Genomic DNA, 57,671 nt, shown 5'->3' on the forward strand with positions numbered 1-57,671 from the left:
TATTACGCCCATATGAAGCAAGAATGTACCTTATGCATAATTAAAGCATAATACGTAATAGGTTATATCATGTTCAGTTCTCAAGAAAGAAGGATTATATTCAATGAAAAGAGTATGGTGGAAAGAAGCAGTAGCCTATCAAATCTATCCGAGAAGTTTCATGGATTCCAATGGAGATGGGGTTGGTGACATCAAAGGGATCATATCCAAACTCGATTATATTCAAGATCTCGGTATGGATCTGATCTGGATCTGCCCGATGTATAAGTCACCCAACGATGATAATGGTTATGACATCAGTGATTACTGTTCCATTATGGAAGAATTCGGCACGATGGCGGACTTTGATCAATTGTTGCATGAAGTGCATCAACGCGGCATGAAACTCATTATGGATTTGGTGATCAATCATACAAGTGACGAACACCCGTGGTTTATTGAATCCAGAGCTTCACTGGATAACCCCAAACGAGATTGGTACATCTGGAGAGATGGGAAGAAAGGAGACGAACCGAATAACTGGGAGAGCATATTTGGCGGTTCTGCCTGGGAATATGATGAAGTCTCCGGACAGTACTATCTCCATCTGTTCTCCAAGAAACAACCGGACTTGAATTGGGCAAATCAAGAAGTGCGTAAATCCATCTATGAAATGATGAATTGGTGGCTGGATAAAGGGATTGATGGTTTCCGTGTCGATGCAATCAGCCATATTCACAAAGAAGAGGGCCTGTTGGATATGCCAATCAGGGAAGGCGTCAAATACATCCCTTCTTTTGAAAAGCATATGAATGTGAAGGGAATCCAGAGTTATCTGCAAGAAATGAAAGAGAACACATTATCCAGATATGACGTCGTGACTGTTGGTGAAGCGAATGGAGTTAAGGTGGAGGATCAGGAAGATCTGCTGGATTGGATCTGTGAAGTCAGAGGGAAATTTAATATGGTTTTCCAATTCGAACACCTGGATCTTTGGAATAACAGTACAGACAGGCAACTGGATGTTCCCAAATTGAAAAACGTCTTGACCAAGTGGCAAAAATCACTGGAAGGCATCGGCTGGAATGCTTTGTTTATTGAAAATCATGATCAGCCTCGCAAAGTTTCATCCTGGGGAAATGATACGGAGTATTGGTATGAAAGCGCGACAGCGCTTGGAGCCATGTACTTTTTCATGCAAGGTACACCTTTCATATATCAAGGGCAAGAAATAGGCATGACCAACGTGGCTTACCCTTCCATAGAAGATTATAACGACATAGCCGATCGGAATTTATATCAGATCAAACGCGAAGAGGGGATGTCGCATGAGGAAATCATGGACATCATCTGGGCTTCAAGTCGTGATAATTCCAGAACGCCGATGCAATGGTCTTCGGCCAAACAGGCCGGGTTTACCACGGGTACGCCATGGCTGAAGGTGAATGACAATTACATCAATATTAATGTGGAGAAGCAACTTCAGGAACCACGTTCCATCCTGCACTTTTACAAACAAATGATTCAGCTGCGAAAAAAACACGATACGTTGACTTATGGGATCTATGAGCTTCTTATGCCGGAACACCGGAGTGTATATGCATATACACGTACACTGGCAGACCAAAAGGTGCTGGTAGTTATCAATCTTTCTGAACACATCGTGGAGCTTGAGGAAGATGAGCCTGGCCTCAACTTCTCAGAGATCTGGCTTACCAACTATGAGAATGGCATGCTGCCACTGGTGTTGCGACCGTTCGAAATCATGGTTGGTTTAAGCGATAAAGTATAAGTTGGATACGTAAAAAGGCGTCTATATCATAGCTTAAATGATATAGACGCCTTTAATTGTTATGTAACCATATAAAAATCAGCTGAGAATATTCGTTTTATTGATGGAGAACATCCGCGTATTCGGAGATACGTTCAAAACGTCCTTTGGCAAAAGGGCATAAAGGTAAAATCTTAATATCATTTTCCCGCGCGTATTCAACCATAGCTTTGATAAGTTCATCGCCAAGCCCTTGTCCTCGGTATGCATTTTCAACCAATGTGTGATCAATAATGTATAACTCTGGACTTGAGATTACATAAGTCATCACCGCAGCAACGTTGCCGTTATCTTGAATAAGGAATCTTTTATTGGCAGCTTCATGTTCTACATTATGCATGTTCATCCTCCTTCTGTGTTGAGTATTCATCGTTCAGAAGTTTATACGTCAATGCTCCGCTTGGACATGTGTCAATATGCCGAGCAATGGCCTCCGAAGTGTCACCATCGGGATCAACCCAAGGACGCTTGTTTAAATCAAAAACAGCAGGGAGGCCCTTTACGCAAATACCGGAATGAATGCAAACATCCGAATTAAACATGACCTCGATATCTTTACCATAGTATAACTTTTGTTTACTCATAATTCCTCACTCTTTCACAGTTGAGTTTGTTTACAGATCCATATTCCAGGCTTTCATGGCAAGCAGTGCCCGGCTCTCAATGTCCGAATTATAAATGAGGAATCGTTCATAAGTCAACGCGCTCTCCAAAGTTATGTTTCCGGCCAATCTAAGTTGTCTTCTAACGACACTTTTAATGAGATTGTGAACTTATTTAGTGACTGCGATCTGAAATTGATCGGAATATGATTTGAGGTTGCCAGCAAGGCCGGCAAGCTGCCCGGAGATGTTCGACAGTTCACTCGCCGATCGCTGCTGTTCCTCGGCACTGGCCGTGACTTCTTCAGCCATGGCTGAAGTTTCCTCGGTTGCAGAAGCGATATAGCTCAGGTGCTGTTCCACTTCGTGTCGAATGGAGTGCATATCCATCGTCCGGTTTGCCAAACGCTGAGCAAGCTCGTGCACTTCAGTCGATAATTGACTAACCTGTCTGAACGCCTGAAGGCAATCAGCGATCTGTTCTTCCTGTTCCTTGACCGCCACCATGTTCTCTTCAAAATGACTGCCCATCCGGTGGATTTCTTGAACAAATGAACTCAGGATCACATCAATCTCCCGGATCGAATGTTCGGACTGCTGAGCGAGATGTCCCATTTCACCAGCAACAACCGCAAAACCTTTACCTGCCTCACCAGCACGGGCTGCTTCGATTGAAGCATTCAGCGATAAAATCTGGGTTTGTTTCAGGATATTGTGGATTTGTCCACTAATAGAGGAAGCGAGCTCCGATTGCATTGTTAGAGACCTGGAAATTTCCTGCTGATGCTCAACCCGCTTGGCATTCTCCCGGCCTTTTTCAAGCAGAACCTCATGTTCACGTGTAACTTGTACTTGTACGGCAGACAGTTGTTCTGAAGTATGGGTAAACTGTTGCACATAAGAACCGACTTCATCCATAATTTTGCCAAGATTCTCGGAATGCTGGACGGAATGTTCGGTTTCTTCTGCCTGTTTCATGGAGCCTATGGCGATTTCCTCAATTGCTCTGGAGAGCTCTTCGGTCTGACGCTGGTTCGTCTGAGCCGTTTCCGCAATATTGGTCGAGGACTGCTGCAGCGTATTCGAACCTTGTTGTATTCCCATCAGTATGTTTGTCAATTGCGCAACCATGACGTTAATCAAATCACTGATGTCACCAAGTTGATCGTTTGTCATGTGTGTGGATACAACTTTGAGATTCCCATCTGCGACCTGTTCGAGGCTTGACTTAATATCCCGTACTTGTCTGAGGATGCCTCTTACCACGAATAACATCATGACCAGCGATAGAATCAGTACAACCACGAAAATCGGAATAATGGTCCGGTAGGCATTATTCACGGATGTCGCAGAGACCTGATTCACTGCTCCAGCAGAAATATCAATGCCCAGATAACCAATAATCGTACCTTGCGAATCCTTGATTGGTGTAAAGGAGGACAACAGCTGTCCCCAGGTTGGATCATCTACAATACCTGTTGTGATGACTTCTCCGCGTAATAAACGTTCCTGAATCTGGGGATTGAATTCCATGGCAGTCCCGTACGAGCTATATTCAGTATCATCCCAATCCGCTCCATCCACAGTGTAACTCCACCCGTCTGAAGTTTTTTCATACATATAAACATATAAGGCACCCGATTGAAGCCTAACTTTAACGAGTTCGTCTCTAAGACGTTTATATTCGCTGCTCTCCTCTGAAGCAGTAGAAGCTAATGTCTTGATTAATTCCGATTCCTGACCTAGTTGAGAGGCGGTATTCACGGCCAGCTGCTGATTATTATGCTGCATGGTCATTAGTGACGCATTTTTACTGGAATCGATCGTGGTCCACATGATTAGACCGCCCATGGTCAGTAGCGGAACCAGAATGATCAAATACAGCTTGAACCTTAAATCCATCTTTTTTTTGCGAGTCTGTCTCACGTTCTGTTCCCCCTTGGATGTAATCAAAAAATATGGTCATTTGTATAACCCCATACTATTTATCGTAACATTGAAGCAGGAAATGAAGACTAAGCCTAAATTTGTATATACATATAGGTTGAAAGGGACTTACTGAAAGAAAGTATTCGAATTTCGAAGTGAGGGTAAGGGCTAAAAATCGATTGTACTTGGGGGTAAACAGTGTTACTCTAAAAGTCTGTGTTCGACAATATATTTAATACTAGCCACCAATTTAGTTATAAAGAAAGGTAACACTATGATAAAAGTTGAAAACTTATCCTTCTCATTTCCACAAAAGGAACTATATAAAAACATTTCATTTACGTTTGAAGAGGCACAACATTGTGCTTTTATCGGAACAAGCGGCAGTGGAAAAAGTACATTGATCGATATCCTGATGGATCCGGAACGATATTTGTTCGAGGGCAAGTTAGAGATAGACCCCGATTGCAGAATCGGGTATGTGAGTCAGTTTTTGCAAGTAGACAAAACAAAAGAAATGACCGTTTTTGAATATATCGCAGAAGAATTCATCAAGATACAAGATGAAATTACAGCGATTTATGCGGAGATGGCCACCACATCGGATATGGATTCCCTGATGGAAAAGCTTCAATTGGCTTTGGATGCCTTCGAAGCGATGGATGGGGATAATTACGAAAAAAACATCAATAAGCAGTTAAACCTTGCCAACCTCATGAAGCTCAAAGATCTTAGTATATCCTCCATAAGCGGCGGGGAATTCAAACTTATTCAAGTGATGAAGGAAATGCTGAATCGTCCAGATTTAATGATTATGGACGAACCTGATGTATTTTTAGACTTTGAAAACCTGAACGCGCTTAAAAAATTGATTAACACACACAAGGGAATGCTGCTCGTTGTTACGCACAATCGTTACCTGTTGAATCATTGTTTCAACAAGATTATACACCTCGAAAACACAGAGCTCCAAGAGTTTGACGGGCGATATATCGATTACAACTTCTCGCTGCTTCAGACGAAGATTGAGCTGCAAGAAATCGCGGTTGCTGAAGCTGAAGAAATTGAGAGATACGATCACATCATCGACAATCTTAGAGAGATCGCCACGTATAATTCGGAAGCCTCCAGAGGCAGAGCGTTAAAAGCCAGAGTCAAGTTTCAAGAGAGATTGGAAGCACGTCGAATAAAAGAGCCATTTGTCGATATCAAACAGCCGAATATCCGTTTTGGGATCGATGAGGAAATGGAAGACAGTGTTGTGGTTAATGTCAATAACTATAGCGTTTCCTTTGACGAGTTGCTTTTGGAAAATGTGAACTTTGAGATCAAATCGACAGATAAAGTAGCCCTGATCGGTCCTAACGGTACCGGGAAAACGACGTTACTCCGAGAAATCTTCCAAAACAAACAGGATCCCATTGAAATCAATGCTGATGTTAATGTGGCTTATTTATCTCAGGTTCAAGGCGAAATGCTAAAAGATTCGAATACCATACTAAATGAATTCATTGATTCAGGGTTTCAAACGTATGACGAGATTAGAGCGTATCTTCCAAACTATGGCTTTGAAGGAGAAATCCTTGATCAAAAGATTGAATCGTTATCTGGCGGAGAAAAAAACATGCTTCAATTGGCTAAAGTGTCTGCCAGTCAAGCCAACGTATTGCTTCTGGATGAACCGACAAGCCATTTAGACATCTATAGCCAAATCGCATTGGAGAAAGCTATTGAGGACTACAAAGGTGCGATTCTCATGATTTCTCATGATTTCTATTCGGTTGTCAATGGTATGGATTATGTTTTAATTATCGGGGACAAAACGATTAGTAAAATGAGTATAGAAGAATTTAGAGAGATGATTTATACGAGTCATTTTGATGAAAACTATCTAGAAAATGAACAAAAGAAAAAGTCTGTTGAAATGAAAATTGAATTGGCTTTAAAAGATACTAATTTTGAACTTGCAAAGAGTTTGGTTGATGAGCTAGAAAAGCTGATTAAGTTGCTTTAGACAAGGTGAATATTCCATAAATCCAAATCCCCCTGTATGTGGATTAATCCGCATACAGGGGGATTTACTTCTAGAAACAGCTAAACGAGCTGATTCGCTGCAGATCAATGCCGGTGTATAGCCAGAAGAAGCCATTCCAACGGAAGCCAGCCACCGAATTTCTACCTACAAATACCGGGTACATCCAGAAGCCAGGACCACGATCCGGCCAAATATATGTGTAGCGAAACAGACAGCCGGATATGGCTCTTGGATCTACCGCATATAACGAAGCGGGTTGCTGTGGAATGAATGATGGTGGCGGACCTGTAGGTGCCTGCACGCCTTGTGGTCCGCCGCCTCCACCCCCGGGGAATGATGGCGGACCAGGAAATCCGCCGGGTCCACCGGGGCCTCCGGGACCCCCAGGTCCGCCGAACCCTCCACCAGGTCCAAAAGGAGGTAAAAATGTCATATCACATCACTCCTGTTCATTAGTCTAATGTATTGTATGTAGGCAACTGAGCAGGGGAATGGGTGGGAGCCTATAGAAGGCCGCTAATTTTGTCATAACCTTGTCAGGCGTCGAGGGCAAGAACTTGTAACGATTGGAAAAATAATGGGTATGAATCTAAATAATTTTCGGAAAAACCTTCATCTCGTGGAAGACTGGGAGGTTAGTTGAACAGTTTAATAAAAAGTGATCAGCTGCTGTTGTGGTCAGGTAGATCACGCCATGGGGCGCCTGAATGTGCAACCCAAAGCATTGCATTTAACATAATCCGGTTGTCCAATACGGGGCGTCCTCCTTGTGTTTTTCGTTCAGGTGGAAACAGGTCTTGAACTCGCTACCATTGTGTCTCTTTTATTTCGTATCGAGTATTCATCTAATATATTTAACCTATGTATTACCATTTAAACGGTTTGAAGATCTTTTGAATGGTGCTGTGCACTCCTCCCTGGATATAGCTCAAATAGAGGAGATCAATGTAATGCAACGCAGTATTTCTGCTAAATTCAACAAGATTATTGTGCAGGGAGAACGTGATGGAACCGTTAGGCAGGATATTCAACCGAGTGAACTTCTCACAACAGTGGTTAACTCATTTGGGATATTCTCCAGTAAATTGTCCCTTCATCAGAACATCCGCAGATGTGGAGCCTCGTAAACAATTAATGTTGATGAAAGAAATGATTCTACATTACATCAAGCCTCCACTATGCCACAACGATGAATAGAATTCGCTAACAACTCACCGCGCTGGCTTTGCTTTCTGTACTGGGCAGGTGTAATATGCATAATCTTCTTAAATACCGTCTGAAAGTGACTTTGGCTGGAAAAACAGAGATAGTTGCTAATCTCGCTAATGGGCTTGTTGGTATAGGCAAGCAGATTCTGAGCTTCTTTCAGTTTGCATTCAATAATGAACTGATGCAGGCTTTTGCCGACCTGCTTTTTGAAAGCGCTGGACAGATAGGTGCGACTATAACCAAAATGTTTAGCAACAAGATCCACGGTCAAATGTTGATGTACATGATGAAAAATATATTGAATCAAATGTTGCATACCTCCAAAATCATCAATATTGTACCTTGCAACCTGAACTCTTCTTGCAAAGTTGAATAACGCTTCCTTCATAAAATTTTGAATGGATTCAGGTGTAGATAACAGCTCGATCTGCTGCAGATACAAGTCTGACAACTGAAAAGCGACCTCTGTGTCCAATTGACCACGAATCGCTGCTCGTGTAGCAAGTGTAATGGCAACAATAGAAGTGTTTTTTGTCTGCCGTATCGTATCTCCAGCCATCATGCCTTCATGAACCATGAAAGGTTGCTCCATAAAATGCTGGAGACCTTTCTCATTCCCGTTTTCAATGTAAGAACACATTTGATTCTCGATATCGTAGGAATTGTTAAAATAAAAATTCTCCTTGTTCTCATAATTTTGTTCTGTTTGTTTCACATTAATTTCCTTCATTAAATTCAGTTGAAGCAGATCCAGATATTTCATTTCCTGTCCGTTTACAAAATAATGAATGGTGACCAGATGATTTAGAATCTGCTGTAACGGCATTGGCGGTATTCGTTTCAGAAAGACTTCAAAGTTTGCTTCCTCCTGACCGGAAACCACAAAAGCTCTTTTGGCAATACGCAGCGTATCCTTCAGATAGGGAATCTGACTGACAGGCCCAACTATAATGACGCTTCTGGGATTGGACTGAACCTTCACCGCGCCATAATAAGCAAAAAACGAGGTCGATAGGTATGTGACATCTTCTTCGGCAAGCATAAGCTGAGAGACATATTCCAGCGGTGGGAGTGTTATCTCGTTCTGGTGTGGATAACTATATATACACTGCTCGTTGGTATACATGTAGGTGGGGATTAATGTGGATTGATACAGAAATTTGAGATTTTTTTGGATGTTCGTCATCATGATGCCTCCATTAATAGCAAAAGCCGCTGTTGAGCTTAAACGTTGTCATGTTAGATTTAACTTATCAAACCTGATACCAATGAGTCAATTTATTTAAAGTACAAATTCATAATAAACCATACATATTTGAAATATATTACTCCAATCATTCGATAAAATTAGGATTAACTATTCTGATGAATGAAGGGAGAAGAGATTATGGAGTCCTTGAACCATCTTGTCCAAAGTATGACGATAGAAGAAAAGGCAGCCCTCATGGCAGGTGTCGATTTTTGGAAAACGAACTCCATTCCGAGATTGTCGATTCCATCCATATATATGACTGACGGTCCTTGTGGTCTGCGCAAGCAGGGAGAACAAGCGGACCATCTCGGGTTGAACAAAAGTGAAGAGACGACCTCTTTTCCTACAGGGGTTACACTGGCCACAAGCTGGAATCCGGACAATGTACGTAAAATGGGGGCTGCTATTGCGAAGGAATGCCATCATTTTGGTGTAAATATTCTGCTGGGGCCTGCTGTCAATATTAAGCGAAATCCGAGATGTGGACGAAATTTTGAGTACTTCTCAGAAGATCCATATGTGTCAGGTATTATGGGCTGTGCTTTTGTAGAAGGTGTTCAGAAAGAAGGCATCGGTGTATCTCTAAAGCATTTTGCTGTTAACAATAATGAGAATTTTCGCTTTATGGGTAACTCGATTCTGGATGAGCGCGCAATGCGTGAAATCTATCTCCGAGCCTTTGAGCGAATTGTGAAAGACACGCGACCAACAACTGTGATGAGTGCTTATAACAAGGTGAATGGTGTATTTTGTTCTGAAAATCATACGTTACTGACCAAGATTTTGAGAGATGAGTGGGGATTCGACGGCGCAGTCATTAGTGATTGGGGGGCAGTATCGGACCGGGTCGAAGGTATTAAGGCAGGTATGGATTTGGAGATGCCGGGGGATTGTGAATATTTCAGAAAAACGATTATTGATGCAGCCTATAGCGGGGAGTTACCAATGTCTGCGCTGGATCAGGCGGTGAACAACATATTGAATTTAATTCAGCGAACACACAATATTCAGCAGGGGATGGCTTTTGATATAGACAAGCACCACACGTTGTCAGGTGACATCGCGGCGGATAGTGCCGTACTGTTGAAAAATGATGGCAGCCTGCCGTTGGAGGCCACTCAAAAATACCTGATCATTGGAGAGTTGTTTGAAAAGATGCGTTTTCAGGGGGCAGGCAGCTCGCTGATTAATCCAGCTCGCTTAACCACGCCCAAAGCAGCCTTTGATCGGCGAGGCATCACGTACGATTATGTGAGAGGGTACCGCGAATCCGAGATTGCCGTGGAATCCGAATATGCTTCAGCTGCCATCGCCAAGGCACAGTCCGCAGACACCATTCTATTTTTCGGTGGACAGACCGATTACACGGAAAGCGAAGGGTATGACCGAGAATCGATGGCACTTCCGGACAATCAGCTCTCTCTTCTGAACCAGCTATGCAAGCTGAACAAAAAAATCATCCTTGTATTATTTGGAGGTTCCCCCGTTGAATTGCCTTTTGAGACAGGCATCCATGCGATCCTGAATATGTATCTTCCGGGTCAAGCAGGTGGTGAAGCGGCAGCTCAGTTGCTGTTTGGAGAGAAAAACCCTTCAGGCAAGCTGGCGGAGACGTGGATGCAAACATATGCTGATGTTCCTTTTGGAGAGCAATTTGTAAGTCAGCCGTCAGAGTTGTATAAGGAGTCGATCTACGTAGGCTACCGCTATTACGATTATTTGCAGGGAAACGGTGTACGCTATCCGTTTGGTCATGGACTCAGTTATACCCAATTTACGTATGGAGCGCTTGAGGTACAGAGTGATGCAACAACTGTGACGGTCGCGTGCGAAATCACCAATACCGGTGGTCAGGAGGGCGGAGAGGTCGTTCAGGTATATGTATCCAATCCTCAAACGGATGTGTTCAAACCGCTCAAGGAACTTCGTGCATTTGGCAAAGTCTATTTGAAGCCAGGGGAGACCAAGCGAGTGGAGATGAGCTTTGCCAGAAGTGATCTTGCTTATTATCATGTGGACCGCAAAGCGTGGGTTATTGAAAATGGGGAGTACACGGTTATGGTTGCCGCATCTGTCACAGACATTCGTTTGACGGCCAGTTTGTCGATAATTGATCAGCCTGACATTGCAAGCCCTTATTCGCGTGAAAAGCTAAAACATTATTTTTCTCCAGAACAGCTGACCGAAGTGAGTATGACGGAATTTGAAGCTCTGCTGGGACAAAAAGTGTTCCTGTCATCTTCCAAAGGATCACCTAAATATACACTTGATTCCAGACTGGATGAACTGCAAAGCTCGCTGATTGGCAAAGTGTTCTATACCTTCGTCGTGGGCATCGGCAAAAAACAGTTCAAACGCTCACAGAAAATGCCTGAGGGACCTGAGCGGGATATGGAGCGAAAAAATGGCATGTTTATGATGAAAATGATGCCCAATAACAGTATACGTTCTATGTCCGTGTCCAGCACCGGTCGCTTTAACTATCATATTGCATCAGGGCTAATTGACATGTTGAACGGGCGCATGATTAAGGGATTAAAACGAATGAGGACAAAGGATAAGTTGCCGCCACTGCCCAAGCATCAAAAAAATTAAATCTAGCATGAAGTACAACACACCTAGGAGGAAATCCAATGAGCCAAAAACTCGTCAGTAAAAAGCGTGTATTTATTACTGGGGCATCCGGTGGAATGGGACAGGAAAGCTTGAAAAGAATGATTAAGGACAGCCATTTGTATGACATTGTTACTCTGTGTCTGGATACTGAAAAGGATCGCAAGGCACTGGAGCCTTACCGCGATCTGAATGAAGTTACAATCAAGTATGGAGATATACTGGACTATAACAAGGTGCTTGAGTGTGTCAAGGACGCAGACCTGATCCTCCACATTGCTGCGTTCGTTTCCCCTGCCGCTGATTATTTCCCCAAAAAAGCGATGGAAATTAATTATGGGGCTGTCAAAAATCTGGTTAACGCGATTTTCGAGCATGGTCAGGAGGACCACACGAAGTTAGTGTTTATTGGAACGATTGCCGAGACCGGAGATCGGATGCCGCCTATCCATTGGGGCCGTGTAGGTGATCCAATTAAACCGAGCATGTACGACTATTATGCGGTATCCAAAATAGCAGCAGAACGACTGGTTATTGAATCCGGGCTTAAATACTGGGTTAGCTTACGTCAAACGGGCATTATGGGTCCTGCGATGAGTAAAATTATGGATGCCATCATGTTCCATAACTGTTTGGATAATGTGCTGGAGTATGTATCTGACCGCGATTCCGGCAGAATGATGGAAAATTTGTGTAATTATGAGTTTACAGGCAAGCTACCGGAAGATTTCTGGTGTCACGTCTATAACATCGGTGGTGGTGAGTCTTGTCGTGTCAGTACCTATGAGATGTACCAGGTATTGTATGGTGCAATTGGCTTTAAGAACCTTGATCATGTCATTAACCCAAAATGGTATGCCACTCGTAACTTCCATGGACAATATTATTTGGATTCGGACAAACTTAACAACTATTTGAATTTCCGTCAGGACGGAATGGACTACTTTTACCGCTGTTATCTCGAAAACCTGGGCTCGCAGGCTACCGCGGCGAAAATATTGTGCAAACTTCCATTCGGGGAACGGCTGATGGGCAGTGCCATGAAAAAAATATTCGAAAAACCGGCTCGGACCGAGCATGGCACACTGCGGTTTATTGAGGAAAACGTTGAGGATCACATTGACGCCTATTGGGGAAGCAAAGAAGAATGGGCTAAAATCCCTGACAAATTAAGTGATTTCAAACATTTCACGGATTGGGATACTGTCATCCATATTGATCACGGGTACGATGACAGCAAGCCCGAGGAGGCTCTTGAGCTTCATGATTTGAAATCGGCTGCCGAGTTCCGTGGAGGTCAGCTCCGATCCGGCGAAATGGAGAAGGGCAACTGGAGACAAAAACTGAGCTTCAAATGCGCCTTCGGTCATACCTTCGAGGCAAGCCCGAAGCTTGTTCTTGAGGCAGGTCACTGGTGTCCGGAATGTGAGCGTGAGAGCTGGAACTATTCAGAGCGAGCCAAGGCTGATCCATTTTTCGCACAAGTATGGACACCGCTGCATTCACCAAGTGAGACGAGAGTTTACAAAAAAGTGGTGTCTGAACTGGATGTAAAATAAATAAACAAGATAGGAGAAACAGCTATGTTAACGATATCTTCCATCAAGATTGAAGGGCTGGAGCATGGCTGTGTGACAGATCATGCCCCTGTCATTTCGTTTACACTGTCGTCGGATCGTTCAGGAGAGAAACTGCGTGAAGCCATCATTGAGGTGGGAAACTGGCGGACGACAACAACTGATCATATAAACAACCTATATACGGGGCCCATGAAGCCTCATACAAGCTATGAAGTGCGAATCCGGGCGATTGGCAGTAGTGGAGAGCAGGCGGAAGGTATGACTACCTTCCGGACAGGCCGGCTGGATACCCCATGGAAGGCACAATGGATTACAGACATGTCCTACGATTTCCCCAAAAAAGTGTCACCGGTGCCGATGACTTTTCGTCGCAGCTTTGATCTGAGTAAGACGGTGCAAAAGGCATGGATAAATGTTACAGCACTGGGCGTATATGAACTTGACTTAAACGGGGAAAAAGTAGGCCAGGATTACTTTGCTCCAGGCTTTACATCGTATGATCACCAGATTCAGTATCAGACCTACGATATTACTTATCAGCTTCAGAACGCTAACACAATTACCGCTGTCGTTGCAGGCGGGTGGGCAGTAGGCTCCTTCAACTACGGTCGTAAAAACAAGATCAATGCGGATCGGCAAGCGCTGCTGTGCGAGGTGTATGTCCAGTATACGGATGGTACCTCGGATCTCTTGGTAACGGATTCGACCTGGGAAGTTTCCCTTGAAGGGAACTATCGCATGGCCGAGTGGTACGACGGGGAAACCTATGATGCGACAATTCATCTGCAATCCGTCCAATGGAAACCTGTTGATGTTACACAGCCTCGCAAAAATCCGGCTTTGCTGGCTCAGTATGGCCTACCGGTACGTGTACAGGAGGTATTGCGACCGATAGCCAGCAAAGTATCTCCGAGTGGAGAGGTCATTTATGATTTTGGTCAAAACTTTGCAGGGGTCATCCACGCCAAAATTCGCGGAGAAAAGTATCAACAGATCGTTTTCCGCCATGCCGAGGTGCTGGTAGATGATGAACTATTCGTAAAATCCTTGCGTACAGCGAAGGCGACAGCAACGTATATTTGCCAGGGGGGGGAACAGACATACTCTCCGCGATTAACCTACATGGGCTTTCGATATGTTGGATTATCCGGCATTGATCCAGAGCATATCGAGCTGTCGGCTTATGTGCTACATTCGGATTTCAAGGAAATTGGCCATTTTTCCTGCTCGAATGAGCTGGTTACCCAGTTGCAGAGCAACATCCGCTGGGGCGGGCGCTCCAACTTTGTTGATATACCAACCGACTGTCCTCAGCGGGATGAGCGGCAGGGATGGACGGGAGATATTGCGGTATTTGCCTCAACGGCATGTTTCAACTTCGATATGAGCCGCTTTTTCGACAAATGGTTAATGGATATGCGAGCAGAGCAATCCAAGGGTGGAGGGTTCCCAATGGTTGTTCCGCGTGGCGGAGACCATTGGCCGGCCATGGCGAACTCCTGCTGGGGGGACAGCAGCATTCTTGTGCCTTGGGCCGAATATTTGGCGCGTGGCAACAAACAGGTGCTGGAGAAGCAGTATTCTTCAATGAAAAAGTTCCTGAAGGCAGCCAAGTGGTGGTCTTCCTTCCTGTCTGTTTCACCTACGGACCGGTACATCTGGCGTTTCCCGTTCCATTTTGGCGACTGGGCAGCTCCCGAGGGAGACGCAAAAGTATGGTTGAAAAAGGGGAAATGGATCGGTACAGCATACTTTGCCAACTCCTGTGGGATTATGGCAGAAATTGCAGCGATTCTGGGACATACCGAGGATATCCGTTATTATAAAGGCTTGCGGGAGAAGATTATTGCGGCATATCGGAACGCGTTTACCGATAAGCAAGGTAACTTGAAGAAGGAATTTCAAACGGCCTATGTATTGCCACTTCATTTTGGCATGACGAAAGGCAAGGAAACAGACCGTATGGTGAACAATCTGGTGCGACTGATTCAGGAGGCCGATAATCATCTGACGACCGGTTTCACAGGAACACCTTATCTTTTGTTTGCTCTGTCCGATTATGGTCAGCTTGAAACGGCCTATGATCTGCTGTTGCAGGAAGAATGCCCTTCCTGGCTCTACGAGGTCAAGGCTGGCGGGACGACGATCTGGGAACGATGGGATTCTCTCAGACCGGATGGAACGGTTAATATTGAGGAACTCAGTGGTAACAAATCTGCGGAAGAGTCGAGCGGTGGCATGGTTTCGTTCAACCACTATGCAAATGGCGCTGTAGGGGATTGGTTTTACAAACGTATGGCAGGCATAGAGCCAACCAGTGGCGGTTATAAGACGTTCCGCATTGCTCCCATGGTTGGTGGCGGCATTACCTGGGCCAAGGCATCTACAGAAACACCGTATGGTCTGGCGAGTGTAAACTGGAAAGCAGACGGGAACGAATTCAGCATTGAGATTGCTGTGCCTGTATCCACTACCTGCTCTCTTTATATGCCGGATGGGGAAACGCATATATTAACGAGTGGACAGCACACTTTTCAGTGCCAGTTATCTTAAAACATAATGAAGTCGCCATCCGGCGACTTTTTCAATTGGTAAGCAAATATTAAAAGTTAAGAAAACGCTATGTCTCCTTTGTATTACACTATATCTTGCAATTATGTATGCGCTTACAATGAGTTTATTAATACAAATTCATGTATGAGGAGGTCTTCGTCTTATATGGAGTTGGCAGCCAAAAAACGCAAAGAGAAAATCGTTCGAAGGGGAGATAGCTGGCAACTTTATCTGATGTTAAGTCCGGCTGTATTGCTGGTTCTTGTGTTTGTCTACACACCACTGGGAGGCTTGGTCATGGCATTTCAGGATTACAAGCCATATCTGGGCATTCTGAAATCCGAGTGGGTAGGCATGGAGCAATTCAAATTTTTGTTTGAGTATCCGGACAGTGTCCAGGTGATCTGGAATACACTGCGAATCGCGGTGCTAAAGTTAATATTCGGTTTTGTTTCCACCATGGGCTTTGCTCTTTTGATTAATGAGGTCCGTCGCAAAGCACTGCGAAGCACCGTGCAAACCTTTGTTTTCCTTCCCCACTTTCTGTCATGGGTTGTGCTCGGCGGCATCTTCATCGAATTGCTTAATCCGGACACCGGACTTGTGAATCAGGCGCTTCAAGCGCTCGGGTTCAATCCAATTTTTTTTCTGGGTGACAATAACTGGTTTCTGTTCACCGTGGTATCCAGTGAGGTATGGAAGGAGTTCGGATATGGTTCTATTGTTTTCCTGGCAGCGATGGCGGGCATCAATCCAGCGCTGTACGAAGCCGCACAGATTGACGGAGCAGGCAAATGGAAACAGGTACTGCATATTACACTTCCTTCATTAATTCCAACTATAGCTGTTGTACTTACCTTATCATTAAGCCAAGTATTGAATGCAGGTTTTGACCAGATTTTCAATCTATATAATCCGCTCGTATATGAAAAAGGTGATATTATAGATACTTTTGTATACCGTGTTGGTCTCATTGACGGTAATTACAGCTTCTCCACAGCTATCGGATTGTTCAAATCAATAGTCAGCCTGATTCTGATTGTGGGCGCATACCGCATTGCCTATAAGGTAGCCGATTATAAAATCTTCTAAGGGGGGTTCTCATGCAAGTCATGTCCGCGCCTCAGCGTTGGTTCCAGGTCTTTAATAACCTTCTAATGGTTGTGCTGGCGCTGATCTGTATTGTGCCTTTGCTGCATGTTGTAGCGATATCGTTAAGCTCGACAGATGCCGTTATGGCAAACAGAGTTACCTTTTTTCCCATTAATCTCACCTTTAACTCCTATTTGAAGGCGCTTGAAAATCCGGTTTTTATGCCAGCAATGTGGCTTTCTGTGCAACGTACCGTGTTAAGTCTGGTGCTTGGTCTAATGATTAACTGTATGGCTGCGTATGTGCTGTCCAAGGGTGGGGGCAGAGATGGCATTGCTGGCTACAAGGCATTTGTGGGACTTTTTGTAGTTGCTATGCTGTTTAACGGTGGGCTGATTCCTACTTATCTGCTGGTGACTAAAATTGGTTTGTACAATTCGGTTTGGGCGCTGGTGCTCCCTGGGCTGGTCAATGTATTTTATCTCATTCTGATTATGAATTTCTTCAAAGCATTGCCTAAGGAGATTGAGGAATCTGCCTTTATTGACGGAGCCAACCACTGGCAAGTGTTCTTCAACATGTTTCTACCCTTGTCCTTGCCTGTGCTGGCGACGGTTGGATTGTTCATGGTAGTGAACGACTGGAACGAATGGTTTGCTGGTTCGATCTACATGCGTGGAGACAACGTACCACTCAGCACGCTGCTGAAGTCACTGATCGCTGTGCCTGTAGTGGATGCCAGCAATGTAAATGATATAGCCACAATCAACAACCGCTCTATTCGTGCAGCTCAGGTTTTAATCGGAGCTATACCGATTCTGCTCATTTATCCTGTGCTTCAAAAGTTTTTTACAGCTGGCATTGTCATCGGTGCAGTCAAAGAATAGTCTGCATGCTGCCAATAGAGCAATCTGGTTGGGTCATTCTGCTTTTTCTTCAAGGGAAGAGTGTGAATATACAATAGAAGTGAAACATTAGGGGGTAGACCAATGAGGAACAAGAGAAAAATGATGTGGGGAAGCCTGTTTCTGGCATTAAGCTTTAGTCTGTTAGTCGCTTGCAGTAGTAAAGAGGAGGTTGACAAATCGGCTGTACCTGCGAAGGAAATTTCAATTGTGGATGGTAAAATTGAGCCTGCCGTTTCCATTACAATGGTGAGAGGGGAAGACCCAACGGTCAAATTCAAAAATGGCGAGAACTATATGGACAATGTGCATACCCGTTGGGCCAAAGATACCCTCGGTGTAGAACTGAAAACACTATGGACAGCTTCATCCGTGGATTATGACACCAAGCTGAAGCTGATGTTGTCCTCTGGAGATCAAATGCCGGATCTGTTCGTCGCAAATTCGTCGCAGTCCAATACAATTAACACCTTTATTGATTCGGGAAAATTGCTGGATGTGTCCGAAGCATTTGATAAATATGCATCAGATACGTGGAAGGCCGCTCTTGCAGAAGAGCCCACAGCCTGGTATCCCTTCATGAAGGATGGCAAAAAGTTTGCTATTCCTGTACTACGTCCAACGGCAGGAACACAGTCTACACTCTGGATTCGCCAAGACTGGCTAGATAAGCTGAATCTGAAGGCACCGACCAATCTGGAGGAACTGGAAAAGGTGATGGATGCTTTTGTCAATCTTGACCCTGACGGCAACGGTAAAAAAGACACTGTAGCACTGGAACTTGCGATGAAGGATCAGATGCTTGGCGCACCAATGGGTGATGCTTCCTGGATATTTGGCTTGTTCGGTGCTATACCAGAACGATGGTATCCTGATGCAGATGGAGGCCTCAAGTACGGCTCGATTCAGCCAGAGGTCAAATCCGGTTTGGGCAAACTAAACGAGTGGATGAACAAGGGTTATATTGCAAGTGATATTGCCCTCCACGATTTTAACAAGGTAGCCGAGAATGTAGCATCAGGCAAAGTGGGTATGCTGGGTGGTGAGAACTGGATGATGACATACCCTGGTTCGATGCTGTTGGCATCCAATCCAAATGCGATCTACAATCCATACCCGATTCCTGAGGGAGTAGATGGAAAAAACATGCGCACCATTGCTGATCCGTACACAAGTGCCATTTTGATCAGCAAGGACATCTCGGATGAAGCGTTGCAGGCATTCTTCCATTATCAAAATGCATTGTACGAGGTATATAACTCGGAAGATCCATTCATGTTCAAAGGTTTCCAGGAAGGGTACGATTATGTAATCGATGACGGCAAGGCCAATATGGATGAGAGCAAAATTCCGGGCGGAAAAGTAGGGACGATGAAATATACAATTACCGGTTCAGATGTAGTCTATCCTTCCAGAAGGCTGGAGGCTAATCTTAAAATGGCGAACAACGAAACACTGTCCAACAGAGATCTAGCTGCACTGGCACCAACAGGAATTCTTGGTCAGGACGAGAATAATCCACTGGAAGCCTTCACATCTAAAGCACTTCTAGTAGGAATGGAACAGAGTAATGCTGATGTGCCTGAATATTTCCAGGGCGCTTCGACCAAAACAATGCTGTCCAGACAAGAATTGCTGACCAAAATGCAGATGGATACGTACATTGAAATCATTTATGGCAAAAAGCCGGCAGCTGAATTTGATTCATTTGTAGCGAAATGGAAATCGTCTGGTGGAGACAGCATTATAAAAGAGGTAAATGAATGGTATGACACGGTGAAGCAATAATAGATTTAGACGAACTGCCAAAATGCACTGGGAGCAATCCCAGTGCATTTTCCTTTTATAATGAGCGATACACTCGGGATGTTTTTTTTGGTCATTCGTTTCGTTAACGAGTGCGGAACTCCTGCGGTGTGCATCCATAATGCTTTTTGAATATTTTTATGAAATGCGGCGGAGCTAAAAAGCCAAGCGCCTTGCTGACATCTGCAATTTTGAGGTCTGTGTTCATTAACAGATAAGATGCTCTGTTCATGCGCAAACTGTACAAATAATCGCCAATCGTTTCTCCGGTGACCGTTTTGTACACCTTGGACAGATAAACGGGGTGCAGGCCGATATAGTCGGCAATGACCTGAAGAGAGATACCTTCTGCCAAATGCTCCTGAATGTATGTTCTCACTTTAGACGTAATTTGTTCGTGCGCATTCATCAGCTGATTGGAGGCCTGCTTGCGCCGTTGATTAATCATTTTCTCTGCCCAGCTATATATGCGTTGGCCGGATAACTGGCTTTTTTTCCGAAGCAAAAATTCGAACTCCTCCCCCAGCATTTCCTCAACCGTCGTGTCCTGAGATTTTAGTGAAATCGAGAATGTGGAGGAAAGGTAGAGTAGTACTGTAAACAATTGATCGTGTGACAGCTCTTTGTCAACTTCGTTTAAGAAAAGGATTCTGGAAATTTTGCTTATGGCCTCATCCCAATTACCTGATTCAAGCAAGTTAGAGAGCAAAGGTGGCTCATACAAATTAATGAGATTTTGCTGTTCATGGGAATCCGCATCCTTTTTGTCCAGCGTAATAAAATAGCTTTTGTTACTGCCTACATTCCGATTGATGGCTGACACAGAGGCTAAATACAAATCGGAGAGGTGGTCAGGGAAGCATTGCTCTTTACTCAGACAAATGGAGATGGCTCCTTTTAAAAATTTTTGAACATTGTTTTGCAGTCTGACCGCGTAGGAGTCGACTGAATCGAGTGCTTGCAGATCACTGTTCTTGATTAAGAATACCAGATATCCCTGCTCTGTAATGCAATGCCACAGCTTGAACGGATTCTGAAACACTTCTTCGGCTATATTGGTCACAGCATATTCGAGCAAGGATAATGACCGAAGATCATAACCGGAGAATTCCTCCTCCATCCGAATGACCATCATAATAAAGGGGTCAGTGGACGCAAAGGGAATCTCCAGCATGCTGAGACGCTCGGCCAGAATCTGATGGCTCATGGCTTTGTTCTGAAGAAGTTCCTTGAGAAGTTGATTGCGCAACAAGGGCATATTGGCATGCAGGGCATGCTGAATTTGCTGAAATGAACTGATGCGCTCCCATTCGTGCTCAATATTGGCGATAGCCTTTGTTACAGCTTGGATAAGTTCATCGGTATTTATTGGTTTCAGGAGATAATTAGCAGCCTGATACTGAATTGCTTTTTGGGCATATTCAAACTCATCGTGACCAGACAAAATAATGCATCTAATTTTACTGGAGAATCGTCGAATCTCCAAAATAAGTTCCAGCCCATCCATCTCAGGCATGCGAATATCGGTAATCATGATATCAACAGCATATTTGGAAGCGATATCGAGAGCCTCCGCAGCCGAGTAAGCTCTATGTACTTCCTGGATGCCATAATCTTCCCAGGGAATTGTCAGCGCGAGACTATCCACAACCGATTTCTCGTCATCCACTATTAATAAACCGTACATGCTAATTCCCCCTCTATAGACAAGCTGTTACAACACTTATTGTATTGTATGATGGCTGAACTATCATTTCAATGCATGCCTCCTTGGTTGACCTCAAATCTTAAGAAAACGATACAGAAGTTCAGATATACTTATGAGAATTAACGCTGCAAGTGGCCAGCGAGACATGAGAGATCTTTCTTTTATTCGGATTGCGTTATACCACATTAAGAAAGCGCTATTTCATGTCATTCAACCAGACAGTACTCTTAATAAGAGAACTAAACTCAAGCCGTATAATATTATGCGGGACCTTACATAGCCATATTGCATGTCAAGGATACCTGCCGATAGATGAAGGAGTGTCTGGATGATGAATCGTGATATCAAGCAAATTGTGAAACAGTTAACCTTAAACGAAAAAGCAACACTCTGCTCAGGTAGCAGCTTTTGGACCACACATGCTATAGAACGTTTGGATATTCCATCCATTATGATGACAGATGGTCCTCATGGATTACGCAAGCAAGCAGGTGATGCCGACCATTTGGGACTGAATGCCAGTGTACCCTCCACTTGTTTTCCCTCGGCAGTTGGGCTGGCCAGCTCCTGGAACCGGGATCTCGTGCAGCTTGTCGGGGAAACCATTGGTAGAGAGGCGCAGGCGGAGGAGGTCGCCATTCTGCTCGGCCCAGGGGCGAACATCAAGCGTTCCCCGTTGTGCGGGCGCAACTTCGAATATTTCTCAGAGGACCCTTACCTGACGGGTGAGCTGGCTGCAGCTCATATCTCAGGTGTGCAAAGCCAGGGTGTGGGTACCTCACTTAAGCATTTTGCAGTGAACAATCAGGAGCATCGCCGGATGACTACCGATGCGGTGGTCGATGAACGGACGTTAAGAGAAATCTATCTGACCGGTTTTGAGAAAGCGGTCAAGCAGGCGCAGCCATGGACAGTAATGTCTTCTTATAATAGAGTGAATGGAACGTATGCGTCGGAGAATGAATATTTGCTGAATACCATTTTGAAGGAAGAATGGGGACATGAGGGCTTTGTTGTGACAGACTGGTCCGCAGTGAATGAGATCGCAGCCAGCATCGCTGCGGGACTTGGACTGGAGATGCCTTCTTCCAACGGAGAAGGACCACGCAAAATTGTGGAAGCGGTGAATGGCGGCGAGTTGTCCGAAGAACAGCTTGACCAAGCTGTGGAGAGGTTGTTAGCTGTTATTTTCAAGGCGGCAGAGAACAAACGTCCAGAAGCAACCTTTGATTCTGAGCAACATCATCAGATTGCCAGAGAAGCAGCAAGAGAAACGATGGTGTTGTTGAAAAACGAGGACAATATTCTTCCGCTGAGCAAAAATAGCCGCATCGCCGTTATCGGAGAGCTGGCTGAGAAGGTTAGATATCAGGGCGGCGGCAGTTCGCATATCCATCCGACTCAACTGGATAGCGCTTATGAACAGATGGTTTTACTTGCTGAAGCGGATGCATCGGTGACTTATGCTTCGGGCTACAAGCTCGCTTCAGATGAAAGTGACCCGTTATTGATGAATGAAGCTGTCGAGGCGGCCAAAGCTGCGGAAGTCGCTGTGCTGTTCATTGGTCTGCCTGACCGCTATGAATCGGAAGGATATGACCGGTCTCACATGGACATCCCAGCTAACCAATCAGCGCTAATCAAAGCCGTTGCAGCAGAGCAGCCTAACCTTGTTGTTGTGTTAAGCAATGGATCACCGATTGTGATGCCATGGCTTGATGATGTGAAGGGAGTACTGGAGGCGTATCTGGGTGGTCAGGCAGCTGGAGGAGCGATAGCGGATCTGTTATTTGGAGAAGCGAATCCAAGCGGCAAGCTGGCGGAGACGTTCCCTCAATCTGTGCATCATAACCCTTCGGCTCTGTTCTTCCCCGGGGACGGAGATCGTGTGGAATACCGTGAAGGCATATATGTTGGTTATCGTTACTATGATCGTAAGGGCATTGAACCGTTGTTCCCGTTTGGTTATGGATTGAGCTATACGCAGTTTGAATATACTGGTCTGAGTCTGAACGATACACAGTTCAAGGATACGGATCGGGTTACGGTAACTGTTACAATTCGAAACATGGGCACTCGTTACGGTCAAGAGGTTGTGCAATTGTATGTGCGGGATCAGCAAACCGTAGTAAGTCGTCCGGACAAGGAACTGAAAGGTTTTGCTAAAATCGGACTGGAGCCGGGCGCTGAGGGCAGCGTTTCCTTCACACTGGATAAACGCAGCTTTGCTTATTATAATGTGGATTTGAAGGACTGGCATGTAGAGAGTGGCTCCTATGATATTTTGATTGGCTCATCCTCTCGTTCCATTCTCCTGCAACAGACGGTCAACGTGGAGTCCACAACAACCGGGCCAGTACCTACCTTTGACCGTAATACAACGCTGGGTGAGCTGCTCGCCAATCCAAAAACGATGGCTGTCATGAGCCAATTACAGGGCTTGGCTCCAGAAAAAGCGGAAGAGGCCCAATCCGATGCGGTTTCCTCCGAGATGATTCAGGCATCGATGAAATATATGCCGCTTCGTGCTTTGATCCCATTTACAGGAGGGGCTCTTACGGAGGAAACTCTTTCCCAGTTGCTTGCTGGATTAAATGCGGCTGTTCGTCAGTAAAACACTACACAACAGCTTTCACTATACAACATCGAAAAACGCTCATAAGTCATGACTTATGAGTGTTTTTCATTTAAGATATTATGGGATGTTAGCTCATGCACGAAAGGGCATGCACCAACGTACATACAAAAGGACAACCATCCGTAATATAATCATTGGAGAAGAGGTGATCTTATGAATGAGACGACGGAACGATCCAGCTTCTTGCAGATGAGTCGGGATGCCGAGGATGACCGAATCGCTTCATCCCGACTTCCCATTGCGTTATGGATTATACTGGTCACTATGGTTACGGTAGCGATGCAAACCTTGCTAGGACCGTTGCTGGTGCCCAGCCTGTTTTTTGTAGGCTTGATGGCGGCACATATTCAGTTATACTGGCGAGTGAGCAGGTTGATTCAGGTATCCAGGGTGTTATATCTGTTTCTTCAGGCCGGCTTGATTTTCGGGAGCGCTGCCTTGATGCCAGATGGTCTTCCCGTTGTACTCATTGGTTTGATTCCCGTATTGATTGGACAGACCGTAGCTATTTTATTTGAACCCAGAAAAGTTGTTTTTTTTGCGTTTGTACTCTATTTCCTTTTCTGTCTGGTTACGCTTTGGATTAAGGATGCTAAGGATCTTGCACTGTTTATCCCCTTGTTATTCCTGATGATTGTTGTGGTAATGGCCTATGCTATCCTGTACTACAGGCAGGTTAATGCCCGGGTGCGCACGCAAACGTTTTTGCGCGATCTGGAGCTGACCCATCAGAAAGTCGAGGAGCTTACACTCGCTAACGAGCGCCAACGTATGGCGAGAGATTTACATGATACACTCGCTCAGGGACAGGCAGGTCTCATTATGCAGCTTGAAGCCGTGGATGCATACCTCAGCCGGGGAAACATCCAGCGTGCTCACGAGATTGTTCTGACATCGATGGGACAAGCTCGGCAAACGTTGGGTGACGCAAGAAAAGCAATTGATGACTTGCGAACAAGGGCTACTCCAGTATTTGATTTCAACGAGGCAGTACAGGACCAATTACAACGCTTTCGAATCGCTACAGGCGTTCAAATCCAACTGGAGTTGCAGGTTCATTCGGCTCTGACCGGGTTTACGATGGAACATGTATTACATATTTTGAGTGAAACACTTATGAATGTGGCACGACATGCCCACGCCGATCAGGTTCATATATCCGTTATAGAAATTTCCGACTCACTCCAAATGGTGATTAAGGACAATGGCAGAGGATTCAATACAGCAACTATCGGAAAAAAGACCGGGCATTACGGGCTCATTGGTATTTACGAACGAGCCAGACTCATCGGAGGACAGATTCAGGTTGAAAGCAGCGATAAGGGTACATGTATAACCTTATCTATACCATTTGGAATAGAAGGGAGGATATAAAACAATGAGTCATAAAGTTCTGATTGTAGATGACCACTGGGTCGTACGTGAAGGCATCAAAATGATTTTGGGGACGGATGACAATTATGAAGTGATTGGCGAGGCTGCAGAGGGACACACGGCGCTGGAGCTGATGCAGGAACTTCAGCCTGATGTCATCCTGATGGACCTGAACATGCCTGGCGGCTTGAGCGGTCTGGATACGTTGAAACAGATGAACGTAAAACAAATCAACATTCCGGTTATTATATTGACAACCTACAATGAGGATGAACTGATGATCAACGGGCTTGGGCTGGGGGCCAAAGGGTATTTGCTCAAGGATACAAGTCGTGATCACTTATTCCGTACGCTGGAGTCGGCCCTTCGCGGTGAAACATTACTGCAACCTGAAATTTCGGCCAGGGTATTTGCCTTTCACCAGAAGCCAGCGGTGGTAAACAAGCACAAAGATACATTACTGACAGAAAAAGAACTTATAATTCTTCAGGCAGTCGCTCGCGGACTGCGAAGCAAGGAGATCGCATTTGATATGGGCATTGCAGAACGAACAGTAAAAGCTCAGCTGACTAATATCTATAATAAGCTGGGGGTAGACTCGCGCTCCGAAGCGGTTGCTGTATCCGTAGAGAGAGGCATTCTGCACCTGTAGTAAACAGAATAATAGATATATTTCAAAGGGCAGCCTTATACAGGCTGCCCTTTGGTTCTACCCGATTGTACATGAAGGGCATGCCCCTACGTACGATTTTTTTTGTTTTAGTTTCCACTATGATGATGTCATGAGGTTGTCCGAACAAGAGAACCTGAGTTTCAGATTAGAAGGGAGCTATCCATATACATGGCTAAATTTTTGTATCGATTAGGTGAATGGGCTGTAGCCAAGAAAAAAGGGGTAATCACAGGAGGGCTTGTCATCCTGCTACTGTTGGCAGCAATCGGCATGGGGTTGGGAACCTCATTTACCGGAGAGATGACGATTCCCGGAACAAAGTCCGAACAGGCAGCCGATGTATTGAAGCAGGAATTCCCGTCATCAGATGATGGTGGACAGGTTCGAATGGTATTTAAATCGGAGAAGGGCACGCTAGAATCCGATGCCACCCAAAAAGCAATTCTCGCAGCGCTGAAAGAGGTTACATCCGACTCCTCCGTAAAAGCCGTTATTAATCCCTATGATGGGGGAACGATCAGTGCAAACAAAGAGATTGGTTATGCGGATATTACATATACGCAGCCAGCCGCAGATGTAAGTGAGACGTCCAAAGAGCATATCCTTGATGTTGTCAATACACTACGTGGTAAGGGGGTTCAAACCGAACTTGCAGGAAGCGTAGCCTTTTCAGAGATTGAAATTGGCGGCGTGTCCGAGGTGATTGGTATCCTGATTGCATTTGTGATTCTGGCGTTCACCTTTACGTCTTTCCTTGCCGCAGGACTTCCCATTTTGACTGCGGTAGTTGGGCTTGGCATAGGACTCATGATTATCATCATCGGCTCCAATACGGTATCGATGGCTTCATTCTCCATTACGCTGGCTGTTATGCTTGCACTTGCGGTAGGGATCGATTACGCCTTGTTCATTATGTCCAGATATCGGCAGCAATTGGCCGCAGGTTATGATCGGACTACCGCTATTGCACAAGCTAATGCAACAGCAGGCAGTTCCGTTGTATTTGCAGGCTTAACCGTTATTATCGCCCTCGTAGGGCTGTCCGTTGTACAGATTCCATTCATTACCATGATGGGACTTGCTGCGGCAATTAGCGTACTGATCGCTGTATTGATCGCTATTATATTTACCCCGGCGCTGCTGGCAGCAGCAGGAAATCGCATCCATCCTGCTCGTGAGAACAAATGGCTGCGCAAGTGGTCTGGTCGCAAAAAATCTGCCGAAGCAGAAAATCGTTGGGGCAAAATGGTTACTCGCAAGCCATGGCTCACATCCATTCTGTGTATTGCGATTCTGGCGGTGTGTACCGTTCCATTCACACATATGCAGCTTGGCCTACCGGATAATGGTCTGAAATCCAAAGAAACGACAGAACGCCGAGGTTATGATCTGCTTTCTGAAGGTTTCGGCAAAGGATTTAACGGTCCGCTCATCGTTGTTGCCAAGGCTGCAAACAGTGAGGAGGCACAGGCAGAGATTACAAAGGCAACCACATTCATCAGCAAACTTCCGGATGTAGCCTCTGTAGCTCCGCAAATTCCAAGTCCTTCAGGTACTACGGCGATTATTACGGTGTTGCCCAAATCAGGACCAAATGATATTAAAACAACCGAACTCGTACAATCGATTCGTGATCAGGCAGAGCAGGTGCTTAAGGAACATGATGTCGAGATCATGGTTACAGGTGGAACTGCCGTTAATATCGATATTTCAGAGAAGCTGTCCGAGGCTTTACCAAAGTTCGCTTTGTTGATTGTCGGTCTTGCTTTTGTTCTGCTCATGCTTGTATTCCGTTCCATTCTCGTTCCAATCAAAGCTGTGGCCGGATTTTTGTTCACTCTGGGTGCATCGCTCGGCTTTATTGTCTGGGTCATACAGGATGGCTATCTGGGAAGTTTCTTCGGAATCCCTGAGCCAGGACCTGTACTAAGTTTCCTGCCAATTCTGGTTACAGGTATTCTGTTTGGTCTGGCGATGGACTATGAGGTGTTTCTTGTTAGCCGGATGCGTGAGGATTATACACATACCGGAGATGCTGTAAAATCGGTACGAAGTGGTATATCCCATAGCGGTCCTGTAGTAACGGCTGCTGGATTGATTATGATCGCAGTATTTGCCAGCTTCATCTTTGCAGAGGATACGATTATCAAATCGATGGGACTTGCGCTGGCGTTTGGTATCCTTGTTGATGCATTTATCGTAAGAATGACCCTTGTTCCAGCGCTGATGGTACTCATGGGTCGGAGTGCATGGTATTTGCCAAAATGGTTGGATCGTTTGTTGCCTGACATTGATATCGAGGGAGAGTCTGTGATGAAAGATGCTCAAGGACATCACTCATCCAATACCCCAGACAATGCCAACAAATGAACCAGTCCATCTTCTGATTCGCATCAGAAGATGGACTGGTTCATGCCGGAGTCAGATACAGAGGCAGCAGGGACAAAGTCGTGAACAAGCTGTTACATGACATGCTGAGTCAGATCCACCATATTGATCACGCGCAGGTCATTTTGCTCAGACACTAGAGGAGAAGAAGGCGGAGTGGGTCCGCAACTTCATTCAGGAACAAACCTCCATTTAACATGTCCACATCATCGAAGGAGGCTGTTCTATCTGCTCTCACAGCGGTCCTCATAGCATAGCTATCAGCTATATTTTAAAATCGGAGCCGCTGTTCAGGGCTTGAGATGATCCAAAAATATCGTCTTGAGGATGTGAAATTGTTCGGATTCGTCCACTTGCGTTTGGAAGGCTTCAATGCCATGGAGCATCGCGGTTTTTTTGGAGAAGTTTCCGAAGACATTAATCATCGTGTTAATCGTTTCAACCACGTTGGCGTCGTTACGAACAGATCCATCCTTTTTACCAAGCTCAGCCAGCTCAGAACAAAGCGTGATAATCTGTTGGTAGTTGGAATGATACATCTCAATATCCTCCAACGGGGACTTGGACATTGCAACATAACACTCGAAAGCTTCTATTAATTTGGAGCTTCGCTGACTTTCCGGCTGTTGGAAAAAAACAAGCGTATCGAAAAGGCGGCCAAGTTTGTCGTAGCAAGTGCCTTCACCTCTGATAATATCGGAGAATACCAACACCTCGGACTGAACAATATCTGAAGCTACGGCGACAATAAGCTGCTCTTTCCGTGGAAAGTAGCGGAAGATTGTTGCCACCCCCAGAATTGCCTCGTCCGCAATATCCTGCATGGTCGCTTGCTCGAAGCCTTTATTCAAAAAAGCTATTTTAGCTGCTTCAATTATAGCTGCTCGTCTTCTTGTTTTGAGGTCACTGCGCTCTTGTTGAAGCCGTTGACGGGGTTCTATTGTAAAAACCTCCTTGTTGGAATGAACTCAAACTATGCTATCAAACTAGACTCTTTTCTGTCAACGCAAGGTTTCGTTCTGCCGTTGTAATCGAAAAAGCAATCTGAACCCAAACAAAGCCTCTGCCGTCACTGGAAGTGATGATCAGAGGCTTTGTTCTATTATAAAGAGTCTTCTTCAAGCTTCGATGTACCGAGCGACCAGTTTAATCGGACACGGATACCCCCAAGATGGCTCTGTTCAAACTGGATACCCGAATGGGTAGCATCATGAATACGTAGACGCTCCGCAATGTTCCAAAGCGCGCATCCCATCGTGTCCACAGGCGGCTCGGCTATTCTTGCCTTAAGTGCGTTAATTTCATCCTCCGTCATGCCTTTTCCGTCATCATCCACCACAATACAAATCCCATGTTCCGTACGCTCAACGGAGACTTGGATGGAACCAGAATCCCGCTTGGCTTCTATGCCGTGGATAATACTGTTCTCTACCAATGGTTGAATGAGTAACTTGGGAATTGGAACAGACCTCAGCTCACTCGGAAGATCGATCTGATAGGAGAGACGGTCCATACGTAAGCTCTGTATCTCAAGGTAATTGCGGACAATTCCCAACTCTTTTTCCAAATGGGTCATCGGCTCATCAAGGCGCGTGGTGTACCTGAAATATTCGGCCAGGTTCTGGGTCATCGCAGTAACTGCTTCCTCATTGCCCAATCTTGTCATATTATTAATGAAAAAGAGACAATTATATAAAAAGTGAGGATTAATCTGGGCTTGTAGTTGTTTCAACACAGCCTCGCGAGCGACGATTTTTTCCTTATATACCTTTTCAATCAAATCCTCAATCTGTCCGGCCATATCGTTGAATTGACCATATAAATAATCAAATTCATTACCACTCTGTCGTTGAATCCGATAAGAAAAGTCGCCATGTTTCAAAAGACGAACACCTTTTAATAGAGCAAGTATGGGAATCTGTACCTTGCGAAAAAGAACAACGATAATCGTGACACCCGCCATAAACAGCATGACACAGGCAGAGTAAAACCAGAATTGGGTCATTCGTATAGGCTTCAAAGCTTTATCAAGTGGCATAAAATCAATTAAATACCAGCCGAGCTGGTGAGAGTAAACATAATTGACAATGTACTGGGCTCCGTTAACCGAAATGGTTTCTGTACCAGAGGATGGTTGTAGATGACCGATTAGCTCCTTCATGATAAGAGGGATAACCGGATTGGCCTCTTTGCGAGTGATCAATTGCTCGTTCGGGTAATAAAACAACGTCTCATTCTCGCCCTGATGCGAGTTCTCAACTATATCCTCCAGATTGCTGCGCGGGAACTCCAACCGAATAATGATCTGTGGACTGACCTTGTATTTATAATATTTGGCTGTAGCTGCATCATAGTTCCAACCTGATTTCAGTGAATTTACAGAGGGAATATTCATATTTAACTCTGAAGCAATGATCCATTGATTCAACAGAACCGAGTAGATCGATATTTTGTTATTCCATCCTTCGGAAAGACTTTGCAGATTGACTCTCGCAGCAACATTTTGAATCAACTGCACTTGCTCAAAGGAACTCATCACGTCAATAGATCGCAGTAGGGCAATAGAATTGTCTGTTTCCATTGAGATAGATAACATATTCAGCCGATTTATGCTCTGATCGAGTGAGTTAACAACAAACTGCACGCGATTGAGATTGTTTGTTTCAATATCCTTTTGAACGGTATCCAGACTGGATTGAACCGAGAAAGTATACATGACTAAGACGGCGACAAGCATAATCAGCGTGATGGTCACCATGTTGATAAAGGTCCTGTATTTCTTTTTCAACCCTTAACGCCTCCTGCCAACGATGTAAATTCATCTTATTGTAGGCTGGCATTAGATGAAATACAAGTGATTCGGAAAGTAATATAGATGAAGGTTAAGAATGAATTATCCCATGTTGAAAAAGCGTTATTTCGACTGTATAACTGGCACGATATGATGAAGTTGAATTAGATGAAGGAGCGCATTTCGCATGAACTGTAGCAAAATATACCTTTCTCTTTCTGTTGCTTGTTTGATTCTGTTTACCGCCGCTTGCAGTGGTAAAGCAAAGGAGCCTAAGCCTGTAAGAACAGGTGTGATCGTAACAACGGTCAAAATGAATGATCCAACCACAATCTACAAAAAAGGCGAAACTGCTGCGGATAATGTCCATATTCGTTGGGCCAGAGAAACGCTTGGCGTGGATATCCGGACCAAATGGAGTGCTCCTGTCGATGACTACGATATGAAGCTTCGATTAATGCTCTCTGCCGACAATACGTTACCTGATGTGTTCTCATCCAGCGTCATGGACACGATCAATGGATATATGATCTCAGGCAAACTGTTGGACGCTGGACAAGCCTTTGATCGATATGCTTCATCCACCTGGAAAGCGGCAATGGCTGAAGTGCCAGAGGCTTGGAAGCCCTTTGAGATTGAAGGGAAGCGGATGGCGATTCCGATCATTACGGAGCAAGCCTCGCAGTCCGTACTCTGGATTCGCAAGGATTGGCTAGATCATCTGAACCTGAAGGCTCCAAGCAAACTCGACGAACTGGAAACGATAATGAGAGCCTTTACCTATGACGATCCAGACGGTAATGGCTTACAGGATACCTACGGTATTGATTTTGCAATCAAGGACCAGTATCTTGCCTCGCCTATAGGAGACATATCCTGGGTATTTGGTGCGTATGGAGCGATCCCAAGTATATGGAGCAAGAATGCACAGGGCAATCTCGTGTACGGAAGTATCCAGCCTCAGATCAAAAACGCGCTGGCAAAACTGCAAGACTGGAAGAAAAAAGGTTATGTGGGCAATAACATAGCTCTGCAGGACTTCAATCAGGTCAATAAAAATATACTTGATGGCAAAGTTGGCATGGTAGCTGGTCCCCGCTGGTTTGGAGATTATCCGCTGCAACAACTTAATGAAAAGGATCCGAAGGCTGAGTTTGTACCTTATCCGATTCCTGCAGGAATGGACGGAACCACGGCTAGATTCAAAGGAAACTCATACAGCGGAGCTATAATGATCAGCGCTGACATTTCTGAAGAAGCCTTGCAGGCTTTTTTCAAGTATCAGAACTATCTGTTTGAGGCTACGGTGACTGATAATCCGTTTTATCTGAGTGCGTATCAGAATGGATATGATTATGTGCTGAACCCGGATGGTTCGGTGGATAGTGACAGCCGCGATATTCCCGGCGGGAAAGTGGTAACGTTCAAATATACCCTCATGGGACAATATGCGAGTTACCCTTCCCGATTCAGAGCAGCTCTTCTGAGAATGGGCAAGGGAGAAGAGCTCAGCTCGCATGATCGCGCCATCTTGTTCAGTATGGGAATTGACCCTAAGGATGAGAAGCAGTATCCCATTATGAAGGCCAACGTTGTAGAGGCCAGACAGCGACAGATTGATCAAGTCAATCTGTTTCAGGGGCCCCCGACAAAAACAATGCAAGCTCGAAATACTTATTTGCAAAAAATGGAACTAGATACCTTCAACTCCATTATTTATGGAGAGGAGCCGCTGGAGGTATTCGATGATTTCGTGAAAAAATGGCTGGATTCCGGTGGAAAGCAGATCACGAAAGAAGTGAAGGAATGGTACCAATCGGCACAGACTCAGCCTTAAAACAGGATATTTTAACGGTCTGAAAGGTAATCTACAGGGGGAGGTTTCATCGATGAACATTACTCATATGAAAACAAATCACATCATTAATCCGCTCGGTTTTGCGATAACCAAGCCAACTTTTTCGTATACTGTCACGGATACAACTGCGACTAAGCAGATCGCGGCACAGGTAGAAATTGCACGGGACGAATCCTTTGCAGAACTTGTATTTGATAGCGGAATAAAAGAGGATATTGATTCGCTCGCTTATTCGCCGGATCTGGAATTGGCTGCACGGACGCGTTACTTCTGGAGAGTTCGCGTATGGAATGAGTTTGGAGAAAAGGCGACCAGTAAAGCAGCTTGGTTTGAAACGGCGAAGCAGGATGAGCCATGGACAGCAAAGTGGATTACACCTGAGCTGGAACCGACGATTCATCCAGTCCTCCAAAAAACGTTCGAAGTCAAAGGTCCCATCGCCAAAGCACGGGCGTACATCTGTGGTTTGGGAGTATACGAATTGGAACTAAACGGAGTCAGGGCTGGGAATGAGTACTTGGCCCCTCATTATAATGCCTATCACAAATGGCTTCAGTATCAAACTTACGATATTACCGACCTGCTGCAAGAAGGGGCCAACGCGATAGATGTTCGTTTGGGGAATGGCTGGTATAAGGGACGGTTTGGTTTCGAAGGAGATACCACTGCCAATTTATATGGTGATCATTTTGCATTGCTGTCCGAGCTGGTGATTACTTATCCGGATGGAACAGAAGACGTTGTACCGTCAGATCTGTCTTGGCATGCCATCCGCTCGAATGTCTTGGACGGAAACATCTATGACGGAGAAATCTATGATGCCACATTGGAGGCGAACGAGACTTTCCCCGTTCGGGAAAGTGATCTGGGTTACGAGCGCCTGCAAGCAAGAAAAAGTCTTCCGGTCGTGATCAAGGAAACTTTAAAGCCGATCGAAATTTTGACCACGCCTGCGGGAGAAACGGTCATTGATATGGGTCAAAATATGGTAGGCTGGCTACAATTCCGTACTACGGCACCAAGCGGAACGCTCATCCATTTGCAATATGGCGAAGTGTTGCAGAAAGGAAATTTCTACCGGGAGAACCTTCGCTCGGCTAAGGCGGAGTACATCTATATAGCAAACGGAGAAGAAGCTATTGTGCGTCCGTATTTCACATTTTACGGTTTCCGATATGTTAAGGTTGAAGGTTGGGCAGGCGAACTGAATCTGAACGACTTCACAGGCTGTGTTGTTTACTCGGATATGGAACGTACCGGATATCTGGAAACCAGTCATGCTGGCGTGAATCGTTTGTTCGAGAATGCATTCTGGGGGCAAAAGGGAAACTTCCTAGATACCCCTACCGATTGTCCACAGCGCGATGAGCGCATGGGCTGGACAGGGGATGCACAGGTATTCTCCGGTACAGCAAATTACAATATGGATACGTATGCCTTTTTTAACAAGTATGGATATGATCTGTGGATGGAACAGGAGGATCGGGAAGGTATGGTTCCGATGGTCATTCCGGTTGGACGTGTGCAGGGCGGAGGGTCCAGCGCCTGGGGAGATGCGGCAACCATTATTCCGTGGAATACGTACCTGCATTCCGGAGACCCGTCCATTCTGGAGCAGCAGTTTGACAGCATGAAGGCATGGGTGGATTATATCAAGCGTTCGGATGACGAATCCGGCGGTACACGCTTGTGGAAGGTAGGTTTTCACTTTGGTGACTGGCTTGCGCTAGATGGAGATGATCCGAACTCACCGATGGGCGGGACCGACAATTTCTTCATCGCTTCAGCTTATTATGCATACTCAGCGGATATCGTAGCCAAAGCTGCCAAAGTGCTTGGAAACAATGATCTTGCCGCATCCTATGAGCAGTTGGCACAAGAGGTTAGAGTTGCAATTCTGAAGGAATACTTTACTGCGAATGGACGTCTGGCAGTAGATACACAGACCGCATACGCTGTAGCGTTGTATATGGATCTCGTTCCTGAGCAACACAAAGCTCGGATCGCAGAAGATATTCGCTTGCGTGTACGAAAAGATCAAAATCATCTGAGAACCGGCTTTGTAGGTACGCCTTATTTAAACCGAGTGTTATCAGCGCACGGCAGCAATGATATCGCCTATACACTTCTGCTCAATGATGATTATCCAAGCTGGCTGTACGCCGTCAATATGGGTGCAACAACAATTTGGGAGCGTTGGAACTCCATTTTGCCAGATGGTACAATTAGTGAAAATGGCATGAACTCGCTGAATCATTATGCCTACGGTGCCGTTGTTGAATGGATGTATCGTCATATGGCTGGAATCAATCCAGTAGAGAATCAGCCTGGCTTCCGCCATGCACTGCTGGCACCAATGCCTGATTTCAGAATCCAATGGACTAAAGGCCGCATTGACACCGCTGCAGGAACTTATCGCAGTGAATGGAGGTTTGATGAAGCAGGTAAGCTGTATTTAAGCTTTTCTATTCCATTTAATGCAACAGCAACGATCAAGCTGCCACGCGCCGTGGTTGATCAGGTGATGATGAACGGAATTACACTTTCAAATGCAGGTTTAACTGTCGTTCAGGGTGAAGATGAAGTCATCATCGAAGTAGTGAGTGGTACGTATGATTTCATTTATGTACCGTCCGTGCCATACAAACAAACGTTAAGCACCCGTACACCTCTGAATGTACTGCTTCGTAACGAACATAGCCGGAGTATGCTACAAGAGTTTTCACCGGTGCTGGCTTCGCTGGACCCGGGGACAATTGGCCCGATGGGGGAAGCAAGTTTGCGTGATCTATCCACCTATCCTTCGTTCAGCACGCCAGAGGAAGAACTTGACCAGCTCGATCTCAAGCTGGAGACCATACAACTTGTATAGAATAATTCATTGCTCGTAGATACCAAAACAGGGTGACGTTTTTTAAATGAAAATCTTTTCATACCGATGCACACAAGTTGATCTTGTGTGCATCTTTGATTAGTAGAAAATAACTATTTCATCAAAATTTGAAAGCGGATTAGTATAATGATAGAATTCATATTGTATTGATATCAACTCTATCATTTAGGAGGCGTTATGATGTTTACGAACGAGAGCAAAAACGATCCCAAGTCCAAGGTTGATTTTATGGATAGAGCTTTTATCCAAAATCCGTTTCCGGTATATGAAGAGTTACGCAGAGAAGATCCGGTACACCGTTTTCTTCTGCCAAGCGGCCACTTTGCCTGGTTAGTCTCTGGCTACGATGAGGCCTCTGCCATTTTGCAGGACAACAAGCGCTTTGTAACCAACTCTCCGTATCTGCCAGAAGCTGACGGCTCAGCTCCACCGCATCAGGAGATCATCTCTCGCAACTTGCTTAGTGTGACGCCGGAGGACCATCGCCGATTAAGAAGGTTGATCCAGAAGGCCTTTACACCACGTATGATCGAACGCCTCCGTGGTCGCATCCATGAAATTAGTGAAGATTTGCTTGATGGAGTACTCGCCACAGGTAAAAGAGAAATGAATCTGATCGAGGACTACGCCTTTCCTCTGCCAATCATTGTTATCTGCGAAATGTTAGGGGTTCCTCATGAAGATCAGGAGCAGTTCCGAGAATGGTCCAATACAATTATGGAAGGTTTCAATAACCCTGAAATGAGTGAACAGAGTGATCAAGTCATGCGTGCTTTTGTCGAATATTTACAGAGGCTCATTGCAGAACGGAGACAATCTCTTCAGGAGGACCTGATTAGTGACCTCATCAATGTTGAAGAGGAAGGGGACGTATTGTCCGAACAGGAATTGTATGCCCTTGTTTTTGTCCTGATCATTGCAGGACATGAAACCACTGTAAATCTGATTGGCAACGGTATACTGGCCTTGCTCGAAAATCCGGAGCAGAAGCGCTTGCTGCTGGAGAAGCCAGACATGATTGGACCGGCCATTGAAGAGATCTTGAGATATAACGGACCTGCTGAGGTGAGTAATATTCGCTGGGCTACCGAGGATGTCGAATTTGGGGGCAAGCATATCCGAAAGGGAGAAATGCTCTTTGTTTCCTTTTCCTCAGCCAACCGGGATGAGAATCAGTTCGCAGACCCGGATGCATTTGATATCACACGGAAGGTCAATAATCATATTGCCTTTGGGAAAGGTGTTCATTTTTGCCTTGGAGCCCCGCTCGCCAGACTTGAAGGAGAGATCGCCATAAACGCATTGCTTCGTAAAATGCCGAATATTCAATTCAAGGCACAGCCGGATTCACTGGAATGGCGTCCAGGCATGATTATTCGCGGACTTTACGATTTCCCCGTTTCCTTTTAATACCATTAAATCCAATATCACACTTTATACGACAGGATAGCCACACTTAACCGCGATTTCGCGGTTTTTTGCTTATAGAAGCAATGAACTTGAATTACGCTACACGATCTTTGCATCGCGTTATAGTCGATCGCCTCACATGAAATCTACAATAGAAGTATCCTTGTAGCTTTGCCAATTCACTGAGTTAAGGAGACTATATTTCTCATGAAAATACAATCGGTTAATCTAAACACGGAGAAACTCCACACCCTGATGCGATGGGAGGTGCCACTTTGCACGATTTTAAGTTATGGCGGAGATTTGTTGTCTTAGGAAGAGCAAAAGCAGCTTAACGATGCCCTACAGTCTATTCCGGTAAAAGTCTAAAGGCACATAGTATAAGCGAGATAAGCCCTTCAATCATTTTCGGAATCGTTCCAAATCTATTAAAACGACGAATTGCAAAAATCGACATATAATGATAGTATTTATATCTATATAATAGCAACACTATCAAATAAAAATTCGGAGGAAACAGCCATGACAACTTACAATGATAACATTAAAATTTCGGAACTATTGAATAATGAAGAAGCAACAGCATTGCTTACGAAACATCTGCCTGAATTCATTAACGAGCCATCATTCAAAATGGCTTCCCAATTTACACTGGATCAGCTCGCAGCCATTCCACAGGTCGAACTGCCGGAAGACATTTTGTCCGCCCTCAAAGCGGATCTTGCTAACGTAACCTTTGAATCCGCAGAGGCTCCTAAAGCGAGCAAAGCTGTGAACACCAAATCCGATTCGCTGGCAGGCAAAGTGATTACCATCACAGGTGCTGGCAGCGGTATTGGCCGAGCAAGTGCAGTGTTGATGGCAGCGAGAGGAGCGAAGCTTGTTCTGGTGGATTACAACGTAACAACAGGGGAAGAGACACTTGAGCTTGTGAAAGAGCAAGATGGCGAGGCCATTTTTGTTCAAGCCGATGTATCCAAGGAAGAGGATGTAGAAAACTATATTCAAAAAGCAGTTGAAACGTTTGGCAAAATCGATGTTGCTTTCAACAACGCGGGGATCATCCAGAAATTCCAGCCTTTTCATGAAACATCCCTGAACGATTTCTCCCGTATCATTGACGTCAACTTGAAGGGGATTTTCCTGGGGATGAAACATGCGCTTAATGTGATGGTTCAACAAGGCTACGGCCATGTGATTAATACCGCGTCAACCACGGCGCTTCGAGCTGAGCACAGTCTGGCCGCTTATACAGCGAGTAAACACGGTGTTGCTGGATTGACAAAAGCCGCAGCGATTGAGTACGTCAGAAAAGGCATTCGGGTAAATGCCATCTGCCCTGGGGGTGTAGCCACTACGCTGACCGCAGCTGTTCCCCAAATGTTGCAAGAAAGCGAGTATATGCCCGAAGAATTTCCAAATATGAGGATCGGGCGTTTTGCGGAGCCGGAGGAGCTTGCTGAACTCGTAGCATTCCTCGCATCGGACGGCTCCAGTTATATGACAGGCTCCATCATAGTAGCAGACGGTGGATTGACACTTTAAGGATTAGCAGCAAGTCTTTCGTTCATGTTTCTAGCGATTTTAAAGCAGATTCCTGATCTATTCGTTCCATTTTATTCATAAGAATCGTGCATTAAACATAACGACAAAAAACTGATTCAGCATACCTGAATCAGTTTTTTTGTCGTTCAAACAGCAGGAATACCATCTGTTTGGATTGCGTTATTTGATCTTAACAATGCGCTATATCTGTTATATGTGCCAGGACATAAAATGAAAGTATAGAAGAAGAGAATTTCAACATGAAGAGTAACGGAGGCGAGTGTTATGGGAGTTGCAGTGAATGAGCAGCATATTAAAGTAGATAATACGCCGACTCAGCCACCCCGGGAGATACCAACGAAGAGATTAATTGGTGATTCAATGGGACAGTTCGGGTTAAACATTTCAAGTGGATTGTTGGGTTTGATCACGTATTATTATACGGATGTCGTTGGCGTTTCTGCCGCTGTAGTCGGTACAGTAATGCTACTAACCAAAGTTTTGGATGCGTTTGCAGACATCGGGATGGGTGTACTTGTGGATCGGACCAAAACCAAGTATGGGCAGGCCCGGCCTTGGTTGTTATGGATGACCATTCCCATGTTCATCTCATTATTCTTAATGTTTTCCGTGCCGGATATAAGTTCCACAGGCAAAATAATATATGCGATTATTACAAATCTGGTGTTCTACATTTTGGTGTTTACTCCAACCTCGATTCCTTATACCAGCTTGATGGCGTTAACGACCCGTAACAGTTACGAGCGTTCCTTAATGGGTATTATCCGTTCAAGTAGCGGGTATCTGGCAGGTATGGTTGTAGCGGTTGCATTTGTTCCAGTCGTTACAGCCATGGGGAATAGCAGAAGTGACTGGACGTTGCTCGCAGCCATTTTTGCTGGTGTTGCAGCAATCGGGATTTTCATTTCATTCCTGTCCAATAAGGAAAAGTACAACAATGTTCAATTGGATGAGCTTGGCATGTTTCAGGATAAAACGCCGATTCGTGAAGGACTGAAATTGCTTTTTGCCAATAAATACTGGGTGTACATGTTCTTCGTAATGACTCTAGCCAACATTTTGTTTGCTCTGGGTGTAGCAGCAGGAAGTTATTATGCCAAGTACATTTGGGGCAATGTCAGCCTGATCGGCATCATGGGCGCTATTGGTTTGATTCCCGTTATTATCGGATTTTCCTTATCCGGACCTTTCATTAAACGTTACGGCAAGCGTGCCACGGCCCTTGGCGGTATTATTGTCGGACTCCTCGGAGCAGTCGTTCGGTTAGTCGCTCCAGAGAGTATTACATTGGGTCTGATCTGTTCCATCTTCCAAACGCTTGGTACGATTCCACTCATGGCAGTAGGTGGAGCACTGGTTACAGACACGATTGAATACGGTGAATGGAAATTTAACAAAAGACTCGTTGGTTTGACGAATAGTGTCATCGGTTTCGGTTCAAAAGTAGGCACAGCCATTGGTACAGCTATGATTGGATGGTTCCTCGCACTGGGAGGATATGTTGAACAAGCCACAACCCAAGGAGAAGGAGCCAAGCAGGCCATCATTGCGTTGAATATATATGTCCCGATTATTGTATTCATTCTTCTTGCAGTATTCCTTTATAAAAACAAGCTGGACAAGGAATATCCAACCATTATTAGAGAGCTTGAAGATAGAAGAAAGGCATAATAACCTAAAGTTGCCCTTACACACAGCCAATCACTTGTGTGTAAGGGCATTTTTATGTTGATACAATTAGTTCAAAGAAGCTTGGGTGTTAAGATGGCCGGCAGGTTTTGAAGAGTCTGTGTACCCGGGTAGAGCTGGCTTGCCGCTTCAAATTTGATTTTTGCAGTAATATTGGAAAAGTGATTCGTAAAGCCTCTAAGCACCAGTTGGCCCTCTAGCCTGGCCAATGGAGCACCCAGACAAAAGTGGGGTCCTTTGCCGAAGGCGAGATGACGATTGCTGTTAGGACGGTAGATATCAAAGCGGGAAGGTTCGGGAAAATGTCTAGGGTCATTGTTGGCTGCACCCAGCCAGGTTAACACAACGTCTCCTTTTTTCATAGGCACGCCCAGGATGTCTGTATCCTCTACTACCACACGATCAAGTGTCGTTGGAAAACGATACCTTAACGATTCTTCAACGGTATTTTCTATCAGCTCTGGATCTGCGGCAATATCCTGATAGATTCCGGGTTGATCATACATAAAACTGTAGAACAGGCTGTTTATCATGTTGGTCGTAGTTTCGTTCCCAGCAGCAAGCAGACCCAAGCTAAAGGTAACAACCTCTTCATCGGTCAGTTGATCCCCATCCAGCTCGGCAAGTGTGAGATCGGAAATAATGTCCTCGACAGGATGCTTTCTCTTCTGCTGAACAATGGGAAGCAAAAATTCGTTAAATTCTTGCATAGCCGCATACTTCGCATTCATCTGCTCCTGCTTGTTACCTGTGGCATTGGGGAAAAATAACATGTCAGACCAGGCTTTGATCTGTGCCCGGTGTTGCCTCTCTACCCCAAGAAGATCGGCAATGACAGTAACAGGAAGTGGAACCCCTAGGTCTCGAACGATGTCCACATCATCTTTTGCCTTCATCTCAAGCATTAACTCATCAACGATAGCCGCGATTTGAGGCTCCCAGGTTTTTAACTGACGTGGGGTGAAGGCGCTAGAGACTAACTTTCTAATATCACGTTGAACAGGGGGATCTACAGAATTGATGTCCACTCGGGTAACTACCGGTGGAACCGGGGATACACTCCGTTTACGTACACTGGAGAACCGTTTCCAGTCTGTTAGAACGGAATTGACATCATCATAACGATACAGATTCCATACCTGCTGCTCCTCGTCAAAATAAATGGGGTGATTCTCCAGCATGTCCTCATAATAAGCATATGGATTCCAAAGTTCTTCAGGTGTCTCTAAATTAGATACCTGATGAATAACGATCGATCTGTTATCAGTCCGCATGTCTCCTCGCCATCCTTTAATGTAGATTAGAAATCATTAAATAATGATAGTCATTCTATCATTATTTAATTTAAAGGTACCATATATCATACTTATTTAGCAATTAAATGAAATAATTTAATAAATATCAATTCTTTAGAGCTATTCACAGGGTCGCAGATGGGGAAACATTTTCATATCAAAATGCAGAAAAATGTCGAATAAAGTGATCGCTAACTAATTTATTGTGTGATATTATGATCCAGTAAACGTTTACATCAATAACGAATTGCATATTAGCAGTGTTTGGCTGTTACTGCTAAAGCAGGCATGACCAAAATGATGCTTCTGATCAAAGATGAACAGGGGCAAGAGATGATTGTCATGGGAAAAGGGTTGGCATTCAAAGGCAAAATCGTCTAAAGATTTTATATTTCAACACATGGTGAAGGAGCAGCCGCTTGAATACAAATGCGCGGAGATAATCAAAACGTATGTGCAAAACATGCTGGATATCTCTATATCAAACGAGGAATTAATATATTTGATGATTCACATTGCTCGAATTGTGCAAGAGGAGCAATGTGATGATGGACGATCATAAATTAAGGTGAGATTGCCTCATAAATGGAGATTGCAAAAATATCTCCCCATTGAAGTCGCTGTTTTAGCGGCTTTTTTTATTTTATCGGTACAATGTCTTTGAATTTGTGAACACTCATTCTTTGAAATAGAGCGTAATTCCTCTTGTATATAGGTTCTCGATTAGTTTGAATAATTCTTCTGACGATAAATCCTTATGACGCTGGAGCCAAAGACGAAATAAAGAAAGGGCAGTTGTCAAGTAAAATTCAATAAAGTACGGCGTTAAAAGATCGTTTTGCGGAACGTTTAGTGCTAATTGATCCGAAGTAATTTCCTTTTTTATGCGTTTTAAAAAATGGGCACTTCCGTAATCGCCCAAAAGGGCATTAAGAAGCAAGAAATGTTCTCTTTTGTCCAGACAATGAAGTGTCTCTTGAACCGTATGGATCGACAACTCTTTATTAGCCAATTCATTTTTCATATCATTTATTAAGTCATTTTCAACAGAATCTAACAACTCGTATATGTCAGTAAAATATTGATAAAAGGTGCTGCGGTTATACCCTGCCTTGTTCGCCATTTCCTGAATTGAAATTTTTTCAATCGGCTTTTGGCTGTATAACTCACAAAAAACTTCAACAAACTTTTGTCTGGTTTTCTCCGTTATTTCGGGTTGCTTTTTCATATTTCCTCCTACTAGCGAATAATAAGATCATCCGACAAATCATAAAAAACTGATGGTTGATCAAGGAATATTGAAAATTTATAATCACATCATACAACAAGTTGTCTGATCCTCAAAAAGAAATGTTAATAGGTAGGGGTGGACTTAATGTCAGCAAAACAAGATAGGATTTTAATTTTTGGTGCAGGTGTCATCGGGAGCATATACGCAATAAAACTTATGGAAGCAGGGTTCGACGTTACCTTGTATGCACATTCAAATAGATTTACATCATTAAAAGAACATGGCCTGCAATATGAAGAAAAAGATAAAGTTAGATCAATACAAGTGAAGGTCATTGATACGATAGAAAATAACGACATATACGATTTTATTTTCGTCACCGTTCGTTATGATCGGTCCGAATCCGCGCTGTTGACGCTAAAAGATAATCAAAGCCCAAATATAGTTACGATGACTAGTAATTCAATTGGATTTTCTTCATGGCTGGATATCGTAGGGGATAGACTTGTACCCGCTTTTCCTGGCTTCGGCGGACAGATCAAAGATGGCGTATTGCATGCTCGAATTTTACCAAAGTTTTTAGTGCCAACTGTATTTGGAGAAATCAATGGGGTAGTGACAGAGCGCATAGAAAACCTCACCAAATTATTTATATCAGCAAAGCTTCCCTACGTTATTAAACAAGATATGCAATCGTATCTCATTACCCATTCCGTAACAGACATTGCCATGTTAAGCTTTTTGCATTCTGAGAATAGGATAGACAAAAAAACAGCTAGAACCGGAAAGACGGCGCGCAAAATAACAATCACTTTAAAAGCGTATCTCAGGGCTATACAAAAAGCCGGCGTTTCCATTGATCCACCGATGGTTAAAATGGCGCTTATTTTTCCAAATTTATTAATGGATCTTTTATTTATGATATGGCTGCGAACGAAAATGGTTAGGGATATGATGTTGCCGGATTATGCGAATAGTGCTACCAATGAGATTGTGCAATTGAGTCATGATCTAATGAAATTTTTAAGTGAGAATGATATCCAAGCGGAAAAGAGTTAACGAAAGTACATCTGACCATCACACTCGGCATTGAGCTCAAACATTTTACGAGTTTAGGATATCTGTTCAGTGCTGCGCCTCCTCTTATAGGCAAATATGCTCAAACAACTTTAGAGTAAGATAATAAAATGAGAGGAAGCATATAGAGATGCTTTCTTCGTAGAATGATCTTAATCTAAAAAGGTTAGTATGTATCCTCCTTTCTGAGAAGAAGGGGGGATTTTATTGGATTCCAAAAGAAGATCTGGGGGTGAAACAAGTGCTGGAATTAGAGTTTACAACTATTGAAACGTGGGATGAAGCATTATGGGCGCGAATGGAGCGGATCTATCATGAGGCTTTTCCAAGCGGCGCCAAAACAAAAACAATTCTTCGCAGTATGCTGGATCGGCGCATTGGTTATTTACACACGGGCGTGCATCATGGAGAAGTGGTTGCCATGGCTGTTACTGGACTGGTGGGGAAGGGTGCGGAACGCATCCTGATTATCGATTACCTTGCGATTGAACAGAAGCTGCGCGGGTCGGGTATAGGAACCTGGATGCTGAAGCAACTCAGAACTTGGGCTTTAAGGGAACACGGGATCAAAGGGATAATCATCGAGGCGGAGTCCGGGACAACAGGGGATCATCAGAAACGCATTCAGTTTTGGCAACATAACGGGTTTGTTCTAACCTCCTATGTTCATCAATATCGAATGGTACCTGAACCGTATCAGGCAATGATGTTGCCACTGGATGGAAGCACACAGGTGTCTGATGAGGGTGAGGAACTTTTTCGTTTTATCACAGATTTTCATAAGGTTGCTTACCGGAAAAGTTAGTCTCTCCGCAAAAAACTTTTACAATCATTGTCAATACGCTATAATACAATCACCAGGTGGATTACACACAAAAAAGTGAAATATTGTAATTCACCTATGAAGCTGAATCATAACTCATATCGGTTTACGAACAATATTATGAAATATTGGAGGTCTATTTATGGTCAAGAAGAAAATTTCCAAGGCTCTCAGCGCAACTTTAATCGTATCTATGCTGGCTTCCGGCGTGATCGTCGCTATCCAAGGCAGTACCACGACAGAGGTGGCAAAGACAGCAGGGGATAAAAAGGTTGAAGTGATCAAAGGTATTCAAAACAACTGATGCGATTGTCAAAATGAATCATGAATATCAAAAGAATCTAAAAACGATAGAAACTAAAGAGAATAATAGTTAAATTATTAAACTCCCGGGAATTCCCTTCTGGGAGTTTTCTTGTTTCTCAACATAATGGAGGCCGTCTGGAATGTGCTCAACCCTCTGAGAGATGCGTATTTTTAATATGATTGGTAGTCGAAAATAGCAGCTGTTCAAGAAGAACCCGGTGAGAATTTTTATGGCATACATTAATCGATTAAGGGTCGAGAAGGCGAAATAGCCGAACCTTTTATAAGGTATTACGTAAAAATACGGGACAGAGACCGGGAGAGTATATGGGCATTGTAGAGGGGACGTAAGGGGAACTCTGAAGCTGAAGTTCACTTGATTCAGAATACCAAATGATAACTTTTTATTATAATTATTGGGAATTTTCTATATGTAATCGCTATCGTAATAACTATAATTTATTTATCTGGATGTTAATCCGTTCAGAAATACTTAGACCCAATCAAGAGGAGGAATTGTATGAAACGGTTACGTCAATGGAATATAACAGCCTTGGTTCTTGTGCTCGTACTCGGCATGCTTCCATTTTCGAATGTCTCACATGCAGCCCAAGCAGTTACGGAAGTGGAGCAAAGTCATTTGAGCACAAACTTTGAAGACGGTACACTTCAGGGATGGACTCCACGTGTCGGTAGCGAAAGCCTGACAGTGATACAGCAGGAGGCACACGAAGGTCAGTCCAGTATGCTGGTTGCCAACCGTGAGCGTTCCTACCATGGACCGATGTTATCCATGAAAGATCTGCTTGAGCGTAACCAAGAGTACGAAATTACAGCATATGTAAGACTTACCCAGGAGCCCACCACGAATCAAACGCTACAGCTCACCACATATAAAAAAACAACTGCTGAAAGCTGGAACCCGATCGGCAGCGTGAAGATTGCCAAAGCAGATTGGAATACATGGCACAAGATCACCGGAAAATTTCAGTATAGCGATGATCCCACTGAATTGAATTTGTTCATCGAGACACCCTACATCTCTGAAGATAGCGTAGATACGTTATCGTTTTATGTGGATGATGTATCATTTACTCTGGCAGAGCAACTGGAGATTGAAGAAGGTATTCTGTCTCTGAATGACCTGTATCAAGATGATTTCCCCATTGGTGCGGCAGTGTATCGCTGGCAGTTGGAAGGCGCATATGGACAACTGCTCACCAAACACTTTAACAGCTTGACCGCAACCTATGAGATGAAACCAAAGTACATTTCTCCTTCCGAAGGTGTTTATGAGTTCGAGGCAGCCGATCAATATGTTCAGTTCGCCGAGAAGCATGGTATGGGTGTACGCGGACATGCGCTGTTGTGGCATATTGATGCAGCAGAGTGGATGCTCAAGGATCCTCAGGGTAACCCGGCCAGTCGAGAATTACTGCTTGCCCGGATTCAGGATTACGTTGAAACCGTCATGACCCGATACAAAGGTAAGATCTATGCATGGGATGTGGTAAACGAGGCGATTGCGGATAGCAATGGTGATGCCAACGGTTTACGTAAAAGTCCCTTTTATGAACTAATCGGTCCGGATTACATTGAGAAAACTTATGAATTCGCTCGTGCAGCCGATCCGGATGCCAAATTATACTACAACGAATACTTCACGGAAGTCCCTGAGAAAAGAGAGCATATGTATAAGTTGGTCAAACGACTGAAAGAGAAGGGACTCATCGATGGTGTGGGTTTGCAATCCCACTATAACCTGGAATCCCCGCCCATCGAGGAAATTGAAAAAACAATCAACATGTTCGTCGAACTTGGATTGGATATTCAGATCACGGAACTGGACGTGGATAGCGGAATTCCATTTGGTGAAGAGATGTCGGATGAAGTTGCGGTAAAGCAGGCGTATCGATATAAGGAATTGTTGGATTTGTATCAAAAACACAAAGATCACATTTCTTCAGTTACCTTATGGGGACTGCAAGATGAGAAGTCTTACAACAACCAGGCTATGCTGTTTGATTCAGCCCTGAAGGCCAAAAAAGCATACTGGGGACTCGTGGATCAATCGAGCTTGCCTGTTTTGACACAGAGAGCCGTCTCACTTTCGGGTAAACCGGATATCAAAAAACAGTCACAAGGTCTGCTCTGGAACAAAGCGGTATCTACTCCACTGAAGGGCGACTCTTCGGGATCAGCCAGTTTCCGCACTTTATGGGATCAAAGTAACCTGTATATCCTTGTGGATGTTCAGGATACGAAAGCAGATGTGAATGACAAAGTAGAACTCTTTGTTGATCTCAACAATGGCAAGACCACCTCATATGAAGCAGATGACCGACACGTAATCATTAAGCGGTCGGGCAAAGCTGAGGGCGCGGAACAGCGTTCGTATCATGTACGTGAGACAAAAACCGGATATTCGGTTGAATTGTCCATTCCATGGGGTGGTATACAAGTCGGATCAGAATATGAAGCCGGTTTGGATATCCGTGTGACTGATGGCGCTGCAAGTGGGACACAACTTTATAATCCACTGTACTGGAATGATCGAACACAATCTCAGGAACAAGATACAAGCAAATACGGCGTGATTCAACTTGCCTCTATGCCCAAATCTGCACAAGCTGTGCAAGGGGTTGTTCAGATTGATGGGAATAAAGACGCTTTATGGAATAAGGCTGTACCCTTTGAAGTAAAACGGTTGAATCAGAGCGAAGGTGCAGAGGCAGTGGCTCGCGCAATGTGGTCAGGTGAATATCTATATCTGCTGATCGACGTCACTGATCCAAACATTAACACAGATAGCATCAACCCATGGGATCAGGATTCGGTTGAGATTTTCCTGGATGAGAATCACCGGCGTACACCGTATTTTCAATATGATGATGCCCAGTTCAGAATCAGTGCAGACAATGTGGCAACCTTTGCAGGCAGTGCCTCACCCGGGCGCCTTGTAAGTGCTGTGAAGAAAACGAATAAAGGATACCTCATAGAAGCCAGAATCCAGTTAAATTCACTGACGCCAAAGGTTGGAAATGTTCTCGGTTTCGAGCTTCAAATTAACGACAACCAGGGCGGAGGCAAGCAGAACGTAGCCAAGTGGAATGATACGACCAATGAAAGTTGGAGAAACACTTCCCAGTACGGAATACTCACTTTTGTCGAAAAAAACAAACTCGGTCATTAAACCATTTGCAGTAGTAGCAAGAATGAAAACCATCATAACAATGGATAAAACTCAACCAGGGTTATGATGGTTTTCATCGTTTACATACGTCACCGAAGTTGTGGAGGGGCGATAAATCTGCATTGACAATATTTAACAGCCATTGATATACTAAATGAACGTTATTTTTTCTTTTATGTGGATAAGAAAGTAATCAACTACATACAACCGTTTGCGAGGGAGCCTTAACTGGCTGAGAGGGTGTTAAACCGACCTTACCTGATTTGGATCATGCCAACGTAGGGATGCAACGATGAAACGCTGTACTTGGGTAGCTCATGCGAACCCCCTTGTTTTAGTGTATTTATCTGCGAAACATCCTATGGATGTTTCGTTTTTTTGTTTTTGAATACATACATTATGAATTGGAGGAACACCTGTTGACTATTTCAGAGCGGTTATATCAGGCAGCACAGCCTGTGTGGAAGGAATGTCTTGAGCATCCCTTTGTTAAAGGGATCGGAGATGGTTCCTTACCGGTCGAACAATTTCGTTATTATTTGCTGCAAGACTACTTATACCTGTTCGATTATGCCCGTGTATTTGCACTAGGTATCGTCAAGTCAAACGACCCCAAATTGATGCAGTTTTTTAGTAAAAACGTAGATAACATCCTGAATGGTGAAATGAAAATTCATCGTTCTTATATGGAACGATTAGGAATTACAGAGGATCATGTTTTTCAGGTGAAACCTGCACTGAAAAATGCAGCCTATACTAACTATATGCTCTCTGTTTCCCATGCGGGCGGCATAGCAGAAGTTCTGGTATCCATTCTGGCCTGCTCATGGAGCTATGCAGAGATCGGTCAAGTTCTTTCCCAAAAGCCAGGTGCAGTTGATCATCCTTTTTATGGAGAGTGGATCACAGGATATGCTTCCTCTGAATACAACAGCATCAATCAATCCCTTGTGACGTTAACGGATAAGCTATTAGAAGGCTGTAGCGAAGAAACGTACCACCGGATGAAAGATATTTTCGTGATGTGCAGTCGCTTCGAGCTTGATTTTTGGGAGATGTCTTGGAGGCTAGAGCCTTAAGTTCACTGGTAGTTCATTCAATTAGAGAGTACCATATGACGCCACTCATTCAGATTCATTTAAGAATTGCCATCTATGATGATTACATTTCAAAAGATACAACAACAATCATGAGGTGATGGCAATGAGTATATACAAATGGCCCAAATATATCGGTGTAGCGGTGTTATGTACTGCAATGCTGACAGCATGCAGCTCGACTAATCAAGGCAATGGAGAGTCGGACAACAATTCGACTGAGAAGGAACAAACGAATACGGATAATCAGAGCAAAACGGAGAATACTGCGCAGACAGTAGGGTATGCAGATCAAATCAACAAAACTGAGGTTATGTCTATTTCGATTGATGTGGATGAAGCGGCATGGAAAGAAATGCTGGATAATGCAAATGAGGAGCAGTACATCTCATCTAATATTACGATTAACGGAACAACGATTGAAAACGTCGGAATTCGTCCAAAGGGTAACTCCAGCCTTCGGCAAGTCGCTAGCGATGATACAACGGATCGATATAGTTTCAAAATCAAGTTTGATGAATACGTTAAGGATCAAACTTGGATGGGGTTGGACAAGCTCGTTGTGAACAACATGATTAGCGACAATAGTTATATGAAGGAATACTTGAGTTATGACATCATGAGTTATATTGGCGTAGAGGCACCTTTATTCGCATTCTCCAATATTAGTGTAAATGGAGAGACTTGGGGTTTGTACCTGGCTGTTGAAGACATTGACAGCGGATATCTCGCCCGAGCCAAGAATGATGAGGGTGAACTTTACAAACCGAACAATGATGACAACATGGGGGCAGGAGGAATGGGAGGGCCCGATGGCAATCCTTTTGCACAAGGGTATGGAAATATGCAGCCTCCTACTGAAGATATAGCGCCACCGGATGGTGCAAGTCCGCCGAATATGAACAGCGGGACAGAAGAAGATGGTGCCGATACATTACCAGAAGCAGGTATGAAGGGTAACCGTGGTCCAGGTGGTATGGACGGAAGCGGCAATGGTGTTTCATTGGTGTATACCGATGACAAATCATCCAGTTACTCCGCCATCTTCGACAATGCTGAGACCAAAACAACAGAGGAAGATTATCAGCGTGTCATTGAATCGCTCAAAAACTTGAGCACAGGTACCGAACTGGAGAAATATGTGGATGTGGACGAAGTTCTGAGATATTTTGCGGCCCACACGGTCGTTGTCAATATGGACAGTTACACGTCCAACATGGGACATAACTATTATCTGTATGAGAACGATGGACAGATCAGCATGTTGCCTTGGGACTACAACATGGCCTTCGGTGGATTTCAAGCTGGTTCTGCCTCCGATGTCGTGAATCTGGCGATTGATACGCCGGTATCAGGGGTCAGTCTGGACGAACGTCCAATTTTAGGAAAGCTCCTTGAGGTGCCGGAGTATAAGGCCAAGTATCATGAATATTTGCAGGAGATCGTAGATGGATACTTCGCAGACGGAAAATTTGAAGAAAAAGTGCAAAGCCTGAATAACATGATCTCCGAATATGTGAAGCAAGACCCTACAGCGTTTATTACGTATGATAAGTACGAGGACGCTGTTGCAGAATTAACCAAACTCGGCTCGCTGCGTGCAGAAAGTATACAAGGGCAACTGGACGGAGATATTCCTTCCACGACCGAGAAACAAAAAGAGGATTCGGATTCACTGATTGATGCTTCTTCGGTTGACCTGTCCAAACTGGGTGAAAATAATGCTCGAGGAGGCATGGGAGGTCGCGGTCGTGGAGCTGCAGAGGGTAATCAGTCTAAGGATGGAAAATAAGTGACTTCCGTAAAGCGAAAAGATAATTCTTATGGGCGCATCGGAATGAACTTCAAAACAAAACAAACGAAGGAAAAGGAACGCTTGTATAAGCTTGTTTGTTTCGTGATGTTGCTGAAAAAAAGGCGGAGTATATCCGTCTTTTTTTCATTGTTGAATTTTTTAATACAGGAACATTTTGTTCTCAGAAGTCTCTGCTTAAATCAAAAACGGTGTCAGGACGGAATGTTCATTGCCGTTTGAATGTTTTTCAGGTCGAGCTGAATTTGCTCTGGAATATGGTAGGGATGGTATAAGCCATGCTGTACCATGTAATTTGATATCTTTTCATGAGAGTCAATGGCTTCATCGAGCTGTTTCATCAAAATTTGCTTGATTTCGGGAGTGGCACATTCGGTCACAGCCATGGCGTAATTTCTGACTCCGCTCTTGGCGTTTATCAACAGATCCATTGCGATCACGTCATCCGTTAGCGTATGAAGGCCTGCCATATGTTCTAATATTGGGTTCATTTGGTTATCTCCTATACAGTCGCTTTAGTCAGCACTCCACCGAGCTCCTGAAGCTGCTGTTGTGATAATGTCGCATCTTGTTGCAAAATTTGCTTGAGCTCCGGGTCGGTTACCAAAGCTTGCATGGTCTTGGATTTAGTCATGCAAACCGTCTTGAACGCAGCAATTTCATGTACCTCGAGCACCTCATGCAATGCGTATTTGGAATTCATTCGAATTGTCCTCCCATGTATCTATCCATATTTAAGGCTTTAAAATAACTTTAATACAATTGTCCGTTTTGGTATCAAACACTTCATAGCCACGCTTGGCATCACTGAGCGGAATTACGTGTGTAACAATGTCGCCAGGGTCCACTTTGCCAGACGTAACCAACTCGTACATATATGGCATGTAGTGAATGACCGGAGCTTGTCCGGAACGGATATTCACGTTTCGCTGCATGATGTCACCGAGCGGGAAGCCGTTATAACGTCCGCCGTATACCCCAGTGACCTGGATGGTGCCGCCTTTGCGGACAGCCTGAGATGCAATGATAAATGCACTCATGGTACCACCTTGCAGTTTCAAACCGCTTGCCAAATATTCAAGATCGCTCATCTTGCCGTCCATTCCTACTGCATCAATCACGACATCGGCGCCGCCTTTGGTCATTTCCTTGAGCGTGTTCCCAATATTCTTATCCTGTTCGAAGTTTACGGCTTCTACATGGTTCGTTCGCTTCGCATGCTGCAAGCGGTAATCCACATAGTCGACGGCTATGACCCGCTTAGCTCCTTTCAGCCAGCAGAATTTCTGGGCCAAAAGTCCGACCGGACCGCAGCCGAGCACAATGACCGTATCTCCATTTTTTACGCCGGCGTTATCTACGCTCCAGAATGCCGTGGTCATGGCATCGGCGATCAGGCTTAGCTTTTCGTCAGGTTGTTCGCAGTTTTCAGGAATCTTAAAGTGAGTAAAATTAGCAAACGGAACCCGTAAATACTCGGCTTGCCCGCCAGGATATCCGCCAGTCGTTCCGGAGTAGCCGAAATATGCGCCCATATCCCCGTGTTCGTTGGAATTGTCACATTGGCTTTCCAGCTGATTTTTGCAAAAAAAGCATTCCCCGCATGCAATGTTAAATGGAATGATCACACGATCGCCTTTTTTTACTTTTGTCACGCCGGGACCTACTTCTTCAACGATGCCCATCGGCTCATGTCCGATGACATAGTTCTCCTGAAGGTTTGGGATCATTCCGTGAATCAGATGAAGATCAGAACCGCAAATGGCGGTACTGGTGATCTTTACGATCATATCGTCCGGTTTCACAATCTTCGCGTCCGGCACCTCTTTGACCACGACATTTTTAACCCCTTGATATGTTACCGCCTTCATGCTTGGTGTCCTCCAATATGTTCGTCTGGGGTCCGATCAAACATCCCTTTACGCGACGTATCACCCGGGAACAGATTCATCTGCCCGATCATCACCGTGTTGTTCGCCGAAAGCTGGTCGAGTTGGTACTGTTCATTTAGTTCGTAAGGATGGAACCATTTTTTGCGAATCATTAGCTCCGAGATTTCCTGGTGCATTGCAATCCCTTGTTTAAGCTGAGTGTGCAGCAGGGCTCTTACATCCGGAGAAGCCGTTTCCGTCAGAGCGATGGACAAATTACGCACACCTTCCTTGGCACGAATAAGGAAGTCCATGGCAAAAGTCATATCTGCCATTTCCGGCATATTTAATGAGTTAATCGGGTCTAAATAATCGGTATTCATTTGAGCTCCCCTTAATGTGTTATAGGTGTCGGACTACTCGGAACAGGCGCTTGGAAAGGAGCTTTTGCGTAAATGGCTTGCAGCTCGGAGATCTGTTGTATGGATTGAGTGACGTCTTTTTGCATTAAAGCTTTTAGCTCTTGGTCAAAGACCAGACCTTGCATCAGTTTGGACTTGGCGATGCAGAGCGTTTTAAAGTTTAAAGCTTCATGCAGTTCCATTGATTCGTGCGGTGCTAGTTTTGGGTTGTTCATGGAGAAACTGATCACCTCCTTCTTTTTCATCAACGTTAGATTTTCCAACAAATCGGATCTTATACTGAAATGGATTACCAGAGATAGAAACTCCGAATATTCCCATACATTTGCAGGAATATAAACAAAATCTTAACCCGATACTTATTGTTGTTTACAAAAGGGAGGAGGACTCGCTGTGCCCAATAAAAACAAAATTGATCTAGCCACCAAAAATGCAAGAAAACCGGCAGAAGGTGCACTTGAATCGAGTGGTAATACGCTGGAACAGCATGCATCTAACGCGGTTTCTGAGGTGCAGAAGGCTTTAAATCAGGCAATAAGCTCGATAAGTGAATCTGATGTGGCAACAAATTCACAAGCGTTGGAGACAGCAAGGCAGCAATTAACCCGAGCAGAGGAATTTTTAGATCAAGCGCAAACTTCAGCAAATACATTACGTCTGCCTGACCAACAATAAATGTTTTGGTACAGATGGGCTCAGCTGATCTCTTCTTTTTCGGGTCATGTGGAGTCAGACTTGCTAATGTTGAAGTAGGGTCGTCCGCATAAACACGGGAGAATCACCGTCAAAAGGCTTCGGCTTGCGCCGAAGTTTTTTTTATATGTCTGGGTCATTTTCAAAAACACGTAGAAAAAGACGATTACGGGCCAGGTATTAGAAAAAGTCTGGAACATATTATAGGTAATATCTATTCAAATATGTTAAGGAGGACATCATAAAACCTATGTTACCTATGGAAAAGTATTTCGGTAAGTTGGAACTCGTTCATTCCTTTTATGGGCCTATGCCTACAGGCGTTAGTGTATCCGAAACCGGGCGTATCTTTATTTGCTTTCCGAAATGGGGAGATGACGTTAGATTTACGGTAGCGGAAATTGTTGAGGGTCAGCTGCAGCCTTATCCTAATTTAGAATCGAATTTGTTCAATCCTTCGAATCTCACGATGTCCTTTATCAGTGTGCAAAGTGTTGTTACAGATGGAAGGGGAACCTTATGGGTACTGGATACGGCTGCACCTAATTTTTCTGAGCCTATGAAAGGTGGGGCAAAATTAGTCGCGGTAGATTTAGAAACAAATACAATAAGAAAAGTATATACATTTGCAGAAGATGTAGTCTTGCCAACAACATATCTGAATGATGTCCGATTTGACTTTCGTGTAGGTAACGCAGGTTACGCATATATTACGGATTCTTCTTCCAATGGTCCAGGCGCTATTATCGTCGTAAATTTAGAAAATGGAAATGCGTATAGACGGTTGAATGGAGCAAGCTCAACCTCACCCGATCCCTATTTTGTACCGAAAGTGGAAGGTGAAATTTTGATGAATCGGAACGCGGATGGTTCGACATCTCCCTTTCGATTAGCCTCTGATGGTATAGCCATTTCCCCGGATGGTAAAATGTTATTCTATTGTCCCTTAACCAGTCGCCAGCTATATTCGATCTCAACCGAATCGTTAAGAGACAGAGCAATACCCGATTTCAAGTTAAGTGATCTTGTGCAGTATTGGGGAGAGAAGGGTGCATCGGATGGCATGATCACGGACGCAAAAGGAAACGTTTATGCTGGAGATTATGAAAACGATAGTATTCGCAAGATATTACCGAATGGAATCATGGAAACCATCGCCCATGACCCCAGAATTTTATGGCCGGATACTTTTTCTATTGGTCCCGATCAATACTTATATGTAATTGTGAACCAATTACATAGGCAGGCCAGATTTCATTACGGAAAAGACCTGCGACAAAAACCCTATAGTTTACTACGTATGAAAATAGATGAATTACCTGCTCCTACCTTTTGATATATTGCGTAAGTCAATCTGCCCTAAGACATACAAATGAACAACAAGCTCTGATATAATAAGCAAATAGCAGCGATCTATTTTCTATGGAGGTGAGGCTATTGAAAACAATCGGGGTAGGATTCTTACATGCACGGCTCTATGCAAAGCCAGTGAAGGATATGGCAATGCTTTGCATAGAGCCTGGCAATAATCACATTGCCAACGACGAATCGTAATATTCTGCTAACTGGCTTTGCACCTTATTGATCTATTAAATAAGGAGTGAGGCCCATGAAATATTCAAAAGCCGAGTCTATTTTTCCGGAAGAATTGCTACGTATCATTCAAGAATACGTTCAAGGCGAATTGGTTTATATCCCCAAACCCAAAGAGACGCATCTAAAATGGGGCGAGAAAACAGAGAGCAAGAGTAAGGTCTTTGCTCGAAACGCTGAAATTAAATCCTTATTCCTTAATGGAGTCAGTATAGAGGAGTTGGCGGATCGGTATTTCTTGTCCTGTGAAAGTATTAAGAAAATAGTCTATACAAAGAATTAATGCTATCCGCTAACACGTCTTATCGACGGTTTAGCGGATTTTGTTCAAAGATGATTTAAATCAACTTATACATAGTAACCGCACCTCTAAATCAATAGACTCAAGCTAAGGTTGTTGTGATGAAGGACGGCCGGATCATGAAAAGGGGTGTAATGAATGAACGAAAACATAAAAAAGATGTTGCTGGACAAAAATGAATTGCTCATTAACATGGTGATCGAACGCGTAAAAAGAGATTTTCTAGACGATATCGCCATTATTGGGCTTACCGGTTCGTTTAGCACCGGGGACTTTCACGAGAAGAGTGATCTTGATTTAATTATCATTAATAATACAGAAAAGGGATGGGGCATATCCGATTGCTTTATCCTGGATGACGTTGGATATGACATCTATTGCACGCCATGGGACTCAAGAATACAAGAGCAATCCACCTTGGAGAGTCCCAACGTATCGAGTCTAACTGACCTCAAAGTACTCTACTATGCAAAACCTGAGGATCTGGAGAAATTGAACGACTTCCGGCAAAAAGCGCTTGATGCACTTGCTAACCCGATAGGAGAAGCATGTCTTAATCGCGCAAATCAATGGATCGATATGGCTAAGCAAGCATACAGCAATACGATGCTGGGTGAAGATATCGGTTCTGTGCGTTATGCATCTGGTGAAGTTTTGTATAATCTAGTTAATGCCTTGGTCAGCATGAATAACACGTGCATCAAACGAGGGATTAAGCGATATTTGGAAGAGATACGCTTGTTTCGCTATGTTCCGGATGATCTCGAAACCTTATACATGTCAATCATTGAAGCTCATACCATTGAAGATATCCGAATAGCATCTTTTAATATGTTAAGCAGTGTTACGAGGTTGCATAGAACGATGTGTGATAACTTCATTGTTAAACCGGCTCCGTCCTTTGATAATCTGAGGGGGACATACGAAGAATTGTGGTGCAACTACCGCAATAAAATATTGAACAGTGTTATATCGAACGATGCTCCCTACGTCTTTCTTTCCGCCTTTGGAGCACATGGATATCTTGATGAAATGGCTGTAGAGAAAGGAACTCAGAAATTTGATCTTATGCAGTACTTTGATGCAAGCAATTTACCAGTTATGAAAGAGAAGTTCCTTGAAGTGATGGATGACTATCTAGATGAATATAATAAGGTCGGCAGAGAAGTCAAACGTTTTACAACCTTCGAGCAACTATATGCCCATTATATGAATCACTGACCTTACATATAGTTGGTATTAAGTCCGCGGCAAAGGGAGCCTAGACAATCTATCTGATTTATTTTCCGATTCTGATAATTTATTTATTCGAACACAAGGAAAACTTCTTTTACAATCATTGTCAGTACGTTATAATACAACCACCAGGCATATTACCCAATTAAGTTAAATATTGTAACTATTAGGAGGTGTGGTTATGGTCAAAAAGACAATTTCGAAAACCATCAGCGCAGCTTTAATCGTTTCTTTGCTGGCTACTGGCGTGATAGTCGCTATTGAAGGTAAAACAACGTTAGAGGTTGCGAAGTCAGCAGGGGATAAAAAGGTTGAAGTTATTAAATGAAGAAGTTTGGTGCGACTC

48 protein-coding genes and 1 riboswitch (1 of these 49 running past the window's edge) are annotated in these 57,671 nt (G+C 44.2%); of the genes, 32 read left to right on the forward strand and 16 right to left on the reverse strand.

Features of this window, described 5'->3' with window-relative positions; genetic code table 11:
* Together ACE3K2_RS11445 and ACE3K2_RS11450 are read left to right on the forward strand one after the other, a co-directional pair.
* Positions 1 to 44, forward strand: partial view of a glycoside hydrolase family 13 protein gene (locus ACE3K2_RS11445; protein ID WP_421889886.1) — the end only. Its footprint begins 1,585 nt before the window's first position; the window shows 44 of its 1,629 coding nt (coding positions 1,586-1,629); its start codon lies beyond the left edge, outside the window; it ends in the stop codon at positions 42 to 44.
* Positions 45 to 103: 59 nt separating this feature from the next.
* Positions 104 to 1,771, forward strand: a complete 1,668-nt coding sequence (locus ACE3K2_RS11450; protein WP_421889888.1) for a glycoside hydrolase family 13 protein — start codon at positions 104 to 106, stop codon at positions 1,769 to 1,771.
* A 97-nt stretch (positions 1,772 to 1,868) separates the two neighbouring features.
* Here the strand turns inward: ACE3K2_RS11450 and ACE3K2_RS11455 are convergent, their stop codons facing one another.
* The 3 genes from ACE3K2_RS11455 to ACE3K2_RS11465 form a co-directional block, all read right to left on the reverse strand.
* Positions 1,869 to 2,150, reverse strand: coding sequence for a GNAT family N-acetyltransferase (locus ACE3K2_RS11455; RefSeq protein ID WP_421889890.1), 282 nt, complete (start codon positions 2,148 to 2,150; stop codon positions 1,869 to 1,871).
* Entirely contained in the window at positions 2,143 to 2,394 is a 252-nt protein-coding gene (locus ACE3K2_RS11460) for a (4Fe-4S)-binding protein (protein WP_421889892.1), read from the reverse strand. The genes ACE3K2_RS11455 and ACE3K2_RS11460 overlap by 8 nt, the downstream gene beginning before the upstream one ends.
* A 189-nt stretch (positions 2,395 to 2,583) precedes the next feature.
* Entirely contained in the window at positions 2,584 to 4,338 is a 1,755-nt protein-coding gene (locus tag ACE3K2_RS11465; RefSeq protein ID WP_421889894.1) for a methyl-accepting chemotaxis protein, read from the reverse strand.
* A 277-nt stretch (positions 4,339 to 4,615) separates the two neighbouring features.
* On the opposite strand from ACE3K2_RS11465, the gene ACE3K2_RS11470 reads away from it, so the two are divergent.
* On the forward strand, positions 4,616 to 6,355 hold the full coding sequence (locus ACE3K2_RS11470) for an ABC-F family ATP-binding cassette domain-containing protein (RefSeq protein ID WP_421889896.1): 1,740 nt from the start codon (positions 4,616 to 4,618) through the stop codon (positions 6,353 to 6,355).
* Positions 6,356 to 6,425: 70 nt separating this feature from the next.
* Here ACE3K2_RS11470 and ACE3K2_RS11475 read toward each other — a convergent pair whose 3' ends face one another.
* Both ACE3K2_RS11475 and ACE3K2_RS11480 read right to left on the reverse strand, forming a co-directional pair.
* Positions 6,426 to 6,809, reverse strand: coding sequence for a hypothetical protein (locus ACE3K2_RS11475; RefSeq protein ID WP_047843165.1), 384 nt, complete (start codon positions 6,807 to 6,809; stop codon positions 6,426 to 6,428).
* A 229-nt stretch (positions 6,810 to 7,038) separates the two neighbouring features.
* Entirely contained in the window at positions 7,039 to 7,170 is a 132-nt protein-coding gene (locus ACE3K2_RS11480) for a transposase (protein ID WP_421891179.1), read from the reverse strand.
* 156 nt (positions 7,171 to 7,326) lie between these two features.
* Between ACE3K2_RS11480 and ACE3K2_RS11485 the strand changes: the two genes are divergently transcribed.
* Positions 7,327 to 7,503: a hypothetical protein gene (locus ACE3K2_RS11485; RefSeq protein WP_421889898.1), complete on the forward strand. Its 177-nt coding sequence runs from the start codon at positions 7,327 to 7,329 to the stop codon at positions 7,501 to 7,503.
* Positions 7,504 to 7,541: 38 nt separating this feature from the next.
* On the opposite strand, the gene ACE3K2_RS11490 is transcribed toward ACE3K2_RS11485, so the two are convergent.
* Positions 7,542 to 8,774, reverse strand: a complete 1,233-nt coding sequence (locus tag ACE3K2_RS11490) for a helix-turn-helix domain-containing protein (RefSeq protein ID WP_421889900.1) — start codon at positions 8,772 to 8,774, stop codon at positions 7,542 to 7,544.
* A 198-nt stretch (positions 8,775 to 8,972) separates the two neighbouring features.
* On the opposite strand from ACE3K2_RS11490, the gene ACE3K2_RS11495 reads away from it, so the two are divergent.
* The 6 genes from ACE3K2_RS11495 (at position 8,973) to ACE3K2_RS11520 (ending at position 19,368) form a co-directional block, all read left to right on the forward strand.
* Positions 8,973 to 11,432: a glycoside hydrolase family 3 C-terminal domain-containing protein gene (locus tag ACE3K2_RS11495; RefSeq protein WP_421889902.1), complete on the forward strand. Its 2,460-nt coding sequence runs from the start codon at positions 8,973 to 8,975 to the stop codon at positions 11,430 to 11,432.
* A 38-nt stretch (positions 11,433 to 11,470) separates the two neighbouring features.
* Positions 11,471 to 13,009, forward strand: a complete 1,539-nt coding sequence (locus ACE3K2_RS11500; protein ID WP_421889904.1) for an NAD-dependent epimerase/dehydratase family protein — start codon at positions 11,471 to 11,473, stop codon at positions 13,007 to 13,009.
* Between the two features lie 24 nt (positions 13,010 to 13,033).
* The gene (locus ACE3K2_RS11505) at positions 13,034 to 15,583 is read left to right on the forward strand and encodes a family 78 glycoside hydrolase catalytic domain (protein ID WP_421889906.1); all 2,550 of its coding nucleotides are present in this window, start codon (positions 13,034 to 13,036) and stop codon (positions 15,581 to 15,583) included.
* Between the two features lie 165 nt (positions 15,584 to 15,748).
* On the forward strand, positions 15,749 to 16,675 hold the full coding sequence (locus ACE3K2_RS11510) for an ABC transporter permease (protein WP_421889908.1): 927 nt from the start codon (positions 15,749 to 15,751) through the stop codon (positions 16,673 to 16,675).
* Between the two features lie 11 nt (positions 16,676 to 16,686).
* Positions 16,687 to 17,562 (forward strand): carbohydrate ABC transporter permease, encoded by an 876-nt coding sequence (locus ACE3K2_RS11515; RefSeq protein WP_421889910.1) that lies wholly within the window; start codon positions 16,687 to 16,689, stop codon positions 17,560 to 17,562.
* A 102-nt stretch (positions 17,563 to 17,664) separates the two neighbouring features.
* Positions 17,665 to 19,368, forward strand: coding sequence for a sugar ABC transporter (locus ACE3K2_RS11520; protein WP_421889912.1), 1,704 nt, complete (start codon positions 17,665 to 17,667; stop codon positions 19,366 to 19,368).
* Between the two features lie 103 nt (positions 19,369 to 19,471).
* Here ACE3K2_RS11520 and ACE3K2_RS11525 read toward each other — a convergent pair whose 3' ends face one another.
* Positions 19,472 to 21,073 carry a response regulator transcription factor gene (locus ACE3K2_RS11525; protein WP_421889914.1) on the reverse strand — a complete coding sequence of 534 codons (1,602 nt, stop codon included), beginning with the start codon at positions 21,071 to 21,073 and terminating at the stop codon, positions 19,472 to 19,474.
* A 352-nt stretch (positions 21,074 to 21,425) separates the two neighbouring features.
* On the opposite strand from ACE3K2_RS11525, the gene ACE3K2_RS11530 reads away from it, so the two are divergent.
* The 4 genes from ACE3K2_RS11530 to ACE3K2_RS11545 all read left to right on the forward strand — a co-directional run bounded on the left by ACE3K2_RS11530 (position 21,426) and on the right by ACE3K2_RS11545 (position 28,149).
* A complete protein-coding gene (locus ACE3K2_RS11530; protein WP_421891182.1) occupies positions 21,426 to 23,708 on the forward strand; it encodes a beta-glucosidase family protein in 2,283 nt (760 codons plus the stop codon).
* A 177-nt stretch (positions 23,709 to 23,885) separates the two neighbouring features.
* Positions 23,886 to 25,106, forward strand: coding sequence for a sensor histidine kinase (locus ACE3K2_RS11535; protein WP_421889915.1), 1,221 nt, complete (start codon positions 23,886 to 23,888; stop codon positions 25,104 to 25,106).
* 4 nt (positions 25,107 to 25,110) lie between these two features.
* Positions 25,111 to 25,758, forward strand: coding sequence for a response regulator (locus ACE3K2_RS11540; RefSeq protein ID WP_421889917.1), 648 nt, complete (start codon positions 25,111 to 25,113; stop codon positions 25,756 to 25,758).
* 189 nt (positions 25,759 to 25,947) lie between these two features.
* On the forward strand, positions 25,948 to 28,149 hold the full coding sequence (locus ACE3K2_RS11545) for an MMPL family transporter (protein WP_421889919.1): 2,202 nt from the start codon (positions 25,948 to 25,950) through the stop codon (positions 28,147 to 28,149).
* A gap of 308 nt (positions 28,150 to 28,457) precedes the next feature.
* Here the strand turns inward: ACE3K2_RS11545 and ACE3K2_RS11550 are convergent, their stop codons facing one another.
* Positions 28,458 to 29,108 (reverse strand): TetR/AcrR family transcriptional regulator, encoded by a 651-nt coding sequence (locus tag ACE3K2_RS11550; RefSeq protein WP_421891185.1) that lies wholly within the window; start codon positions 29,106 to 29,108, stop codon positions 28,458 to 28,460.
* 161 nt (positions 29,109 to 29,269) lie between these two features.
* Positions 29,270 to 30,955: a sensor histidine kinase gene (locus ACE3K2_RS11555; RefSeq protein WP_421889921.1), complete on the reverse strand. Its 1,686-nt coding sequence runs from the start codon at positions 30,953 to 30,955 to the stop codon at positions 29,270 to 29,272.
* A 190-nt stretch (positions 30,956 to 31,145) separates the two neighbouring features.
* Between ACE3K2_RS11555 and ACE3K2_RS11560 the strand changes: the two genes are divergently transcribed.
* The 5 genes from ACE3K2_RS11560 to ACE3K2_RS11580 all read left to right on the forward strand — a co-directional run bounded on the left by ACE3K2_RS11560 (position 31,146) and on the right by ACE3K2_RS11580 (position 40,356).
* Positions 31,146 to 32,795 carry a hypothetical protein gene (locus ACE3K2_RS11560; RefSeq protein WP_421889923.1) on the forward strand — a complete coding sequence of 550 codons (1,650 nt, stop codon included), beginning with the start codon at positions 31,146 to 31,148 and terminating at the stop codon, positions 32,793 to 32,795.
* Positions 32,796 to 32,847: 52 nt separating this feature from the next.
* Positions 32,848 to 35,688 carry a family 78 glycoside hydrolase catalytic domain gene (locus ACE3K2_RS11565; RefSeq protein WP_421889925.1) on the forward strand — a complete coding sequence of 947 codons (2,841 nt, stop codon included), beginning with the start codon at positions 32,848 to 32,850 and terminating at the stop codon, positions 35,686 to 35,688.
* Positions 35,689 to 35,886: 198 nt separating this feature from the next.
* Complete coding sequence (locus ACE3K2_RS11570) at positions 35,887 to 37,119, forward strand: cytochrome P450 family protein (RefSeq protein WP_421889927.1); 1,233 nt, start codon at positions 35,887 to 35,889, stop codon at positions 37,117 to 37,119.
* A gap of 792 nt (positions 37,120 to 37,911) precedes the next feature.
* Positions 37,912 to 38,664, forward strand: coding sequence for an SDR family NAD(P)-dependent oxidoreductase (locus tag ACE3K2_RS11575; RefSeq protein WP_421891188.1), 753 nt, complete (start codon positions 37,912 to 37,914; stop codon positions 38,662 to 38,664).
* Positions 38,665 to 38,949: 285 nt separating this feature from the next.
* A complete protein-coding gene (locus ACE3K2_RS11580; protein ID WP_421889929.1) occupies positions 38,950 to 40,356 on the forward strand; it encodes an MFS transporter in 1,407 nt (468 codons plus the stop codon).
* A gap of 71 nt (positions 40,357 to 40,427) precedes the next feature.
* Here ACE3K2_RS11580 and ACE3K2_RS11585 read toward each other — a convergent pair whose 3' ends face one another.
* The gene (locus ACE3K2_RS11585; RefSeq protein WP_421889930.1) at positions 40,428 to 41,648 is read right to left on the reverse strand and encodes a cytochrome P450; all 1,221 of its coding nucleotides are present in this window, start codon (positions 41,646 to 41,648) and stop codon (positions 40,428 to 40,430) included.
* 285 nt (positions 41,649 to 41,933) lie between these two features.
* Here ACE3K2_RS11585 and ACE3K2_RS11590 point away from each other — a divergent pair, with 285 nt between their 5' ends.
* Positions 41,934 to 42,050: a CAT RNA binding domain-containing protein gene (locus ACE3K2_RS11590; protein WP_421889932.1), complete on the forward strand. Its 117-nt coding sequence runs from the start codon at positions 41,934 to 41,936 to the stop codon at positions 42,048 to 42,050.
* 19 nt (positions 42,051 to 42,069) lie between these two features.
* Positions 42,070 to 42,231 carry a PRD domain-containing protein gene (locus ACE3K2_RS11595; RefSeq protein ID WP_421889934.1) on the forward strand — a complete coding sequence of 54 codons (162 nt, stop codon included), beginning with the start codon at positions 42,070 to 42,072 and terminating at the stop codon, positions 42,229 to 42,231.
* Positions 42,232 to 42,345: 114 nt separating this feature from the next.
* Here ACE3K2_RS11595 and ACE3K2_RS11600 read toward each other — a convergent pair whose 3' ends face one another.
* Entirely contained in the window at positions 42,346 to 42,897 is a 552-nt protein-coding gene (locus tag ACE3K2_RS11600; RefSeq protein ID WP_421889936.1) for a TetR/AcrR family transcriptional regulator, read from the reverse strand.
* Between the two features lie 147 nt (positions 42,898 to 43,044).
* Between ACE3K2_RS11600 and ACE3K2_RS11605 the strand changes: the two genes are divergently transcribed.
* From ACE3K2_RS11605 to ACE3K2_RS11630, 6 genes are all read left to right on the forward strand, one after another.
* A complete protein-coding gene (locus ACE3K2_RS11605) occupies positions 43,045 to 43,959 on the forward strand; it encodes a ketopantoate reductase family protein (protein WP_421889938.1) in 915 nt (304 codons plus the stop codon).
* A 259-nt stretch (positions 43,960 to 44,218) separates the two neighbouring features.
* Positions 44,219 to 44,782: a GNAT family N-acetyltransferase gene (locus ACE3K2_RS11610; RefSeq protein ID WP_421889940.1), complete on the forward strand. Its 564-nt coding sequence runs from the start codon at positions 44,219 to 44,221 to the stop codon at positions 44,780 to 44,782.
* A 160-nt stretch (positions 44,783 to 44,942) separates the two neighbouring features.
* A complete protein-coding gene (locus ACE3K2_RS11615; protein ID WP_421889942.1) occupies positions 44,943 to 45,104 on the forward strand; it encodes a hypothetical protein in 162 nt (53 codons plus the stop codon).
* 522 nt (positions 45,105 to 45,626) lie between these two features.
* On the forward strand, positions 45,627 to 48,299 hold the full coding sequence (locus ACE3K2_RS11620) for an endo-1,4-beta-xylanase (RefSeq protein ID WP_421889944.1): 2,673 nt from the start codon (positions 45,627 to 45,629) through the stop codon (positions 48,297 to 48,299).
* A gap of 205 nt (positions 48,300 to 48,504) precedes the next feature.
* Positions 48,505 to 48,602, forward strand: a riboswitch (TPP riboswitch).
* 116 nt (positions 48,603 to 48,718) lie between these two features.
* Complete coding sequence (gene tenA / locus ACE3K2_RS11625; RefSeq protein ID WP_421889946.1) at positions 48,719 to 49,378, forward strand: thiaminase II; 660 nt, start codon at positions 48,719 to 48,721, stop codon at positions 49,376 to 49,378.
* A gap of 124 nt (positions 49,379 to 49,502) precedes the next feature.
* Entirely contained in the window at positions 49,503 to 51,188 is a 1,686-nt protein-coding gene (locus ACE3K2_RS11630) for a CotH kinase family protein (protein ID WP_421889948.1), read from the forward strand.
* 215 nt (positions 51,189 to 51,403) lie between these two features.
* Here the strand turns inward: ACE3K2_RS11630 and ACE3K2_RS11635 are convergent, their stop codons facing one another.
* Genes ACE3K2_RS11635 through ACE3K2_RS11655 form a run of 5 tightly spaced genes read right to left on the reverse strand, consistent with a single transcriptional unit; the run spans position 51,404 to position 53,717 of the window.
* A complete protein-coding gene (locus ACE3K2_RS11635) occupies positions 51,404 to 51,700 on the reverse strand; it encodes a spore coat protein (RefSeq protein WP_339296867.1) in 297 nt (98 codons plus the stop codon).
* Positions 51,701 to 51,711: 11 nt separating this feature from the next.
* A complete protein-coding gene (locus ACE3K2_RS11640) occupies positions 51,712 to 51,912 on the reverse strand; it encodes a hypothetical protein (protein ID WP_339296868.1) in 201 nt (66 codons plus the stop codon).
* A 31-nt stretch (positions 51,913 to 51,943) separates the two neighbouring features.
* Positions 51,944 to 53,080, reverse strand: a complete 1,137-nt coding sequence (locus ACE3K2_RS11645) for a zinc-dependent alcohol dehydrogenase (RefSeq protein WP_421889950.1) — start codon at positions 53,078 to 53,080, stop codon at positions 51,944 to 51,946.
* On the reverse strand, positions 53,077 to 53,463 hold the full coding sequence (locus tag ACE3K2_RS11650; protein WP_339296870.1) for a spore coat protein: 387 nt from the start codon (positions 53,461 to 53,463) through the stop codon (positions 53,077 to 53,079). Before ACE3K2_RS11650 ends, ACE3K2_RS11645 begins: the two co-directional genes overlap by 4 nt.
* 11 nt (positions 53,464 to 53,474) lie before the next feature.
* Positions 53,475 to 53,717, reverse strand: a complete 243-nt coding sequence (locus tag ACE3K2_RS11655; RefSeq protein WP_339296871.1) for a spore gernimation protein GerQ — start codon at positions 53,715 to 53,717, stop codon at positions 53,475 to 53,477.
* Between the two features lie 178 nt (positions 53,718 to 53,895).
* Here ACE3K2_RS11655 and ACE3K2_RS11660 point away from each other — a divergent pair, with 178 nt between their 5' ends.
* The 5 genes from ACE3K2_RS11660 (at position 53,896) to ACE3K2_RS11680 (ending at position 57,653) form a co-directional block, all read left to right on the forward strand.
* Complete coding sequence (locus tag ACE3K2_RS11660; RefSeq protein WP_339296872.1) at positions 53,896 to 54,177, forward strand: hypothetical protein; 282 nt, start codon at positions 53,896 to 53,898, stop codon at positions 54,175 to 54,177.
* A gap of 259 nt (positions 54,178 to 54,436) precedes the next feature.
* Positions 54,437 to 55,531 carry an L-dopachrome tautomerase-related protein gene (locus ACE3K2_RS11665; RefSeq protein WP_339301808.1) on the forward strand — a complete coding sequence of 365 codons (1,095 nt, stop codon included), beginning with the start codon at positions 54,437 to 54,439 and terminating at the stop codon, positions 55,529 to 55,531.
* 273 nt (positions 55,532 to 55,804) lie between these two features.
* A complete protein-coding gene (locus ACE3K2_RS11670; protein ID WP_421889952.1) occupies positions 55,805 to 56,071 on the forward strand; it encodes a CD3324 family protein in 267 nt (88 codons plus the stop codon).
* 156 nt (positions 56,072 to 56,227) lie between these two features.
* Positions 56,228 to 57,310: a nucleotidyltransferase domain-containing protein gene (locus ACE3K2_RS11675; protein WP_421889954.1), complete on the forward strand. Its 1,083-nt coding sequence runs from the start codon at positions 56,228 to 56,230 to the stop codon at positions 57,308 to 57,310.
* A 196-nt stretch (positions 57,311 to 57,506) separates the two neighbouring features.
* Positions 57,507 to 57,653, forward strand: coding sequence for a hypothetical protein (locus tag ACE3K2_RS11680; protein WP_339296875.1), 147 nt, complete (start codon positions 57,507 to 57,509; stop codon positions 57,651 to 57,653).
* The last annotated feature ends 18 nt before the right edge of the window (positions 57,654 to 57,671 follow it).

Source organism: Paenibacillus sp. (assembly GCF_048976745.1).
Lineage (GTDB): Bacteria > Bacillota > Bacilli > Paenibacillales > Paenibacillaceae > Paenibacillus.

Excerpts from the sequence above, each read along its gene's own strand:
- ACE3K2_RS11450 (WP_421889888.1), top strand. The coding sequence starts at position 104 with ATGAAAAGAGTATGGTGGAAAGAAGCAGTAGCCTATCAAATCTATCCG.
- ACE3K2_RS11455 (WP_421889890.1), bottom strand. The coding sequence starts at position 2,150 with ATGCATAATGTAGAACATGAAGCTGCCAATAAAAGATTCCTTATTCAA.
- ACE3K2_RS11460 (WP_421889892.1), bottom strand. The coding sequence starts at position 2,394 with ATGAGTAAACAAAAGTTATACTATGGTAAAGATATCGAGGTCATGTTT.
- ACE3K2_RS11470 (WP_421889896.1), top strand. The coding sequence starts at position 4,616 with ATGATAAAAGTTGAAAACTTATCCTTCTCATTTCCACAAAAGGAACTA.
- ACE3K2_RS11475 (WP_047843165.1), bottom strand. The coding sequence starts at position 6,809 with ATGACATTTTTACCTCCTTTTGGACCTGGTGGAGGGTTCGGCGGACCT.
- ACE3K2_RS11485 (WP_421889898.1), top strand. The coding sequence starts at position 7,327 with ATGCAACGCAGTATTTCTGCTAAATTCAACAAGATTATTGTGCAGGGA.
- ACE3K2_RS11490 (WP_421889900.1), bottom strand. The coding sequence starts at position 8,774 with ATGATGACGAACATCCAAAAAAATCTCAAATTTCTGTATCAATCCACA.
- ACE3K2_RS11495 (WP_421889902.1), top strand. The coding sequence starts at position 8,973 with ATGGAGTCCTTGAACCATCTTGTCCAAAGTATGACGATAGAAGAAAAG.
- ACE3K2_RS11500 (WP_421889904.1), top strand. The coding sequence starts at position 11,471 with ATGAGCCAAAAACTCGTCAGTAAAAAGCGTGTATTTATTACTGGGGCA.
- ACE3K2_RS11505 (WP_421889906.1), top strand. The coding sequence starts at position 13,034 with ATGTTAACGATATCTTCCATCAAGATTGAAGGGCTGGAGCATGGCTGT.
- ACE3K2_RS11510 (WP_421889908.1), top strand. The coding sequence starts at position 15,749 with ATGGAGTTGGCAGCCAAAAAACGCAAAGAGAAAATCGTTCGAAGGGGA.
- ACE3K2_RS11515 (WP_421889910.1), top strand. The coding sequence starts at position 16,687 with ATGCAAGTCATGTCCGCGCCTCAGCGTTGGTTCCAGGTCTTTAATAAC.
- ACE3K2_RS11520 (WP_421889912.1), top strand. The coding sequence starts at position 17,665 with ATGAGGAACAAGAGAAAAATGATGTGGGGAAGCCTGTTTCTGGCATTA.
- ACE3K2_RS11525 (WP_421889914.1), bottom strand. The coding sequence starts at position 21,073 with ATGTACGGTTTATTAATAGTGGATGACGAGAAATCGGTTGTGGATAGT.
- ACE3K2_RS11530 (WP_421891182.1), top strand. The coding sequence starts at position 21,426 with ATGAATCGTGATATCAAGCAAATTGTGAAACAGTTAACCTTAAACGAA.
- ACE3K2_RS11535 (WP_421889915.1), top strand. The coding sequence starts at position 23,886 with ATGAATGAGACGACGGAACGATCCAGCTTCTTGCAGATGAGTCGGGAT.
- ACE3K2_RS11540 (WP_421889917.1), top strand. The coding sequence starts at position 25,111 with ATGAGTCATAAAGTTCTGATTGTAGATGACCACTGGGTCGTACGTGAA.
- ACE3K2_RS11545 (WP_421889919.1), top strand. The coding sequence starts at position 25,948 with ATGGCTAAATTTTTGTATCGATTAGGTGAATGGGCTGTAGCCAAGAAA.
- ACE3K2_RS11560 (WP_421889923.1), top strand. The coding sequence starts at position 31,146 with ATGAACTGTAGCAAAATATACCTTTCTCTTTCTGTTGCTTGTTTGATT.
- ACE3K2_RS11565 (WP_421889925.1), top strand. The coding sequence starts at position 32,848 with ATGAACATTACTCATATGAAAACAAATCACATCATTAATCCGCTCGGT.
- ACE3K2_RS11570 (WP_421889927.1), top strand. The coding sequence starts at position 35,887 with ATGATGTTTACGAACGAGAGCAAAAACGATCCCAAGTCCAAGGTTGAT.
- ACE3K2_RS11580 (WP_421889929.1), top strand. The coding sequence starts at position 38,950 with ATGGGAGTTGCAGTGAATGAGCAGCATATTAAAGTAGATAATACGCCG.
- ACE3K2_RS11585 (WP_421889930.1), bottom strand. The coding sequence starts at position 41,648 with ATGCGGACTGATAACAGATCGATCGTTATTCATCAGGTATCTAATTTA.
- ACE3K2_RS11595 (WP_421889934.1), top strand. The coding sequence starts at position 42,070 with ATGGTGAAGGAGCAGCCGCTTGAATACAAATGCGCGGAGATAATCAAA.
- ACE3K2_RS11600 (WP_421889936.1), bottom strand. The coding sequence starts at position 42,897 with ATGAAAAAGCAACCCGAAATAACGGAGAAAACCAGACAAAAGTTTGTT.
- ACE3K2_RS11605 (WP_421889938.1), top strand. The coding sequence starts at position 43,045 with ATGTCAGCAAAACAAGATAGGATTTTAATTTTTGGTGCAGGTGTCATC.
- ACE3K2_RS11615 (WP_421889942.1), top strand. The coding sequence starts at position 44,943 with ATGGTCAAGAAGAAAATTTCCAAGGCTCTCAGCGCAACTTTAATCGTA.
- ACE3K2_RS11620 (WP_421889944.1), top strand. The coding sequence starts at position 45,627 with ATGAAACGGTTACGTCAATGGAATATAACAGCCTTGGTTCTTGTGCTC.
- ACE3K2_RS11630 (WP_421889948.1), top strand. The coding sequence starts at position 49,503 with ATGAGTATATACAAATGGCCCAAATATATCGGTGTAGCGGTGTTATGT.
- ACE3K2_RS11635 (WP_339296867.1), bottom strand. The coding sequence starts at position 51,700 with ATGAACCCAATATTAGAACATATGGCAGGCCTTCATACGCTAACGGAT.
- ACE3K2_RS11640 (WP_339296868.1), bottom strand. The coding sequence starts at position 51,912 with ATGAATTCCAAATACGCATTGCATGAGGTGCTCGAGGTACATGAAATT.
- ACE3K2_RS11645 (WP_421889950.1), bottom strand. The coding sequence starts at position 53,080 with ATGAAGGCGGTAACATATCAAGGGGTTAAAAATGTCGTGGTCAAAGAG.
- ACE3K2_RS11650 (WP_339296870.1), bottom strand. The coding sequence starts at position 53,463 with ATGAATACCGATTATTTAGACCCGATTAACTCATTAAATATGCCGGAA.
- ACE3K2_RS11655 (WP_339296871.1), bottom strand. The coding sequence starts at position 53,717 with ATGAACAACCCAAAACTAGCACCGCACGAATCAATGGAACTGCATGAA.
- ACE3K2_RS11670 (WP_421889952.1), top strand. The coding sequence starts at position 55,805 with ATGAAATATTCAAAAGCCGAGTCTATTTTTCCGGAAGAATTGCTACGT.
- ACE3K2_RS11675 (WP_421889954.1), top strand. The coding sequence starts at position 56,228 with ATGAACGAAAACATAAAAAAGATGTTGCTGGACAAAAATGAATTGCTC.
- ACE3K2_RS11680 (WP_339296875.1), top strand. The coding sequence starts at position 57,507 with ATGGTCAAAAAGACAATTTCGAAAACCATCAGCGCAGCTTTAATCGTT.